General features: G+C 67.7%; 48 protein-coding genes and 1 riboswitch. Of the genes, 29 read left to right on the forward strand and 19 right to left on the reverse strand.

Translation table 11 applies throughout. The features are described 5' to 3' along the window. The first annotated feature begins 88 nt into the window (after positions 1-88). On the forward strand, positions 89-970 hold the full coding sequence (locus ACLQ2O_RS08780) for a LysR family transcriptional regulator (protein WP_425829117.1): 882 nt from the start codon (positions 89-91) through the stop codon (positions 968-970). Between the two features lie 10 nt (positions 971-980). Beyond that, a riboswitch (ZMP/ZTP riboswitch) is annotated at positions 981-1,059 on the forward strand. A 21-nt stretch (positions 1,060-1,080) separates the two neighbouring features. Further along, the gene (locus tag ACLQ2O_RS08785; protein ID WP_425829119.1) at positions 1,081-2,154 is read left to right on the forward strand and encodes a 5-aminoimidazole-4-carboxamide ribonucleotide transformylase; all 1,074 of its coding nucleotides are present in this window, start codon (positions 1,081-1,083) and stop codon (positions 2,152-2,154) included. Between the two features lie 27 nt (positions 2,155-2,181). On the opposite strand, the gene ACLQ2O_RS08790 is transcribed toward ACLQ2O_RS08785, so the two are convergent. Continuing rightward, positions 2,182-2,616, reverse strand: coding sequence for an HAD hydrolase-like protein (locus ACLQ2O_RS08790; protein ID WP_425829120.1), 435 nt, complete (start codon positions 2,614-2,616; stop codon positions 2,182-2,184). 203 nt (positions 2,617-2,819) lie between these two features. Next, complete coding sequence (locus tag ACLQ2O_RS08795) at positions 2,820-3,794, reverse strand: aldo/keto reductase (RefSeq protein WP_425829122.1); 975 nt, start codon at positions 3,792-3,794, stop codon at positions 2,820-2,822. A 647-nt stretch (positions 3,795-4,441) separates the two neighbouring features. Here ACLQ2O_RS08795 and ACLQ2O_RS08800 point away from each other — a divergent pair. The 4 genes from ACLQ2O_RS08800 (at position 4,442) to ACLQ2O_RS08815 (ending at position 8,489) form a co-directional block, all read left to right on the forward strand. Beyond that, positions 4,442-5,518 (forward strand): DUF262 domain-containing protein, encoded by a 1,077-nt coding sequence (locus ACLQ2O_RS08800; protein WP_425829124.1) that lies wholly within the window; start codon positions 4,442-4,444, stop codon positions 5,516-5,518. Then, entirely contained in the window at positions 5,518-6,465 is a 948-nt protein-coding gene (locus tag ACLQ2O_RS08805; RefSeq protein WP_425829126.1) for a hypothetical protein, read from the forward strand. Before ACLQ2O_RS08800 ends, ACLQ2O_RS08805 begins: the two co-directional genes overlap by 1 nt. 525 nt (positions 6,466-6,990) lie before the next feature. After that, positions 6,991-7,203 (forward strand): hypothetical protein, encoded by a 213-nt coding sequence (locus tag ACLQ2O_RS08810; protein WP_425829128.1) that lies wholly within the window; start codon positions 6,991-6,993, stop codon positions 7,201-7,203. 89 nt (positions 7,204-7,292) lie between these two features. After that, the gene (locus tag ACLQ2O_RS08815; protein WP_425829130.1) at positions 7,293-8,489 is read left to right on the forward strand and encodes a restriction endonuclease; all 1,197 of its coding nucleotides are present in this window, start codon (positions 7,293-7,295) and stop codon (positions 8,487-8,489) included. A 41-nt stretch (positions 8,490-8,530) separates the two neighbouring features. On the opposite strand, the gene ACLQ2O_RS08820 is transcribed toward ACLQ2O_RS08815, so the two are convergent. The 3 genes from ACLQ2O_RS08820 to ACLQ2O_RS08830 all read right to left on the reverse strand — a co-directional run bounded on the left by ACLQ2O_RS08820 (position 8,531) and on the right by ACLQ2O_RS08830 (position 10,777). Continuing rightward, a complete protein-coding gene (locus tag ACLQ2O_RS08820) occupies positions 8,531-9,151 on the reverse strand; it encodes a hypothetical protein (protein ID WP_425829132.1) in 621 nt (206 codons plus the stop codon). Continuing rightward, complete coding sequence (locus ACLQ2O_RS08825; protein ID WP_425829134.1) at positions 9,148-9,507, reverse strand: hypothetical protein; 360 nt, start codon at positions 9,505-9,507, stop codon at positions 9,148-9,150. The genes ACLQ2O_RS08820 and ACLQ2O_RS08825 overlap by 4 nt, the downstream gene beginning before the upstream one ends. Before the next feature lie 133 nt (positions 9,508-9,640). After that, positions 9,641-10,777 (reverse strand): epoxide hydrolase family protein, encoded by a 1,137-nt coding sequence (locus ACLQ2O_RS08830; protein WP_425829136.1) that lies wholly within the window; start codon positions 10,775-10,777, stop codon positions 9,641-9,643. 61 nt (positions 10,778-10,838) lie between these two features. Between ACLQ2O_RS08830 and ACLQ2O_RS08835 the strand changes: the two genes are divergently transcribed. Then, the gene (locus ACLQ2O_RS08835; RefSeq protein ID WP_425829138.1) at positions 10,839-11,807 is read left to right on the forward strand and encodes a helix-turn-helix transcriptional regulator; all 969 of its coding nucleotides are present in this window, start codon (positions 10,839-10,841) and stop codon (positions 11,805-11,807) included. On the opposite strand, the gene ACLQ2O_RS08840 is transcribed toward ACLQ2O_RS08835, so the two are convergent. Both ACLQ2O_RS08840 and ACLQ2O_RS08845 read right to left on the reverse strand, forming a co-directional pair. Then, positions 11,804-12,847 carry an alpha/beta hydrolase family protein gene (locus ACLQ2O_RS08840; RefSeq protein ID WP_425829140.1) on the reverse strand — a complete coding sequence of 348 codons (1,044 nt, stop codon included), beginning with the start codon at positions 12,845-12,847 and terminating at the stop codon, positions 11,804-11,806. The two genes, ACLQ2O_RS08835 and ACLQ2O_RS08840, sit on opposite strands and share 4 nt — an antisense overlap. Before the next feature lie 52 nt (positions 12,848-12,899). Next, the gene (locus ACLQ2O_RS08845) at positions 12,900-13,700 is read right to left on the reverse strand and encodes a hydroxypyruvate isomerase family protein (protein WP_425829142.1); all 801 of its coding nucleotides are present in this window, start codon (positions 13,698-13,700) and stop codon (positions 12,900-12,902) included. An 85-nt stretch (positions 13,701-13,785) separates the two neighbouring features. On the opposite strand from ACLQ2O_RS08845, the gene ACLQ2O_RS08850 reads away from it, so the two are divergent. The 8 genes from ACLQ2O_RS08850 to ACLQ2O_RS08885 all read left to right on the forward strand — a co-directional run bounded on the left by ACLQ2O_RS08850 (position 13,786) and on the right by ACLQ2O_RS08885 (position 23,488). Then, a complete protein-coding gene (locus ACLQ2O_RS08850; protein WP_425829144.1) occupies positions 13,786-15,891 on the forward strand; it encodes a family 10 glycosylhydrolase in 2,106 nt (701 codons plus the stop codon). Then, positions 15,891-16,733, forward strand: a complete 843-nt coding sequence (locus ACLQ2O_RS08855; protein ID WP_425829146.1) for a 2-hydroxy-3-oxopropionate reductase — start codon at positions 15,891-15,893, stop codon at positions 16,731-16,733. The genes ACLQ2O_RS08850 and ACLQ2O_RS08855 overlap by 1 nt, the downstream gene beginning before the upstream one ends. Continuing rightward, a complete protein-coding gene (locus ACLQ2O_RS08860; protein WP_425829148.1) occupies positions 16,730-18,652 on the forward strand; it encodes an alpha-amylase family protein in 1,923 nt (640 codons plus the stop codon). The genes ACLQ2O_RS08855 and ACLQ2O_RS08860 overlap by 4 nt, the downstream gene beginning before the upstream one ends. Positions 18,653-18,740: 88 nt before the next feature. Then, a complete protein-coding gene (locus tag ACLQ2O_RS08865) occupies positions 18,741-20,054 on the forward strand; it encodes an ABC transporter substrate-binding protein (protein WP_425829150.1) in 1,314 nt (437 codons plus the stop codon). Further along, positions 20,051-21,001: a carbohydrate ABC transporter permease gene (locus ACLQ2O_RS08870; RefSeq protein WP_425829152.1), complete on the forward strand. Its 951-nt coding sequence runs from the start codon at positions 20,051-20,053 to the stop codon at positions 20,999-21,001. Before ACLQ2O_RS08865 ends, ACLQ2O_RS08870 begins: the two co-directional genes overlap by 4 nt. After that, complete coding sequence (locus ACLQ2O_RS08875) at positions 21,001-21,864, forward strand: carbohydrate ABC transporter permease (RefSeq protein WP_425829154.1); 864 nt, start codon at positions 21,001-21,003, stop codon at positions 21,862-21,864. The genes ACLQ2O_RS08870 and ACLQ2O_RS08875 overlap by 1 nt, the downstream gene beginning before the upstream one ends. Then, positions 21,861-22,766 carry a D-2-hydroxyacid dehydrogenase gene (locus tag ACLQ2O_RS08880; RefSeq protein ID WP_425829156.1) on the forward strand — a complete coding sequence of 302 codons (906 nt, stop codon included), beginning with the start codon at positions 21,861-21,863 and terminating at the stop codon, positions 22,764-22,766. Before ACLQ2O_RS08875 ends, ACLQ2O_RS08880 begins: the two co-directional genes overlap by 4 nt. A 56-nt stretch (positions 22,767-22,822) precedes the next feature. Continuing rightward, positions 22,823-23,488 carry a GntR family transcriptional regulator gene (locus ACLQ2O_RS08885; protein ID WP_425829158.1) on the forward strand — a complete coding sequence of 222 codons (666 nt, stop codon included), beginning with the start codon at positions 22,823-22,825 and terminating at the stop codon, positions 23,486-23,488. Here ACLQ2O_RS08885 and ACLQ2O_RS08890 read toward each other — a convergent pair. From ACLQ2O_RS08890 to ACLQ2O_RS08910, 5 genes are all read right to left on the reverse strand, one after another. Then, entirely contained in the window at positions 23,466-24,161 is a 696-nt protein-coding gene (locus ACLQ2O_RS08890) for a class I SAM-dependent methyltransferase (RefSeq protein WP_425829160.1), read from the reverse strand. The two genes, ACLQ2O_RS08885 and ACLQ2O_RS08890, sit on opposite strands and share 23 nt — an antisense overlap. A 97-nt stretch (positions 24,162-24,258) precedes the next feature. After that, complete coding sequence (locus ACLQ2O_RS08895) at positions 24,259-24,720, reverse strand: hypothetical protein (RefSeq protein ID WP_425829162.1); 462 nt, start codon at positions 24,718-24,720, stop codon at positions 24,259-24,261. After that, on the reverse strand, positions 24,717-25,259 hold the full coding sequence (locus ACLQ2O_RS08900; protein WP_425829164.1) for a hypothetical protein: 543 nt from the start codon (positions 25,257-25,259) through the stop codon (positions 24,717-24,719). Before ACLQ2O_RS08900 ends, ACLQ2O_RS08895 begins: the two co-directional genes overlap by 4 nt. A gap of 188 nt (positions 25,260-25,447) precedes the next feature. Further along, the gene (locus ACLQ2O_RS08905) at positions 25,448-25,987 is read right to left on the reverse strand and encodes a dihydrofolate reductase family protein (RefSeq protein ID WP_425829166.1); all 540 of its coding nucleotides are present in this window, start codon (positions 25,985-25,987) and stop codon (positions 25,448-25,450) included. Between the two features lie 15 nt (positions 25,988-26,002). Next, positions 26,003-26,578 carry an NADPH-dependent FMN reductase gene (locus ACLQ2O_RS08910; protein WP_425829168.1) on the reverse strand — a complete coding sequence of 192 codons (576 nt, stop codon included), beginning with the start codon at positions 26,576-26,578 and terminating at the stop codon, positions 26,003-26,005. Between the two features lie 94 nt (positions 26,579-26,672). Here ACLQ2O_RS08910 and ACLQ2O_RS08915 point away from each other — a divergent pair, with 94 nt between their 5' ends. After that, on the forward strand, positions 26,673-29,705 hold the full coding sequence (locus tag ACLQ2O_RS08915) for an AfsR/SARP family transcriptional regulator (protein ID WP_425829170.1): 3,033 nt from the start codon (positions 26,673-26,675) through the stop codon (positions 29,703-29,705). Here ACLQ2O_RS08915 and ACLQ2O_RS08920 read toward each other — a convergent pair. Next, complete coding sequence (locus ACLQ2O_RS08920) at positions 29,702-30,133, reverse strand: MarR family winged helix-turn-helix transcriptional regulator (RefSeq protein WP_425829172.1); 432 nt, start codon at positions 30,131-30,133, stop codon at positions 29,702-29,704. The genes ACLQ2O_RS08915 and ACLQ2O_RS08920 overlap by 4 nt on opposite strands. Before the next feature lie 100 nt (positions 30,134-30,233). Here ACLQ2O_RS08920 and ACLQ2O_RS08925 point away from each other — a divergent pair, with 100 nt between their 5' ends. After that, the gene (locus tag ACLQ2O_RS08925; protein WP_425829174.1) at positions 30,234-31,853 is read left to right on the forward strand and encodes an LLM class flavin-dependent oxidoreductase; all 1,620 of its coding nucleotides are present in this window, start codon (positions 30,234-30,236) and stop codon (positions 31,851-31,853) included. A 42-nt stretch (positions 31,854-31,895) separates the two neighbouring features. Here the strand turns inward: ACLQ2O_RS08925 and ACLQ2O_RS08930 are convergent, their stop codons facing one another. Beyond that, on the reverse strand, positions 31,896-32,522 hold the full coding sequence (locus tag ACLQ2O_RS08930; RefSeq protein ID WP_425829176.1) for a DUF6308 family protein: 627 nt from the start codon (positions 32,520-32,522) through the stop codon (positions 31,896-31,898). A 225-nt stretch (positions 32,523-32,747) separates the two neighbouring features. Between ACLQ2O_RS08930 and ACLQ2O_RS08935 the strand changes: the two genes are divergently transcribed. After that, on the forward strand, positions 32,748-36,911 hold the full coding sequence (locus tag ACLQ2O_RS08935) for a DUF6531 domain-containing protein (RefSeq protein WP_425829178.1): 4,164 nt from the start codon (positions 32,748-32,750) through the stop codon (positions 36,909-36,911). After that, on the forward strand, positions 36,895-37,299 hold the full coding sequence (locus tag ACLQ2O_RS08940) for a hypothetical protein (protein ID WP_425829180.1): 405 nt from the start codon (positions 36,895-36,897) through the stop codon (positions 37,297-37,299). The genes ACLQ2O_RS08935 and ACLQ2O_RS08940 overlap by 17 nt, the downstream gene beginning before the upstream one ends. A 255-nt stretch (positions 37,300-37,554) precedes the next feature. Here ACLQ2O_RS08940 and ACLQ2O_RS08945 read toward each other — a convergent pair whose 3' ends face one another. The 5 genes from ACLQ2O_RS08945 to ACLQ2O_RS08965 form a co-directional block, all read right to left on the reverse strand. Continuing rightward, on the reverse strand, positions 37,555-39,006 hold the full coding sequence (locus ACLQ2O_RS08945) for a serine hydrolase domain-containing protein (RefSeq protein WP_425829182.1): 1,452 nt from the start codon (positions 39,004-39,006) through the stop codon (positions 37,555-37,557). Positions 39,007-39,078: 72 nt separating this feature from the next. Beyond that, positions 39,079-39,429 (reverse strand): VOC family protein, encoded by a 351-nt coding sequence (locus ACLQ2O_RS08950; protein ID WP_425829184.1) that lies wholly within the window; start codon positions 39,427-39,429, stop codon positions 39,079-39,081. A gap of 66 nt (positions 39,430-39,495) precedes the next feature. Then, entirely contained in the window at positions 39,496-40,119 is a 624-nt protein-coding gene (locus ACLQ2O_RS08955) for a LysE/ArgO family amino acid transporter (RefSeq protein WP_425829186.1), read from the reverse strand. Between the two features lie 97 nt (positions 40,120-40,216). Then, a complete protein-coding gene (locus ACLQ2O_RS08960) occupies positions 40,217-43,948 on the reverse strand; it encodes a UvrD-helicase domain-containing protein (protein WP_425829188.1) in 3,732 nt (1,243 codons plus the stop codon). Further along, entirely contained in the window at positions 43,941-47,036 is a 3,096-nt protein-coding gene (locus tag ACLQ2O_RS08965) for a PD-(D/E)XK nuclease family protein (RefSeq protein ID WP_425829190.1), read from the reverse strand. The genes ACLQ2O_RS08960 and ACLQ2O_RS08965 overlap by 8 nt, the downstream gene beginning before the upstream one ends. Before the next feature lie 220 nt (positions 47,037-47,256). Between ACLQ2O_RS08965 and ACLQ2O_RS08970 the strand changes: the two genes are divergently transcribed. The 10 genes from ACLQ2O_RS08970 (at position 47,257) to ACLQ2O_RS09015 (ending at position 56,600) form a co-directional block, all read left to right on the forward strand. Continuing rightward, entirely contained in the window at positions 47,257-48,846 is a 1,590-nt protein-coding gene (locus ACLQ2O_RS08970; RefSeq protein ID WP_425829192.1) for a hypothetical protein, read from the forward strand. Further along, positions 48,843-50,042 (forward strand): hypothetical protein, encoded by a 1,200-nt coding sequence (locus ACLQ2O_RS08975; RefSeq protein WP_425829194.1) that lies wholly within the window; start codon positions 48,843-48,845, stop codon positions 50,040-50,042. The genes ACLQ2O_RS08970 and ACLQ2O_RS08975 overlap by 4 nt, the downstream gene beginning before the upstream one ends. Positions 50,043-50,117: 75 nt before the next feature. Beyond that, positions 50,118-50,315 (forward strand): hypothetical protein, encoded by a 198-nt coding sequence (locus ACLQ2O_RS08980; protein WP_425829196.1) that lies wholly within the window; start codon positions 50,118-50,120, stop codon positions 50,313-50,315. A 7-nt stretch (positions 50,316-50,322) separates the two neighbouring features. Beyond that, positions 50,323-50,718, forward strand: coding sequence for a VOC family protein (locus ACLQ2O_RS08985; RefSeq protein WP_425829198.1), 396 nt, complete (start codon positions 50,323-50,325; stop codon positions 50,716-50,718). A gap of 124 nt (positions 50,719-50,842) precedes the next feature. Beyond that, positions 50,843-53,593, forward strand: coding sequence for an FtsK/SpoIIIE domain-containing protein (locus ACLQ2O_RS08990; protein ID WP_425829200.1), 2,751 nt, complete (start codon positions 50,843-50,845; stop codon positions 53,591-53,593). Beyond that, positions 53,590-54,267, forward strand: coding sequence for a hypothetical protein (locus tag ACLQ2O_RS08995; protein ID WP_425829202.1), 678 nt, complete (start codon positions 53,590-53,592; stop codon positions 54,265-54,267). Before ACLQ2O_RS08990 ends, ACLQ2O_RS08995 begins: the two co-directional genes overlap by 4 nt. A gap of 16 nt (positions 54,268-54,283) precedes the next feature. Beyond that, positions 54,284-54,544 (forward strand): hypothetical protein, encoded by a 261-nt coding sequence (locus ACLQ2O_RS09000; protein ID WP_012922179.1) that lies wholly within the window; start codon positions 54,284-54,286, stop codon positions 54,542-54,544. A gap of 10 nt (positions 54,545-54,554) precedes the next feature. Beyond that, positions 54,555-55,892 (forward strand): restriction endonuclease fold toxin-2 domain-containing protein, encoded by a 1,338-nt coding sequence (locus ACLQ2O_RS09005; protein WP_425829204.1) that lies wholly within the window; start codon positions 54,555-54,557, stop codon positions 55,890-55,892. After that, the gene (locus tag ACLQ2O_RS09010) at positions 55,889-56,272 is read left to right on the forward strand and encodes a hypothetical protein (protein ID WP_425829206.1); all 384 of its coding nucleotides are present in this window, start codon (positions 55,889-55,891) and stop codon (positions 56,270-56,272) included. The genes ACLQ2O_RS09005 and ACLQ2O_RS09010 overlap by 4 nt, the downstream gene beginning before the upstream one ends. 34 nt (positions 56,273-56,306) lie before the next feature. Continuing rightward, positions 56,307-56,600, forward strand: coding sequence for a hypothetical protein (locus ACLQ2O_RS09015; RefSeq protein WP_425829208.1), 294 nt, complete (start codon positions 56,307-56,309; stop codon positions 56,598-56,600). The last annotated feature ends 127 nt before the right edge of the window (positions 56,601-56,727 follow it).

Genomic DNA, 56,727 nt, shown 5'->3' on the forward strand with positions numbered 1-56,727 from the left:
CTGACCTACCTCGGCGGAGTACTCCTCGCCGCCATGATCACCCACCACCGCATCCACAATTAGCAGACACGCCCTAGACTTCTGAGTCATGGAGCTTCGCCACCTGGAACACTTCATCGCCGTCGCCGAGCAGAAGCACTTCACCCGCGCCGCCGAGGCGATGTCGATCTCCCAGTCGGGCCTGTCCGCGTCCATCCGCGCGCTCGAACGCGAGCTCCACGCGTCCCTGTTCGTCCGCAACACCCGCAGCGTCGAGCTCACCGAGGCCGGCCGCGCCCTCCTCTGCGAGGGCCGCCGCACCCTCGCCGCCGCCGAAGCCGCCCGCGACGCCGTCGCCGCCGTACAGGGGCTGGTCCGCGGTCACCTGACCGTCGGCCTCGAGCAGTGCCTCGGTGTGGTCGACGTACCGGCTCTCCTCGCGAAGTTCCGCTCCGCCTACCCCGGCGTTGAGATCGAGGTCCGCCAAGCCGGCTCCACCCCCATGCTCGACGAAGTCGCCTCCGGACGCCTCGACATCGCCTTCGTCGCCACCGCCGGTCACCCCGTAGACGGCCTCGACCTCCGCCCACTCTCCAGAGAGTCCATGGTCCTCGTCTGCGCCCCCGACCACCGCCTGGCCGGTGCCGCCGAGGTCGCCCTCCAGGACCTGGCCGGCGAGTCCTTCGTCGACTTCGACCGCACCTGGGGCGCGCGGGCGATCTCCGACCACGCTTTCGCCGCCGCCAACGTCGCCCACCCCGTCACCATCGAGGTCAACGACGTCCACACCCTCCTGGCCCTCGTCGCTCACGACCTCGGCGTGGCGCTCGTCCCCGAACGCATCGCCGCCAAACGAGGCGACCACAAAACCGTCCCCCTCGCCCCCGGCGCCGCCTCCGCCTGGCAGGTCTCGGTAGCAGTCCCCACCAGCCCCGCCGCCAGCCTCACCGCCGACGCTTTGATCGGCATGCTCCCGACGACCCGTACGTAGTCGCTAGGCTGTCGCCCATCGCGACTGGCGAAGGTGGATCACCACCGGGGAGCGAGTACTGGTAGGCGTCGTCCGCCTGGGCGCCTTCGGACAACCCTCCGGAGGCCCGCATGCAGTTGCGCTACGGCACCAACCCTCACCAGTCCGCCACCGTCGAACCCGTCCGGGCCGGCCGTACGCCGTACCGGCTGATCGCCGGCGAACCGTCGTACATCAACGTCCTCGACGCCCTCACCGCCTGGCAACTCGTCCGCGAGGCGAGCAAAACCTTCGACACCCCCGCGGCGACGTCGTTCAAACACGTCTCGCCGGCGGGCGCCGCTCTGGCGGCCCCCATCGACGCCGCGATGAGCGCGACGTACGGCCTCGACGCCGTCGTCGGTCCCGTGACCAGCGCGTACGTGCGCGCCCGCGACGCCGACCCGAAGTCCTCGTACGGCGACTTCATCGCCGTCTCCCACCCGGTCGACGCCGAACTCGCCGATTTCCTCCGACGCCTCCCCAGCGACGGCATCATCGCCCCCGGCTTCGACGAGGGCGTCGTCAGCACCCTCGCCGCGAAGAAGCGCGGAACGTTCCTCATCCTCGAGGCCGACCCGGCCTTCGAACCGCCCGCGGAGGAGGTCCGCGAGCTCTACGGCGTACGCCTCACCCAGCAGTACGACGCCCTGCCGCTGACCCGAGCCTGCCTCCCGGACCCACTCCCCGAAGCGGCCGCCACCGATCTCCTCCTGGGCCTGATCGTCCTCCGCTACACCCAGTCCAACTCCGTCGCCTATCTCCGCAACGGCATGACCATCGGCGTCGCCGCCGGCCAGCAGTCCCGCATCGACTGCACCCGCCTGGCCGGCCAGAAAGCCGACACCTGGTGGCTACGCCGCCACTCCGAGATCCTGGCCGGTTCGACACACCCCAAACTCTCGGACCGCATCACCCACCAGCTCAGCTCCCTGGAATCCCTCGACCCAGCCCAGAAACGCACCTGGCTGGCCGAACTCACCAACGTCGCCATGACTTCGGACGCCGCCATCCCCTTCCGCGACAACATCGACGAGGCCCACCACCACGGCGTCCGCTACATAGCCGACCCCGGCGGCTCCCTCCACACCCCCGAAATCACCGAAGCCTGCCAACAACACGGCATAACCCTCACCCACACAGGCATCCGCCTCTTCCGCCACTGACTCACTGGCAGACAGTCGACTCGAAGGTCACACCTGGCCGGCCAGCTTCTTGATCGCCCGTACGACGGCCGCGGTGTCGCGCAGGTCCTCGAAAACCGCATCTGCTCCCTCGGCCTGCAGGACGTCGAGCGAGTCGATGCCGGTGGCAACACCGATGACCTGTGCGCCGCCTCTTTTCGCCGCACGAACGTCCCGGGTCGTGTCTCCGATCAGGACCGTCGACTTCTCGTCGAAGGTGACCCCGTACTTCGCGTTCGCCCGACGCTGTGCGTGACCGACCAACTTGGGCCTGTCGACGTCGTCGGACCCGAATCCACCGATCCCGAAATCGATGAACTGGTCCAAACCCAGTGCTGCCAGCTTGGAACGGCCGTTCGGAGCGATGTTCCCGGTGAGCACCGACTGGTGGATCGAGTTGTCGGCAAGGATGACGCTCAGAGCTTCTCGAGTCGGTACGGCCATCGGTCTGGATCGAGGCCGCGGGCGCGCGCCCGGTCAGGTGCTCGAACGCGCGCGCGTAGATCTCCTTGCTGACACCGGCGTTCTCGATCAGCGTGTGATCGACGTCCCACAGCAGCAGAATCTGTCCGTTGCCCATGCGGGGAAGTATTCCAGCGAGCGTTCCGCCCACCCGGCGATGACTCGGGTGGGCGGAACAGGCACTCCTACCAGGCGTAGTCCTCCGGGGAGGTCTTGTAGCCCGGGAAGATCTCGTCGAGGCGGGCCAGCGCCTTCTCGTCCAGCTTCAGGTCGACCGCCCGTACGGCGGAATCGAGCTGTTCCATCGTGCGCGGGCCCACGATCGGGCCGGTAACAGCCTTCTGGTGCAGCAACCACGCGAGCGCCAGGTCGCCCGGCTGGGTGCCGAGCTCGTCGGCGAACGCCTCGTACGCCTCGATCTGCGGGCGCAGCTTCTCGACGGTCTCCTTCGCGCGGCCCTCGAGCCGGCGTACGCCCTCGTTCTCCTTGCGGATCACGCCGCCCAGCAGACCACCCTGCAGCGGCGACCACGGAATCACGCCGAGGCCGTAGTACTCGGCCGCCGGCAGCACCTCCCGCTCCACGTCCCGCACGATCAGGTTGTAGATCGACTGCTCACTCACGAGCCCGGTGAAGTTCCGCTTCTCGGCAGCCGCCTGGGCCTGCGCGATGTGCCAGCCGGCGAAGTTCGACGAGCCGGCGTACAGGATCTTGCCCTGCTGAATCGCGACCTCGATCGCCTGCCAGATCTCCTCCCACGGCGTGTCCCGATCCACGTGGTGGAACTGGTACAGGTCGATGTAGTCGGTCTGCAGCCGCTTCAGCGAAGCGTCCAGCGCGCGCCGGATGTTGAGCGCCGAGAGCTTGCCCTCGTTCGGCCAGCCCTCACCCATGTCCCCGTACACCTTGGTCGCCAGCACCGTCTTGTGCCGCTTCACCGGGTCCTTGGCGAACCACTCCCCAAGGATCTCCTCGGTCCGCCCCGGATAGATCGCCCGCCCGTACCCGTTCGCGGTGTCGAAGAAGTTGATCCCCTTCTCGTGCGCCGCATCCATGATCGCGTGGGAGTCCTCCACGCTCGTGTGAGGCCCGAAGTTCATCGTCCCCAACACGATCCGACTGACCTTCAGTCCCGTCCGCCCAAGCTGAGTAAAGTCCATGAGTCCCACCTTGCGCGCAGGACGCTCAGACTTCCAACAGAAGAATCCGCACAGTCCGATCACCTGAGCTTCTTAGTCCGCCACACACGTCCGACTCGGACTCGTGCCGGCTGGGACTCCCCCGGAAACATGGTCCAGCCAGTCCGCTAGTGGAGAGCTAGCTCGGGGCGCATGTAGCACATTGCGGAGTAGATCATGCGCCACGCGATTCGATTTGATCGGGGGGTCCGAGATCGACCTTCATCGGTGAACCGGCGGAGAAGTTCATCGAGTCCGTACTCGCATGTCTCATCTCGCCGAACGAGCCAAGCCGAATGAGTGCCGTGATGACACCACCGGTCTCTTGGCAGTTGCTGGCTGCGTTTGCCTCGCCCAGTTGACCAAATTTGAGACAGGCCGATCGACCGGTAATGGCCGAGTGTCCATCGAGCGGGCCAGTCCAAACGGTGTCACGTGGACCGCTCCCGCTTGCCGGCGGGAAGCATCGGATCTGGTCGGCACGCACCGGCAGGAGATGCGAGAACCCTGGCGATCAAACTGGGCGAGGAGTCGCCGATCACAAGAACTCTAGAACCTCTTTTCTCCAACAGGAAACCGATGTATCGTCTCCGCGTTACGCATGAACCACGGATCTGCGGGTTCGATCAGTGATTCTGCTCGACTATCACACTGGAAAGCTACCGAGCAAGGCGAGAGAATTGACTGAAACAAAAACACGACTCATACGCGGAACTGGCACGCAGACTGCCGGCTGGTTCCTCGATCTCCGGTCCGCGGGGCGCCTCGATCTGGATCCTCCATACCAGCGAAGGAGTGTATGGAACGTCGGCTTCCAGCAGTTCTTCATCGATTCTTTGATCCGAAACTACCCCGCACCTACTATTTTTTTGCAAGTCGACGTTTTCGTCGATGAGCCGACTATATACAGAGTAATTGATGGCAAGCAACGGTTAACATCGTTGATCGAGTTTCGTGATGATAAGTTCGCAACGCCTGACTCGCTTGAGGATATAGGCCTGGCGGGCCTGTATTATTCGGAACTGGCGCAAGAGATTAAGCTGCAATTACTTGAGTACATCTTTACTGTCGAACAGATCCGACAGGCCTCTCCTGGAGAACTCAATCAAGCTTTCGATCGACTGAATCGGAATGTGGCCCGACTGAACAAGCAAGAGCTGCGTCATGCTCGTTTCGAAGGTGCTTTCATTCGAAAAGTTGAGCAATTCGCGGAGCACCCGTTCTGGGTACAGATTGGTCTTGTGACCCCCGCGCGGATCCGTCGCATGCAGGATGTCGAGTACATCTCCGAACTTTATGTGATCTCCCTCGCCGGAATCCAAGAAGGCAAGGACTATCTCGAAGATATTTATGCAGAGCATGATCGGGAGATCACAGGTGAAAGCGAAGCTGATGCGAACTTCTTTGCGGTTCAGGACTTCTTAGCGAAGCTGGATGCCGTTTATCCGATAAAGACTACAAGGTTCTCGAATGTCGCTGACTTCTATTCATTATGGGCAGCCCTCAGCCAAATCATATCATCTGGGTCTGATTTCCCAGATGTTGGCGATGTCGCTGACAGGCTCGCGGAATTTTCTGATGAAATCGAAGCGCAGCGCAGCCGACGGTCAAACACATATCGTATCGCGGCCGTGCAAGGTTCAAACAAGAAGGCCAATCGAGAGTACCGGGCGAAGTGTCTGACTGAAATCCTGATGAGCAGTTGATGTCGGCAACAATCCCGTCGCTCTTCCGAGAAGCTTTCGATAGCCTCGCCTACGAACTGGATGTCGGCCGAAATTATCTCGAATCACGATTGCGCGCTGAGTTGGACGACCTGAGCCCAGTGACAATCAAAGCGCGAGTCAAGGAAGCGCGATCTGCTTACGCTAAGCTCCAAAGGGGCGAGCTCAGCAATCTGATGGATATGGATGACCTGATCGCAGCTCGTGCCGTGTTCCTGCACCCGACAGAGGTTCGCCAAGCAATATCGGCATGCGCGTCGATATTCCCTGTGCTTGAGGAAAAGAATCTCGATGTCGGTAAGCCGGACGATTTCAGGTACCAGCAACCGCATCTGATAGTCGCCTTCCCTACGGACTACACCGATAGACGAGAGTCACTGCAGGGCGTAAAAATAGAGATCCAGTTCACCACTTATATCCAGCACGCGCTCCAAGAGTCTACGCATGACGTCATCTACAAAGGCGAGCGTTTCTCCTGGAGGGAGCATCGGCTAGACGGCCGATTGCGCGGGCTGCTTGAGATTGTAGATGATGTTCTGGAGAATTTGCAGAACGTTGCAAATATTGATACTGATCCTGACTATCGAATCTTCGATGACCGTAATCGCATTATCGAGTCTGCGCGACGCCTGTGGGTAGCCGAGCAGATGCCCACAGATCTGCGACGATTCGCCATCACGGTGGAGGATCTCTTGAGACTCACGAAGCTCACGGTCATCGAATGGGAGGCGCTTGCTGATCGGTCGCGAGATATTATAGATGCCTATTCATTGACCACAATCGATAAAGTCATCGGTGTAATCGCCCGATATCACTCAGATGCTTTCGTCTCAGGTCTGAAAAAGAGAAAGATTGTCGTGAGCACGGAACTGGAAGAACTGGTTCCGGAGGCGAAACGAATTCCAAGGGACAATAGAGTCTTGTACTAGCTTCGAGAAGGTTCTTGCTGGCCTGGTCGTGGCAGGATTGGATTGAGTGATTCGTTTAGGAATATATCTGTACGCGCGGCACACGAGAGTGTCGAAGGTGGATTCGCATCCAAGGATAGTGAGCGGCCCTAGATCGCTGATGCTCGCGTTACCAATGATGACGCAAGATGGCCGGTTGTTCTAGCCGGCTGCGGCCGAGCCGGACTTGGAACTCGCTTCCGTCAGGCCCCCGGCACGGTGGATCGTGAGGAGCTAGCGGACGGTCTGTCTGATGTTGTTCGCCTTGCGGACGTGATCGAAGTCGACCGGGCGGCGGTCGCTTGGCGAAAGATGTGGCCTCACGACGTGGTCCGGGGAGCCGCAACTCGGTCCGAATGGGTAACTGGCGGACTTCAGCGTTAGGAAGATGCCGAAGAACGGTCCTCGACGTCATGTTTCTGACATGCGGTTTCCGACATCCGTTCGACCTCCACGGGGGTGGGCGCGGCTGCTGATACTGAAGGCGGCTGGGCTGGAGGAGGAGTCGTGACTAGTGTCGAGCAGAGACGGGTGCGGGTCTGGTTCGGTGACCACGTGATCGCCGACTACTGCGCCGAGGCCGCCCTGGCTGAGCGGTACGCGGAGGCGATGGAGCGACGGTTCGCCGGGTTGCAGGTCACCAACGAGGTTGTGTCGGGCGACGGCTCGACGGCGCGCCCCTTGCCCAACGAACGCCTCTGGGACATCGGGCCGCAGTAGCCCGTACGGCGGCCACCGGGATCCCGGGGCTGTGCGTCGGTTGCGCGTGGCCACGACAGCTGATCTCGATCCGCGGGTAGTCTGCGGTCGTGAGCGCCGGACCGATCTTTCCCTTCGCTGCGCTGCCGTCGGCTGACCTCATCGTCGATGCTGTCTATGCGGGCGGTACCGCCCGCACCGCCGGAGATGATGCGCTGGCGCGGCTGCTGCCGGTTGGCAATCAGGGCGGATTCAGGCCCAAGGGCTCTCCTCGCGAGGGCACAGTTCTGGTCGCTGCCCTGTACACCTCCGGGACCGAGGTCGACTGGCCCGACGTTCTCGATGCGCAGACGGGTGTCTTCACGTACTTCGGCGACAATCGGCAGCCAGGGCGGGAGCTGCACCAGACGCAGCGCGGAGGGAACCTGCTGCTGCGCGACGTGTTCGAGTGGAGCCACGGCACGGCCGCAGACCGTCGGCGCGTCCCACCTTTTCTGCTCTTCCACAAGGCCGTGCCCGGACGGAGCACTGCGTTCAACGGCTTGCTCGCCCCGGGCGCGGAAGCGCTGACCAGCGACGACGACCTGGTCGCGATCTGGCGCTCGACCGGCGGCCAGCGGTTTCAGAACTATCGGGCACGGTTCACCGTCCTCGACGTCGGTCACATCTCGAGGGCGTGGATCACTGACGTCCTGGCGGGCCATGCCTACGAGAGTGAGCACTGCCCAGCAGCGTGGAGAGCGTGGGTCGACGGTCGGGTCTACACGCCGTTGGAAGCTCCCGCGACGACGACTATGAGAAGCAAGGGTCAACAGCTCCCCGACGACGCAGCTGGGCAAGCGATGCTGGCCGAGATCCGCAACCGGTTCAAGGACCGTGAGCACGACTTCGAGCCGGTGGCGGTGGAGCTGTGGCGTCTGGTCGCACCTGCCACTGGGCGGTGCGACGTCACACGTCCGAGCCGCGACGGTGGGCGGGACGCGGTGGGAGAGTACGTGCTGGGACCGTCGTCCGACCCGATCACCCTCGACTTCGCCCTCGAAGCCAAGTGCTACAGCCCCACCACTCCGGTCGGGGTTCGGGATGTCGCCCGGCTGATCTCGCGCATTCGGCATCGTGAGTTCGGAGTGTTCGTGACTACTTCCTACATCGCTGCGCAGGCGTACTCCGAAGTACGTGGCGACGGCCACCCGATCGCGTTGATCTGCGGACAGGACATCGTCGACGCGTTGAAGGCGCACGGGTTCACCGACGCCTCGAGCGTTCGCGGGTGGCTCGATGCCAGGGATAACGGCCTTCGGTTGTAGGCCGGGGCCCTCTCGCTTGTCGGCCGGTCGGGTGGTGGCGGTCAGCGGGTTGGTGGATCGTTTGGGCGGTCGCGTTCAGGCGGTCGGCGTACAGAGCCTGGTGGTGCGGTGGGCGGAGCGGCTCCGGGAGGTCTGGCGGCGCCGCGTGGAGATGGGTTGCCTTCGATGCCTTTGAGCGCCTGGGTCAGATCCGCCGGGAGTGGCTGACGGATCGGGGCGATGGCCGATGATGCGCCGAGGTGGTTGAGAGTTTGGAGTCTGGCACCTGTTGTCCGCTGCAGGCGGCCGGCGGCGACATCGAAAGGCCTGTTGTGTCCACGGTGCTCGAAGCAGACGACTTCGCGGTACGGCGTGCCGCCGTCTTCCGCCTCGAACTCGCGGTAGATCAAGCGGTGGGAAGGTCCGAGAGTGTGGTTTCCGCGGGTCTCCGGAAGCACCGGCAACTTGATCTCCGCGCAGTCGCTGAGGTCGTGGGCCATGAAACCTAGGCGTTTGCCGTCGAAGTCCGCCTCTTCGCCATTGGCGATGGCACGAAGGCCGGCGCGGAGGGCGCGGTACTCGCGGTGGCGTAGACCGCCGGTTTGTTGAGTTGCGGCGGCTCGCTCCAGGCCGCGCAACTGCTGCAAGACCTCGGGGCTGACGAGGAGACGGTAGGGCGTCACTTCGGCTTGCGGAACTCGGAGTCGTCGAGGTCCTCGTCGAGGTCCCAGCCGAGTTCCGCCGCCACTTCTTCGATCGGAACCGAGGGGCCGCCTGGGTTCTTGAGGCGGTGGCGCGCTACGGAGTAGCTGGCATCGAAGCCCTCCTCGTCGGTGCTGGCCTCGACGAGCGCACGCCAGACCTCGAAGGGGATGACGACGCCCTCGGGCTGACCGGCGTCCCCGAAGATCAGAGGGTCGGTGGCGCCGGACCGGAACAGGCTGAGGAACTGCGCGAGGTTCTGTGATGCCGCGGGGGTGGACAGCACCCAGACCGAGTCTCCGCCGGGGAGCAGGTGCTGGGTCTCGTCGGAATCCATGACCGGTCCTTCCAGATTGTCGAGCGTCGGCATCAGGATAGGAGGGATCCGCGGCTCGCGAGGTGAGTTGTCCACAGGCCCGTACGACGACCGAAGGCCGGCCCGAGCGGGCCGGCCGGTCGGGGAGAAGGGATCAGCGGAGGTTGGAGAAGAACTTGCGGAGGTCGGCGACCACCTCGGTAGGCCGTTCGAGGGCGGCGAAGTGGCCGCCGTCGGGGTAGGTGGTCCAGTGGACGATGTTGGTGTTGTCGCGGTCGGCCAGGGGGCGGATGGTTTTGAAGTCGTCGGCGAAGACGGCGACGCCGGTGGGGGCGTGGTTGGGGGCGGGTTCGGTGCCGGCATTGGCTTCCTCGTAGTGGTAGCGGCCGGCGGCGGCCGAGGTGTTGGTGAACCAGTAGAGCGAGACCTCGGTGAGGATCTGGTCGCGGGAGACCAGGCTGGTGCCGTTGCCGAAGTTGTTGAAGAGTTCGTTCCAGGCGAGCTGGCCGACCGGGGAGTCGGAGATGCCGACGGCAACGGTTTGGGGGCGGGTGGAGTTGATCGCGTTGTAGCCGCCGACGGACTGGAACCACTGCAGGTGCTCGAGCGCCGCGTAGTCCTCGCCGGTGAACTTCTCGAACTCGGCCGGGTCGCCGCTGGGGAAGGAGAACAGCTGCAGGACGTGCAGGCCGAGGAAGCCGGGAGGGTTCAGCAGGCCGAGCTCGCGGGAGATCATCGCGCCGGCGTCGGAGCCGTGCGTGCCGTACGAGTCGTAGCCGAGCCGGCGCATCAGCTGGTCGAAGGTCTTGGCGACCCGGGCCATCGTCCAGCCGCGGTCGACCAGCGGGGTGCTGAAGCCGAAGCCGGGGATCGACGGTACGACGACCGAGAACGCGTCCGCCTCTGAGCCGCCGTACGCGACCGGGTCGGTGAGTGGGCCGATCATGTCGAGGAAGTCGACGAAGGAGCCCGGGTAGGTGTGGATGAGTAGCAGCGGCGTCGCGCCCTCGACGGCCGACGGGACGTGCAGGAAGTGGACCGTCTGGCCGTCGATCTCGGTCAGGTACTGCGGGAACTCGTTCATCCGGGCCTCCTGCGCCCGCCAGTCGAACCCGTTCTGCCAGTGGTCGACGGTCTCGCGCAGGTAGTGGTTCGGCGTACCGAGGTCCCAGCTGTCTCCCGGGGCCGGCTCGGGGAGCCGGGTGTTGGCGAGGCGGGCCTGCAGGTCGTCCAGGTCGGCTTGGGCGATCGTGACGGTGAAGGGCCGGATGCTGTTCTCGTTGGTGTTCATGGCTTTACCGTAGAAGCCATATAGGAACACTGGATTCCTATTTGTGCGATGATCTTGAACCATGCGTGAGACGTCGTCGAGGTTGCTGTCCTTGCTGTCGCTGCTGCAGACCCGTCCGGCCTGGACCGGGGCCGAGCTCGCGGCGCGGTTGGACGTCAGTACGAGGACGATCCGCAACGACGTCGACCGGCTGCGCGAGCTCGGGTACCCGATCGACGCGACCCGCGGGCCGGCCGGGCACTACCAGCTCGGGATCGGGGCCAAGATGCCGCCGCTGCTGCTGGACGACGAGGAAGCGGTCGCGGTCGCCGTCGGGCTGCGGACCGGTGCGGGCGTCAGCGGAATGGAGGAGAGCAGCGGGCGTGCGCTGGCCAAGCTCGAGCAGGTCCTGCCGCACCGGCTCCGGCGGCAGGTCAACGCGATCCACACGACGCTGACCAAAGGCCCGGACAACACCGGGTCGAACGTGCCGGATCCTGAGGTCGACCCGATCGTCGTGACCACGATCGCGGCCGCGATCCGCGACGAGCACTACCTGCGCTTCGAGTACGCCGTACCGGATGACGATCCCGGGTTCCCGATCCTGGTCGAGCCGTACCGGTTGATGAGCTGGCAGCGGTACTGGTACCTCGTCGCGCGCGACGAGAAAGGGGCCTGGCGCACCTATCGCGTCGACTGGATGACGTTGCGGATGGCAACCGGTCGCCGGTACCAGCCGCGGCCGATGCCGAACGACGACTACACGGACTTCGTCCTGCGGGACGTGGCGACGACCGGCTGGAAGGTGCACGCACGGATCACGGTCTTCGCCTCGGCCGACGAGGTCCTGGCGCGCATCCACGCGGCGGTCGGGATCGTGGAGCCGGTCGACGACCAGACCTGCGTCCTGGTGACCGGCGCGGAGTCGCTCGAGGTCGTTGCCGTGTACATCGGCATGCTCGGGATCGACTTCCACGTCACGGCCCCGGCGGCGCTGGTCGAGCACCTGCGCACCATCGGGCAGAGGTATCTGCAGGCAGTTCAGCCCTAAAGCCCGTGCTGCTTCAGGAACGCGACTGTGCGGCCCATGGACGTCGGCCAGGCGGGGCCGAAGGCGTGTTCTTCGCCGGGGTAGGTGTACATCGACGCCGTCGCGCCGGCTTTCTTCAGGGCGGCGAGGGTTTTGGTGGACCAGGCGATGGGGCAGGTCGAGTCGGCGGTGCCGTGGTGGATGAGGACCGGGTCGGTGACCTGGTCGAAGAAGTTGATGGCTGAGAGGTTGCGCCAGAACGTCGGGTTGGCGGCGGGGGAGCCGTGGGCTCGGGTGATGGCGGCGGCGGTGGCCGTGTTAGGGCGGGTCCAGCGGTTGAAGTTGTCGACGGCGTCGGGGCTGACGGGGGCGAAGACGACGCCGGCTTTGACCAGGCCGGGTTTGGTGGTCAGGACGTTGTAGGTGACGCCGCCGCCCATCGAGCGGCCGAGCATGCCGATGCGGGCGGGGTCGACGTACTGGGAGGTGCGCAGGGCGAGGACGGCGTTGATCGCGTCCTCGGTGTAGCCGATGCGGACGTTGACCTCGCTGGACGGGTCCTTCGACGACTGCGCGTGGTTGCGGTAGTCGGTGTGCAGTACGACGTACCCGCGGCGCGCGAGGTAGTCCTGCTCGCGCATCAGTCCGCGGCCGTTGGTGTAGATCGACAGGTCGATGTGCCCGTGGTTGAGCACGAGCGCGGGATGCGGCCCGGGTGTCGACGGGACGTTGAGGATGCCCGAGATCGTCAGCGTGCCGCTGGGGTAGGTGACGAAGTACCTCGTGTACGCCGCGTTGCGGGCCAGCACGCGGCCGATCCGCAGCGGCCCGCCGGTGAACTTCTTCGCCGCCAGGGCCTGCAGCGACACCGGGTCAGGGGCGGGAGCAGCGGGTGTCGACGGAGGAGCAGATGAAGGAGGGACGGATGACGGAGCAGGTGTGGAGGTGACCGCCGTACTGGGAGAGGACGCAGGGGGTGCCGCGTCGTCCGTGGTCGTGCAGGCGACAGCAGCCGTCATCCCGAGCGCGGCGAGCCCCGCCCACGTCATCCGCCGGTTCATCTGTCCAGTCTGCCGGGAGCGGCAGAAAGCGGAGCGAAAATCCGCACAACGATCAGAGCCAGGTCAGGCTGGAGGCCGTGTCGACGGTCGGCTTGTACTCGGCCGCGACGACGCCGTGGTAGCCGCTCAGCTTCAGCGCGTCCAGGACCGCGGCGAAGTCGATCGATCCCGAGCCCGGTTCGCCGCGGCCGGGGGAGTCGGCCAGCTGGACATGGGCGAGATCGGCGCCCACCGCCGACGCTGTGGAAACCAGGTCCACTCCGTTGCTGCCGAGGTGGAACGTGTCGAAGAGCAGCGACAGGTTCGGCACGTCCTTCAGCGGACCGTCCAGCAACCCCAGTACGTCGGTTGCCGTCAGCAACGGATAGCGCCCGTTCAAGCCTGAGGTCAGCGGCTCGATCAGCACCGTCCCGCCGAAGCCGGCGACCGCGGACGCGGCCGAGCGGATCGCCTCGACGGCGCAGGCCTGCTGCTCGGCGGGAGACCAGCGGTCGTCGAGCTGCCCGTACAGGAGGTTGAAGAGCCGGCAACCGGTCCGCTCGGCGATCTCCACCATCTGGGAGATGTTCGCCGCGAGCTCCTCCTGGCGGTCGGGGTGCGAGGCGATGCCGCGTTCGCCGCCGGGGATGTCGCCGCCGGAGAAGTTCAGCGCGCTCAGTGTGACGCCCGCTGACTTCAGCGCGGTCACCAGCAGGTCGATCTCGGCCGGTGACGCGGTCGGTTCGGGGAAGGGCCACCACGACTCGACCAGGTGGAATCCGCAGCGCGCGGAAGCGGCGAACCGGTCCAGGTAGGGCAGTTCGGTGAAGAGCATCGACACGTTGGCGCTGACCTCGAAGCCGCGGAAGTCCATGAGAAAAGGCTAGCACCAGCTCTTGCCACTCATGCAATCTTGTCTAACAATCTTCACCACAGCCAATCCCAGGAGGAGCCGCCGCATGCGCACCGATCCTGACCAAGCACCCCTGAGCGCCGACGTGACGCCCGAGCGGACTCCGGACTGGCCGGAGCGGGCCACCCGCTGGGCGCAGATCACGCTGGCCGAGGACGACCCGCTGCACTTCGACGCCGACTTCTGGCTCGGACTGATGCGCGACAGCCGGTCGAACGCGACGTGCATCAGCGCGGGCGGGTACGTCGCCTACTACCCGACGCAGCTCGAGTACCACTACCGCAGCCGGTTCCTCGGCGACACCGATCCGTTCGGCACGCTCGTCGACGGCGCGCGGGAGCTCGGGATGAGCGTGATGGCCCGGGTCGACCCGCACGCGATCCACGCCGACGCGGCCGCGGCGCACCCCGAGTGGCTGGCCCGCGACATCGACGGCAACGCGCTCGAGCACTGGGCGCACCCGAACATCTGGCTGACCTGCGCGTTCACCGGCTACCACCGCGAGTTCATCACGGAGGTGGCGCGCGAGATCGTCCGCGAGTACGACGTCGACGCGATCTTCGCGAACCGCTGGGAGGGCTACGGCGGCATCTCGTACAGCGACGACGCGCGCAGGTCGTTCCGCGACGAGACCGGGCTCGACCTGCCGGCCGGCGAGCACCAGGAGAACTGGCACGAGTACGTCGGTTGGCGCCGTCGGCAACTGAGTCGCCTGGTCTCGATCTGGGACGAGGCGGTCCGCGACCTGCGCCCGCACACGCGTTTCATCCCCAACCTCGGCGCGCTCGCCGCTCGCGACCTGGACCGCGCGCTGGTCGAGAAGCACTACCCGATCTTCTTCATCGACAAGCAGGGCCGCTCCGGCATCGAGGCGCCGTGGGCCGCCGGACGCAACGGCAAGCGCAACCGCGGCGTCTTCCCGGACCGCCCGGTCCGGCTGATCACGTCGGTCGGTCCCGAGCACCACCAGTACCGCTGGAAGGACTCGGTCGCGCCGGCCGAGGAGGTGAAGACCTGGATCGTCGACGGGTTCGCGCAGGGCGCGCTGCCGTGGTTCACCAAGTTCAACGCGAGCGTTCCGGACCACCGCTGGGTCCCGCCGATCGTCGACGCGTTCAATCTGCACGCCAAAGTCGAGCCGGTTCTCAAGGATCTCCGCATCACCGCGGAGGTCGCGCTGCTCGACCCGACGCGGGCCGGGCAGCTCCGGACGCCGGACGGCCTCGGCCACGAGGACGGCTTCTACCAGGCGCTCGTCGAGGCGCGCGTCCCGTTCGAGTTCATCTCCGACCAGGAGCTCACGCCCGCCAGGCTCGAGCCCTTCAAGGTGATCGTGCTCGCCAACGCCGAGCAGCTCGGCGACGACCAACTCGCGGCTCTGAAGGCGTACGTCGAGGCCGGCGGCTCGCTCGTCACGGCGTACCAAACCTCCCTGTACGACGAACGCGGCCGCGCCCGCGACGACTTCGGCCTCGCGGACGTGCTCGGCGTGCAGCTCAAGGAACCAGCCCGCCAGGTGAAGAACAACTACATCGCGCTCACCGGCGAGCACCGGCTCAACCAGGGCTACGAGGGAACGACCCGGATCATCGGCGGAACCCACATCCTGGGGGTCGAGGCAACCGGCGACGCCCAGGTCCCGTTCCGCTTCATCCCCGACTTCCCGGACCTGCCGATGGAGGAGGTCTACCCGCGCGAAGCTCCGGACCGTCCCGCGGTGATCTGCCGCGAGCACGCCGGCGGTGGGCGGACCGTGTACTTCCCGTTCAACCTCGGCGCGATCTTCTGGGAGGCGCTGCAGAGCGACCACGGCCAACTCGTTGCCAACGCGGTGTCGTGGGCCCTGGGCAAGCATCCCGAGGTCACCGTCGAGGGCGCCGGGCTGGTCGACCTCGCGGTCCACCGAGGGGCCCAAGAGGTGGCCGTTGCCCTGGTCAACCTCACGAACCCGATGGCGATGCGCGGCCCGATCCGGGAGACGTTGCCGTTGCCTCCGCAGACCGTGTCGGTCGCCGTACCGGGCGACAAGGTCAAGGCCCGCCTGCTGGTCGCCGAGGTCGACGTCGAGGCAATCGTCGAGAACGGCCGGGCGGTGGTGACGATCCCGACCGCGGGGCTGCTCGAGATCGTGCACCTGGACTGGAGGTCGTGATGCGGATCGGGTTCGTCGGCCTCGGGGTGATGGGTACGCCGATGGCAACCAACCTCATGGCCGAGGGCCACGACTTGTTCCTGTACCGCGGTCGTGAGGGGCTCGGCGGCACGCACTGCAGGTCGGCAGCGGAGGCGGCAGCGGAGGCCGAGGTGGTGATTCTGATGTTGCCGGACACCCCCGACGTCGAGAACGCGCTGTTCGGTGACCAAGGTGTTGCCGAGGGCATCAAACCGGGGACGTTGGTGATCGACATGAGCTCGATCTCGCCGACGGCGACCAAGACGTTCGCCCAGCGGATTCAGGACCAGGGCTGTGAGTACCTGGACGCGCCGGTCTCGGGCGGCGAGGTCGGCGCGCAGCAGGCGACGCTGACGATCATGGTCGGCGGCAAGCCCGACGTCTTCGCCCGAGCGAAGCCGCTGTTCGAGACGCTCGGCAAGAACATCACGCTGATCGGCGCCATCGGTGCAGGCCAGACCGCGAAGGTCGCCAACCAGATCGTCGTCGGGCTGACCATCGAGGCGGTCGCGGAGGCGCTGCTGTTCGCGGAGAAGGCCGGCGCCGATCCCGCAGTGGTGAGGCAGGCCTTGATGGGCGGGTTCGCGCAGTCGCGCGTCCTCGAGCTGCACGGCGAGCGCATGGTCAACAAGACGTTCGATCCCGGCTTCCGAATCCGTCTGCACCGCAAGGATCTCGCCCTGGCGATCCAAGCAGCGGCCGAGCTCGATCTCGCCCTGCCGAACACGGCCGCGACGCAACAGTTGATGAACGCCGCGATCGCGGACGGCGACGGGGACCTGGATCATTCCGCGCTCTACAAAACGCTGAGGCGATCATGAGCCGGCTGTGGTGGCACGACCCGTTCCGGATGTTCCAGACCAACCTGCGCGAGATCGACGCCGGCCTGGACGTCGACGAGGTGCTGAACTACCTGGTGGAGTTCGGCGCCGACACCTGGCTGCTGAGCGTCGGCGGGATCCTGTCGAACTACCCGACCGACCTCGACTTCCAGACCCGCAACCCGTATCTGACCCAGCGCCCCTCGGGTGATCTCGTCGGCGACGCGGTGAAGGCGGCCGGGCGGCGCGGGATCCGGGTGATGGGCCGGATGGACTTCTCCAAGATCGACCACCGCCGGGCCGAGCAGCACCCGGACTGGTGCTTCGTCGACGCGGCCGGCGATCCGCAGGTCTACAACGGACTGACCAGCGTCTGCCCGAGCGGCGACTACTACCAGGTGAAGCTGTTCGACGTACTCGACGAAGTGCTCGACCGCTGTCCCGTCGACGGCTTCTTCTGCAACTGGATGTCGTTCAACGAGGTCGACTACAGCCGGGCGTACCGCGGTGTCTGCCACTGCCTGTCCTGCATGAGCCGGTACGCCGAGTACGCGCCCGGCGAGAGCCTGCCCGAGGACAAGGAGTCGCCCGGGTACGAGACCTGGCAGCGGTTCGCCCGGGAGATCCTCGCGGACTTGACCGGCCGGATCCGCGATCACCTTGCGCGGCGCCGTCCCGAGGCGCCGCTGGTGCTGGGCGACCGTGCCGACATCGTCTTCCACGAGGCGAACAACGCCGTCGGCCGGCCGCTGTGGCACCACCGCACCAGCGAGGCGGTCAGCTCCGCGAAGACCTTCCGCCCGACGGTCCCGGTGCTGACCAACTCGGTCGGCTTCGTCGACATGCCGTACCGGATGGCCGGCGAGGAGCCGCACCACTTCGCGCAGTACCTGGTGCAGGCGATCGCGCGCGGCGCCAATCCCTCGACGTACATCATGGGCACGCCGAGGGAGAACCCGTACGAGTGCCTCGACATCGCAGGCGAGCTGACCCGGTTCCATCGCGATCACCACGACGTCTACCGCGAGCTCGTGCCCGCGGCCAGGACGCTGCTGGTCCGGCCCGACCAGTTCAAGTCGGGAGCGACCCGGGAGTTCCAGGGGCTCTACCTCGCGTTGCTGCAGCGGCACGTGCCGTTCGACGTACTGCCGGAGGAGCGGCTCGGCGACATCGAGCTGAGCCGGTACGACGTGGTGGTGCTGCCCGATCTCGGCCCGCTCAGTGATGCGTCGGCGCTCGACCGGTACTGCGCGACCGGCGGCGCGGTGGTTGCTACGGGCAACAGCGGGGTCGTTGCCGACGAGATCCAGCTGGAATGCCTACCGGCTCGAAGGCGCCTGGCCAGTCACGACACCGAGGAGGCTGTCCGGTCCCTGCACCTGCGGACCGAGTACGGCGTCGTACCGGTGGTCGGAGCCTTCGACCTGGTCGAGCCGTCGCCGCAGGCCGAGATCGGTCAGAGAGCGCTTTCGCGCGCGCCGTACGGGCCGCCGGAGAAGTGCTACGGGCATCTCGAGCTGGAGCACGCGGGACGCCTGCGGGCGTCGTACGGGGAAGGGCGGGCGGTGATGCTGCCGTGGACCGTCGGGCGGGCGTACCGCGAGGTCGGACTGAGCGCGTATCGCGAGCTGGTGGTCGACGAGGTGCTGTGGGCGGGCGGGCACCAGGTCGGGACCGGGCTGCCGGAGCAGGTCGAGATCGTCGTCGGACAGTCGGCCGCCGGGCGGGTGATCCACCTGCTGAACCGGTCGGGGGATGCGGACCAGCGGTTCGCCGAGCCGCTGCCGATCGGGCCGAGCTGGATCCAGGTGCCGGACGCCGAGGAGGCCCAGCTCCTGCGCGCCGGCGTACGGCTGCCCGTCGTCGACGGACGGGTCGAGCTCCCCGCGCTAGGGCTCTTCGACGTCCTTGTCTTTTGACAAATTGTCAAACAACTATGCATGACCTCTTGACCGTCATGTGTCGGAAACAAACAATGAAGCCACCCTGAGGAAACGGGAGACCGTGATGACCGGACTGGATCGGCGAGGGTTTCTGAAGCTCGCCCTGGGGACGACGGCAGCGAGCCTGTCCGTGGCGGCGGTGGCCGGCTGCGGAGGCAGTGGCGGGGGTGGCGAGAGCGGGGGCAAGACCACGCTGCGCTACGCCTGGTGGGGCAACAACATCCGCCAGCAGAACTACACCAAGGCGCTGCAGCAGTTCAGCTCCGCCAACAGCGACATCGGGATCGAGCCGGAGTTCGCCGAGTACAGCGCGTTCCAGGAGCGGATGACCACGCAGATCGCGGCCCGCGACGTGCCGGACATCTTCTGGATCGCCTCACCGCAGGTGATGACGTACGCCAAGAGCAAGCTGTACCGCAAGCTCGACGACGTCCCGACGCTGAACTGGGGCGACTACAGCAAGGAGGACCTGGAGTCCTTCAAGCTGGGCGGTGAGCTGAACACGATGCCGTTCGCGATCTTCGTGCCGGTGATCCGCTACAACGAGACCGTCGCCAAGGCCGACGGCGTCAAGCTGCCGGCGGACGGTGCGGGCTGGAACTGGACCGCGCTCTCCGAGCTGCTCATCACGTACAGCAAGAACAATCCGGGCAAGCGCAAAGGCACGCCGTACGCGCCGGACCACGACCTCACCTTCGAGGCCTGGCTGCGGCAGCGGGGCGAGCAGTTGTGGACCGAGGACGGCCAGGTCGGCTTCACCGCGGACGGTCTGGGCAGCTGGCTGGAGTGGTGGGAGAAGCTGCGCAAGGCTGGCGCCGCGCTCTCGCTCAGCGAGCAGGAGGGCATGGGGCCGGACTGGGCGCAGGTCGGCAAGTCGGTCCTGGTGAACTTCGGCAACTCCAACCACATCATCGACGACGCGAAGATGTTCCCGCAGGAGAAGTTCCGGCTGCGCACGATGCCGGTCGACGCCAGTGCCGTGGCCGGGCACAAGTACCTGTACTTCCCGCGGATGGCGATCTACCAGCGCATCGACGACGACAAGCTGGAAGCGGCCGGCAAGGTGATCGACTACAACGCCAACAACGCCGAGATGCTGAAGACGGTCCGGCTGACGATGGGCGCGCCGACCAACCCGAAGGTCGCCGAGCAGGCGGTCGCGTTCGCCAGCCCGGACGAGAAGGAGATGCTCGCGGTGGTCGCCACCGACCGGGCCGCGCAGCGCAAGCCGCGGTTCGAGGCGCCGCCCGGGTCGAGCACCTGGCGGACTACGATGGCCCGGATCTGCGAGGAGATCGCGCTCGGCAAGCGCAGCGTCTCCGACGGTTCGGCGAAGATGATCGAGGAGATCCAGGCCGGCATCAAGCGGGCCCAATGACGACGCTGACCGAGTCCGAGCCGGCGGTGGAGAAGCCGCCAGAGAGGCCGCCGAAGCGCCCGGCCTTCCACCTCAACCGCCAGGGCCGCGCCGCGCACGTCTTCCTGATCCCGTGGCAGCTCGGCTTCCTGCTGATCACCGCGATCCCGTTGTTCGCGTCGCTCTACCTGGCCTTCACCGACTACGACATCCTCAACCCGCCGGAGTGGTCCGGGCTGGAGAACTTCCGCCGGATGGTGCACGACGACCAGTTCTGGGCGTCGGTCAAGGTCACTCTCGTGTACGTCGTGGTGTCGGTCCCGCTGCAGCTCGGCTTCGCGTTGCTGCTGGCACTGATTCTCGATCGTGGTCTGAGCGGTCTGGCCTTCTACCGCAGCGCGTTCTACCTGCCGTCGTTGCTCGGGACCAGCGTGGCGATCGCGATCCTGTGGCGGGAGATCTTCGGTGACGCCGGCCTGATCAACAAGGGCCTCGCGGTGATCGGGATCGACGGCGAGAGCTGGCTGCAGAACCCGAGCACCGCGCTGGCCACGCTGATCATCCTGAACGTGTGGACGTTCGGGTCGCCGATGGTGATCTTCCTGGCCGGGCTGCGGCAGATCCCCGACGAGCTGTACGAGGCGGCGAAGGTGGACGGCGCGGGTGTGGTCCGCCAGTTCACCCACGTCACGATCCCGCTGCTGACGCCGATCATCTTCTTCAACCTGATCCTGCAGACGATCGGCGCGTTCCAGACCTTCACCCAGGCGCACATCATCAGCGGCGGCACCGGCGGCCCGGCGAACTCGACGCTGTTCTACACGTTGTACGTGTACCAGCAGGGATTCGTCGCCTTCGACATGGGCTACGCGTCGGCGCTGGCCTGGGTGCTGATGGCCGTGATCGGGCTGGTCACCGCGCTGCACTTCATCGCGTCCAAGTACTGGGTCTTCTACGGAGACAACTGATGACCGCCACTGTGACCCCGGCCCCGCTGCTGCGTCAGCGCCGGATCAAGTCCGCGCTCAAGCACACCGGTCTGTTGGTCTTCGTCGCCTTCATGGTCTACCCGCTGGTCTGGATGGTGGTCAGCGCGTTCAAGCCCGCCGACCAGATCCTGACCGACCCCGGGCTGATCCCGAAGGACCTCACCCTGGACAACTTCAAGGACGGCTGGCACGCGCTGAACCGGCCGTTCTCGGTGTTCTTCCTGAACTCGCTGCTGGTCACGCTCGGCTCGATCGTCGGCAACCTGTTCAGCTGCTCGCTGACGGCGTACGCGCTGGCCCGGCTGCGGTTCCGGATGCGCAAGGTGTACTTCGCGATCACGCTCGCCTCGGTGATGCTGCCGTTCCACGTGCTGGTGATCCCGCAGTACATCTTCTTCTCCCAGTTCGACCTGGTGAACACCTACTGGCCGCTGCTGATCCCGAAGTTCCTGGCCACCGACGCGTTCTTCGTGTTCCTGATGGTGCAGTTCATCCGGACCCTGCCGCGCGAGCTCGACCGGGCCGCCTGGATCGACGGCGCCGGCCCGTTCCTGACCTTCTGGTACGTCGTGCTGCCGCTGATGCGGCCGGCCCTGGTGACCACGACGATCTTCACCTTCATCTGGACCTGGAACGACTTCTTCGTCCCGCTGATCTACCTGACCCGGACGCAGGTGTTCACTGTTCCGGTGGCGCTGAACTCGATGGTCGACTCCGAGACGCAGAGCGGGGTGGGGATGCTGTTCGCGATGTCCCTGCTGTCGTTGCTGCCGATCCTGATCTTCTTCGCGTTCGCCCAGAAGTACCTGATCCGAGGCATCGCGACGACGGGACTCAAATGATCGTTGTAGTGGGCAAGCAATGCGACGACCTGGTGGAGGTTGCCGCAGGCACCGAAATCAGGTTCGTCGAGGAGTGGAGCGGCGTGCCGCTGGAGTCCGTGGAAGCGGTGATCGGGCGGATTCCACCCGACCTGTTGGCGAAGGCACCGAAGCTGCGCTGGGTGCACAGCCCGGCCGCGGGTGTCGACGCGGACCTGTCGCCGGAGATGCTCGCGTCGGACGTCGTACTGACCTCGTCGGTCGGCAACGGCGCGATCCCGCTGGCGGAACACTCGATGCTGCTCATGCTGATGCTCAACCGGGACGTGCCGCGCTGGATGAAGGCACAGGCCGAGCGTCGCTGGGAGCGCTTCACGCACGGGGAACTGGCCGGCCTGACGCTCGGGATCTACGGGCTCGGGCACTCGGGGCTGGATCTGGCGTTGAAGGCCAAGGCCTTTCACCTGCGCGTGATCGGCGTACGGCGACGGGCCGGCGAGCCTTCGCCGTACGTCGAGCAGGTGTCCTTCGAGCAACTGCTGGAGGAGTCGGACTTCATCGTCGTCACGGCACCTCGTACGGCGGACACGGCCGGGCGCTTCGGGGCCGCGGAGTTCGCGCGGATGAAGGCGTCGGCGTACTTCATCTGCATCTCGCGCGGTGGGATCGCGGACGACGACGCGCTGCTGGACGCGTTGCGTGGCGGGCAGATCGCGGGCGCTGGGCTGGACGCGCACGGGATCGAGCCGCTGCCGGCCGACAGCCCGTTCTGGGACCTGCCGAACGTGATCGTGACACCGCACAACGGCGCGACCAGTACGGGGACCGCTCGGCGTGGCGAGGAGATCGTGCGGGAGAACCTGCGACGCTTCCTGTCAGGGCAGGAACTGCTGAACGTGGTGGACAAAGCTGCGGGGTACTAGTCGGGGGTTGGATGGCCAGTACACTTGCCTGACCATTCGACCGGAAGGGGTGCCCGGTGGGTACCGAATCGAGTCTGGAGCTCGGGCCGTCCTCGCTGACCGAGGCGCTCTACGAGTCGGTGCGCAAGCGCATCGTGAACGGCGACATCCCGCAGGGGGAGAAGCTCACCGAGGTCCGCCTGGCCGGCGAGTACAACGTCGCCCGGCCGACCGCGAAGGCCGTGCTCGAACGGCTCACCGCGCTCGGGCTGCTCCGCCGTACGGCGCACAAGACCGCCGTCGTGCCGACGCTGGACGAGGACGAGATCCGCGACCTGTTCTTCAGCCGGGTGACGATCGAGAAGGCCGCGGTCTCCACGCTCGCCGCCGGCGGCGAGGTCCCGCCGGCCGCGGCGAAGGCCCAGGTCGCGATCGAGTACGCCGCCCGCGACAAGCTCTTCGAGAACCAGGTCGAGGCCGACATCGCTTTCCACAGCGCGCTGGTCGCCGGCGTCGGCAGCCGCCGGTTGTCGCGCATGCACGAGCTGATCATCGGCGAGGTGCACCTGACGATGGGCCAGTACCAGGCCCACCGCACCGCCAAGCCGTCGACCGTCGCCGCCGAGCACGCCGCGATCCTGCAGGCGATCGAGTCCGCCGACCCGACCGCCGCGGCCGAGCACATGGCCTACCACTTGGAGCAGGCCCAGGGCCGGCTGCTCAGCTCGCTGCAGAAGTCCTGACGTCCCAGACCATCGCGTGGGCGTTGCCGACGCGGACGAAGGTGGCGTGGGGGAAGACCTCGGCGTACCGCTGCTCGAACTGCTCGCGGCTCAGGTAGCGGTCGCTGACGCGGTGGTCGAGCCAGGGGCCGGTCGACAGCTGGAAAATCTCCCAGGCTTCGCGGGGGCCACGGCGTACGACGTTGCGCAGGAGCTTGCGCAGTTCGTTGGCGTACAGGCGCCAGCGGGGGTTGGCCGCGCGGGGTGAGACGGTGTCGACCAGGACCACGCGGCCGCCGGGTGCTGCCGCGGCCTTGATTCTGATCAAGGCCTTGAGCAGGTCGTCGACGTGGTGCAGGGTGGCGGCGCTGAGGACGAGGTCGTACTGGCCGTCGATGGTGTCGAGGTCGGTCTCCAGGTAGGAGATGTTGCCTCGGGCCCGTTTCCGGCGGGCGAGGCGGATCATCGCGCCGGACAGATCGACGGCGTCCACGTGCTCGAAGTGCTCGGCCAGTACGACGGCGTGCCGGCCGGCGCCGCAGCCGAGGTCGAGCGCGCCTGTACGGCGTACGGGAGGGTCGTCGGCCAGGACCGAGGGCAGCCAGACGCCGACCGGGTCGTCGGTCAGTTCCGCGAGTCGGTCGTAGCGCTCCGCCAGCCGGTTGAACGACTGGGCCTCTTCCCAGGTCAGCATCAGTCTCTTCCTCACAGAGATGAGATGCCGACCGCCCCGGAAACGTTGGCCGGCCCCGGGAGCGGATCGTGGACTCCGCTCCCGCGGCCGTTGCGGTCTAGAGCGCCAGCAGGCGCTGGAAGAACGCGCGGTACTTCTGCAGGGCGCCGCGCAGGTCTTCGGTCGACGGCTCGCCGTCGGACCACTGGCGCTCGAGCCCCTGGTGCTGCTCGTCGAAGGTCGCCGACAGGCGCTTGAGCAGATCGTCGACGAGCTTGTCCGCATCGCTCACGGCCTGGCGCGGATCGTCGACGAAGCCTTGCTGGATGACCTCCCAGCGGGACCGGAAATCGACCGCGGCGTCCTCGGCGACCAGCGGGCCGTCGGTCGAGACGGCGGGTTGCTCAGCGACCACCTCAGCCGGAGCGGCGTGCTCCTCGGCAACGGCCTCTGCGGGGGTCGCATCGTCTTCTGCTACAGGCTGTTCGGGGTCGACGACCGCTTGTTCGTCGGTCGGGCGGTCGGAGAAGTCGGCGTCGGTCAGGTTCGGAGTGCGTTCCTCCGGGCGGTGGTCGGTCATGCCTGCTCCTTGGAGTTGTCGTGGTCGGTCAGCAGGGCATCGACGAGCTGCCGGTACGCCGTGACCGCCTGGCGGAGTTCCTCGGTGTCGGCCTCGCCGCGATCGCGCGCGACCGCAACCTGGTGCGCTGCGCGGTAGTGCTCGGCGACCTCGGGGTGGTCGACCGAGATGTCGTTCACCCGTTGATCGAACTCGTCGACCGGGTAGCCGGCCTCGCGCAGCATCCGCAGGACCAGCCGGTCGGCGTCCTCGACGGCCTGTCCGGGCTCGTCGACGAACCCGGCCTGGACCTGGTTCCACTCCGCGCGGTAGCGCTCGGCGGTCGCACCGGTCAGCGGCGGGACGTCGAGCTTCGCGACACGCCGTTGCCGCTCCCGCAGGTCGCGCTCGGCCGCGCGCTTGTCACCGGACTCCTCGACGGCGTGGTCGTACTCGGGCCCGAACCTGTTCTGCAGCTGCCCGGACCGCTGACGCTGGTAGAAAAACAGCGCCGCACCGGCCAGTACGACGACCAGCACCACGATGACGATGATCTCCATCAAACCCTCCAGTCGGGACTTCACCACCGCGTCCCCGACCGGAAAAGCACGAGGACCGATGGTTCCGGACCGTGATCCCGGTCCGTCCAGATCCCCGTGCACCCTCCTCGGTACCCACCCTCCGGCAGGTGAAGCACGCGTCGGCCGGCCACCGAGGTCGGGTCGGTGACCGGCGGTGACGCGCGGTGTCAGGCCTTCGGTGCCAGCTTGTGCACGACGATGCCGGACTTGAAGGTGGTGGTGCCGAGCAGCTCGAGGTGCGTGGCGGCCAGTTCCTGGCCGTCGAACATCCGCTGTCCACCAGCGACGACCGGGCAGACCCAGAAGTGGTACTCGTCGACCAGCTTGTTCTCCAGCAGGGCTTGGGAGAACTCGCCGGTGCCGAACTTCAGCAGGTCGCCGCCGTCGGTCTCCTTCAGCGCCCGGACCGCCTCGACGACGTCGCCCTGGAGCAGTTCGGCGTTCCAGGTCGTCTCCTTCAGCGTCCGCGAGGCGACGTACTTGGGCATCGCGTTGAACTTGTCGGAGTACGGGTCGCCGCTGCGCTGCGACCAGGCTTCGGCGAAGCCCTCGTAGGTCTCGCGGCCGAGCAGCAGCGCCTCGGTGGTATCCATGAGCTTCATGCTGTACCCCATGTACTCGTCGTCCCAGTACGGCCCGCTCCAGTCCTGCGGGTCGGAGATGATGCCGTTCAGGGTGACGAAGGTGCTTTCGACGATCTTGCGCATGATGGGTGGTTCCTCTCAGGGTTGGTACGGCGTGTTGAGGCGGGCGGTGCGGAGTGCTTCGGCCCACCAGACGAGTTGGTCGAGCGTGGTCTTGACGGAGGCCTCGTAGCCGGAGCCCGAGCGGGGCCAGCTCCCGTCGGCGGCGAACTGCTCCCAGTAGCAGGGCAGGGCCACGGTGTTGCGGATGGCGACGGCGTGCAGCTCGGTGAAGACCTGCCGCAGCTGCGCGGCGGCGTACAGGCCACCGGTCTCCCGGCCGTAGCTGACGATGGCAACCGGCTTGGCGTGCCACTCCTCGTAATACCAGTCCAGTGCCGTCTTCAGCGGAGCGGGGAAGCCGCTGTTGTACTCCGGCGTCACCACGACGAACGCGTCGGCGGCAGCGAGCCGGGGAGCCAGTACGGCGACCTCTGCGGGCGTCGGCTCGTCGGTGTCGGTCAGTGTCGCCGGCAGGTCCGCGGCGGCCAGGTCGATCAGGTCGATGTCGAGCTCTGCACGCTTGGCTGCCTGCTGGGCGAACCAGCCGGCCACCGTGGGTCCGAAGCGCCCGCTCCGGGTACTGGCGACGATCACCGCGACGTTCAGCCTCATGTCCACCTCCGCTCTGTTGAGGAAGACTCTGCCGGAGGGGGTTTACGGTTTCTTTCCGGTCGGCGGCGGGCGGACCGAAATGTAAGGTGCGGCCATGCGATTCGGGGTGCTGGGGCCGGTAGCGGCCTGGACGGACAGTGGCGAACCGGTCACCGTGCCGGGCCTCAAGGTGCGGGCCCTGCTGGCCGACCTGCTGCTGCACGAAGGCCGGCCGGTGCCGGCGGACCGGCTGCTGGACGACCTGTGGGGCGACGACCTGCCCGGCAACCCCTCCGGCACGCTGTCCGCGAAGGTGTCCCAGCTGCGGCGAGCCTTCGAGGACGCTGAGCCCGGCTCCCGCGCACTGGTCGTGTCCGGACCGGCCGGTTACTCGCTGAAGGTCGACAGTGCGACGTACGACGCGCTGCAGTTCACGGCGTACCTGGAGCAGGGGCAGCTGGAGGAGGCGCTGGCCCTGTGGCGCGGTCCGGCGTACGCGGACTTCGCGGACGAGGCCTTCGTGTCGGCGACCGTGGCCCGGCTGAGTGAGCTGCGGCTGGGAGCGCAGGAGTCGCACTACACGGACGTGAGTGCGCTGACTGCACTGGTAGCTGAGCATCCGCTGCGGGAGCGCCTTCGGGCTGCGCACATCAAGGCCTTGTACCGCGCCGGTCGGCAGAGCGAGGCGCTGGACAGCTACGAGCAGCTGCGCGGGTTGCTGGCTGACGAGCTCGGGCTGGACCCGGGTCCTGAGCTGGTCGCGCTGCAACAGTCCGTGCTGACGCAGGAGCTTCCGGCCCGGCGGAACAACCTCCCGGCGCAGCTGACGGAGCTGATCGGCCGTGGGGTCGCTCTGGCCGAGATCGGTCGGCGGCTGACGGAGGACCGGCTGGTGACGCTCACTGGTCCCGGTGGCGTCGGCAAGACGCGCCTGGCGATCGCTGCGGCTGCTGAGGCAGCAGGGCGGTTCCGGGACGGCGTGACGCTGGTGGAGCTGGCCGGCATCGCGCCGGACGCGCTGGACGTCACCGGTTCGCTGACCGACGCGCTGCAGGTCGCGCTGGATCTGCGGGACGTGGGGGGCGAGGACGTTGTGGAGCACTTGGCCGACGTACTGGGGGAACGGCTGCTGGTGCTCGACAACTGCGAGCACGTGATCAGTGAGGCCGCTGCACTGACCGACCGGCTGCTGGCGTCTGCTCCGGGGCTGCGTGTGCTGGCGACCAGCCGGGAGCCGTTGGGGCTGACCGGTGAGGCGGTGTGGAACGTGCCGACGCTGGGAGTGCCGGCGCTGGGCTCTACTGTCGATGACCTGCAGGAGTCGACTGCTGTGCAGCTCTTCGTCACGCGGGCGGCTGCAGCGGACAGGGCGTTCGCGCTGTCCGACGAGAACGCGTCGGCCGTGGCGGTACTGTGCCGGCGGCTCGACGGGATCCCGCTGGCGCTGGAGCTGGCCGCGACGCGGGTCCGGGCTCTCGGCGTCGCCGGACTGGTTGCGCGGCTCGACGACCGGTTCCGGCTGCTGGCGACCGGGCATCGGGGTGCGGCGCCGCGCCAGCAGACGCTGATGGCGATGATCGACTGGTCCTGGGAGCTGCTGAGCCCTGACGAGCAGGCCGTCCTGCGACGCCTTGCCGTGCACGCTGACGGCTGGACGCCGGAGGCCGCGGAGGCGGTCTGTGGGGTCGACGTGCTCGACGTACTGGTTCGCCTGGTCGACCGGTCGCTCGTCGTACCGGTGGCTGGTGCTGACGGGATGCGCTACCGGTTGCTGGAGTCTGTGGCGGCGTACTGCGTGGACAAGCTGCACAAGGCCGGCGAGTACGAGGCAGTGCGGTCGCGGCATCGGCAGTACTACGTCGAGCTGGCTGCGCTGGCTTCCACTCACCTGTACGGCGCTGAGCAGGGGGTGTGGTTGCAGCGGCTGGACGACGAGTCCGGGAACCTGTGCAGCGCGCTGGACGGGGCTGTCGCGGCAGGGGACGACGGACTGGCTCAGCAGCTGGTGTCCTCGCTTGGCTGGTACTGGTTCCTGCGTGGGCGGTTTGCTGAGGCCCGGCGATCGCTTGAGGCGGTACCGGAGACGCCTGTGCTGGCGGCGTGGCTGGCGGGCTACATGTACCTGCACGGCGACAACGGCGCGACGGCTCTGCGGGACCGCTGCATGGCTGATGTCGGACCGAGGTCGGTGTTCTGGATGGCCTTGCACTGCAGCGATTCCGGCGACCTGTCGCAGGCTCTGGCGATGCTGGAGCAGTGTCTGGCGTCGTTCGAGCAGTCCGGTGACCGGTGGGGGATTGCTGCGGTCCTGGCGGCGCGGGCGAAGCATGCGCATGTCCGGGCTGACCTGGAGGCGCTGCGGAGCGACTCTGCCGAGAGCGCTCGGCTGTTCCGCGCGCTGGGCGATCGGTGGGGACAGCTGCAGGCGCTCGGCTGGCTGGGCTCGCACGCTGAGTTGGTCGGTGACTTCCGGGGCGCGGTGAAGCTGCACACCGAGGCACTCCGGATGGCGGAGGAGCTGGGGCTCTGGCCGGACGTCGCGGGGGAGTACGGCTGGCTCGGCTGGACCGCCGTACGGGAGGGCGACTACGCGCAGGCGGCGGCGTACGGGGAGCAGGCGTTCCAGCTGGCGCTGGAGCAGGGCAACCGGCCGATGGAGTCGCTCGGTGCGCTGGTGCTGGGCTTCGCGGCTCGGCGCAGTGGTGAGCTGGACGTCGCGGAGAAGCGGTTGCAGACGCTGCTCGACGAGGCGCGGCGTCAGGACGACTCGGTGCTGTACCTGTCGATGGTGCTGGACGAGCTGGGGTTCCTGCTGGAGCTGCAGGGTGAGCTGACGGCTGCGCGGGCCTTGCATGTGGAGGCCTATGAGCTGGGGGTCGAGCAGGAGTCGCGGCGGTCGATGGCCTGGTCGCTGGAGGGGATTGCGGGGACGCTGGCTTTGAGCGCACCTGCTGTCGCTGTGCGGATGCTGGGGGCGGCTGTGGTGGTGCGTGAGACGGAGGGGTTGCCGACGACGGCGGCAGAGGAGGCTGACGTTCTGCGGATCGGTGGCGCTGCTCGTGCGGCGCTGGGGGATGGGTACGACGTGGAGTACGCGGCTGGGCGGTTGCTGACCTTGGAGGACGCCTACGCGCTGGTCCCCGTCTAGTCGGCGAACACCGCGGGGACGTCGGCGACGATCCGTCTGAGCGTGCCGGTGAACTGGTCGCGCTCCTTGGCGGGCAGCTCGGTCAGCAACTGCTCCAGCTTCTTGGTCAGCTCATGGTGGAAGCGGTGCAGGGCGTCGAGACCTGCCGCGGTCAGGGCGACCTTGACCGCCCGCCGGTCCTGCGCGTCCGGCTGCCGTACGACGAGGCCGCGGTGCTCGGCGCGGTCGACCAGCCCGGTCAGGCTGGAGCGCTCGACGCCGAGCGTGGCGGACAGCTCGGCCATGCCGGTCGGGCGGTTGCCGAGCGAGCAGAGCATCTGGGCCTGGGCGGTGGTGAGGTCGCAGCCGCGGCCGACTTCGGCGTACAGGGTGTGCACGAGGTGGGTGAGGCGGACCAGGCTGCTCGCGGTGCTGAGCGTCTCATCCATCCTGGGCTCCCTGGCTTGTGAATGTTCGTGGCACGAAGTAATTTGTTCGTCAGGTCAATAGTACGTGTCACGAACTACTGCGGCAACGAAGGTGTGAACGATGGACTACGGGCACGAGCTGGTCTTCGGAACGTTCCTCACGCCGGCGATCGATCAGGTCGACCGCGTGATCGCGCTGGCCCAGCTGACCGAGCAGGTCGGACTGGATCTGGTCACGCTGCAGGACCACCCGTACCAGCCCCGGCTGGCCGACGCGTGGACCCTGCTGAGCGTGATCGCCGCGCAGACGCGGACGGTGAAGGTCGCGACCAACGTCGCCAACCTGCCGCTGCGGCATCCCGTCGTACTGGCGCGCAGTGTCGCCTCGCTCGACCTGATCACCGGCGGACGCGTCGAGCTCGGCCTCGGCGCCGGCGGTTTCCGCGAGGCCGTCGCCGCGAACGGCGGGCCCGAGCTGACCGCCGGCCAGAGCATCACGGCGCTGGAGGAGGCACTCGCGATCATCCGCGAGGTGTGGAAGCCCGAGGGCGGCGGCATCCGCCTCCCCGGCAAGCACTACACCCTCAACGGCGCCAAGCGCGGCCCGGCGCCCGCGCACCCCGTGGAGATCTGGCTCGGCGCGTACAAGCCCCGCATGCTCGCCCTGACCGGCCGCCTCGCCGACGGCTGGGTCCCGTCGAGCGGTTACAGCGGTCCGGACGCGCTGGGTGAGATGAACAAGATCATCGACGAGTCCGCTGTCGAGGCCGGCCGAGACCCTTCTGCTGTCCGTCGCCTCTACAACCTCTCCGGCACCTTCACCGGCCAGGGCGGCTTCCTCCAGGGACCGGAGCCGGTCTGGATCGAGCAACTCACCGAGCTGACGCTGACGGAGGGCATGAGCACGTACATCCTGGGCTCCGACAACCCCGACGACATCCGCCGCTTCGCCGACGTCGCCGAGGGCGTGAAGGAGTCGGTCGAAGCAGCGCGGGCCTCCGCACGTGCTGGCAGTGCGGCCGCGGCCCCCGCCGCTGGCTCTAGCGCCACCTCCGCCGCGGCGAACGCCGCCGGCCCCGGCGACAACTCCTCTGTAAACCGCACCGCCGGCTCCGCCGTGTCGGTCTCTTCGCCGGGCTCGGCCAACTTCACCGTCGTACCGACGCCTCCGCCGACCGAGCGGCGCAGTGCCGTACAGGTCTGGGACGAGTCCGACCGCCCCACCGGTCCGGCCCTCGACCCGGAGCGCACCTACACGCCGTACCAGCTGTCCTCCGGCGAACACCTGATCCAGGTTCACGACCACCTCCGCGCCGAGCTCGAACAGATCCACGACCTGGTCGAGCAGGTAGCCGCGGGCTCGATGGGCGTTGGCGCGGCCCGCTCCCACATCAACACCATGACCATGCGCCAGAACAACTGGACCCTCGGCACCTACTGCGAGTCCTACTGCCGCCTCGTCACCACGCACCACTCCATCGAGGACGCCTCACTCTTCCCACGGCTGCGCCGAGCCGACGACCGCCTCAAGCCCGTCGTCGACCGCCTCCAGGAGGAGCACCTGGTCATCCACGACGTCCTCGAGAACGTCGACAAGGCCCTCGTCACCCTCGTCTCCGGCGAAGGCACCCTCGACGACCTGCGCGCCGCCGTCGAGCTGCTCGACGACACGCTCCTGTCCCACCTGTCCTACGAAGAACGCGAACTGGTCGAGCCCTTGGCCCGCCTCGGCGTCATGTAAGCCACCAGTACGCCGTACGGGCCCGCGCGTACGCCGTACCGCCTACTTCGCCTCGCCCAGCAGCGACGCGAGGATGTCCAGCAGCCGCAGCGTCGGCGCCTCGGCGAGCACCTTCGCCGCCGAGGTCGCCGGCTCGGCGATCAACCGCACCTGCAGCGCCTTGAAGTCGCGCACGTTCGCCGGGTTGACCAGGTCGCGGTGCACGGCCGCCAGGAACTCGGCCCCCGCCGAAGCCTGGCTGTAGGTCATCCGGATGAAGCTGTCGTTGACCGGGAAGAGATAGGGCCGCTTGAGGTGCAGCAGCTTCGCCTTCTTCGCCGTCCCGAACCCACGGTGCCCGGAGAACTTCTCGTCCAGCGCGATCGCTGCCTCGAACAACTCCGACCCCGGCGCGGCGTTCTCCAGCTTCGCGTCCACCGGGATCGCCGCGAACTCCTTGTCCGCGTCCACCTCCAGCAACCACGGAATGTCCAGCGCGCGCAGGTCCGATCCGATCACCATCGTCCGCGCGAGATCCTCGAGCGTCACCTTGTCCGGCTCCGACCCGCCGACCGTGGTCAGCCCCGGAAGTCCGTCGTAGTACCGCAGCACGGCGCTGTTGGACTCGCAGTAGATGCGCAACTGCGCGATCGCCTCGTCCACGACGATCTTCCGACTACCGATGTTCATGAGCCACACCCTCACACTCTTGGTGGCGAACCCGCCAGCCGGATTGGGCGATCCGACCGGGAATCCGATCAAATCCGGATGCGGTGCATCGTAGGGGAAAGCCACCCCGCCCCGCCCACAGGGTGACGTCCCCACTTGTCCACAGCCCGTAATCACCACCCCCGTAACCACCAGCCACCGCCGTAAACTCTCCGTGACATCCCTTCCAGCGGACGGAGACACCAGATGCGGGCAGCCCGACGTGCACTGTGCACCCTGCTCGCCCTCCTCCTGCTCGGCCCGTGGACCGCCCGGACCGCAAGCGCCGAAGACGGCACCTGCATCCACGTCGACGTCAGCATCACTGCCGGCGGCGAGCTGCTGACCAAGGGTCCCCAGATCGCCAACGACGGCGGCTTCGGTCACGCGGGCACCGGCCAGACGTTCACCTTCAAGGCCCGGACCTTTGCCCCGTCGATGAACATCTGCGCCATGCAACTGACCGACCTCCGTACCTGGCAGGTCAGCGGCTGGCCGTGCACCAACCACCCCAAACCGAAGCCGGCCCGGACGCAGTCGCTGACCTGGACCGTCACCGTCCCTCTCGACTGCGCGGTGCCGTCCTCACCCGGCCTGCTCGCCGCCTCGTTGACCAACGGCAAGGGCGCGGCGACCGGGAACGTCAACATCTACGCGGGCGCGCCGGGATTCGTGCTCCCGGACAAACAGGCGCGCGGTCTGTTCGGCCCCTTCGCGATGCAGTCGGACCCGGTCAACTCGCTGACCGGAGCTCTGACAGCGGTCGAGACCGACGCGACGGTGGCCGGACTCGGCGTCCCACTCAGCGTCGACCGGACCTACAACTCGAACGATCCATCCACGGGCTCGCTCGGCCCCGGCTGGCGTACGTCGTACTCCGACAAGCTGGTCGTCACCGGCCGTTCGGCGACGTACCTGGCCTCCGACGGCCGAGAGATCGCCTTCACCCAGCGTGGCACCGGCTTCGTCGTCGAGCCGGGCGCGGCCCGGTTCACTCTCGGTCGCTCGGGCACGGACTACGTCCTGACCGACATCGACCAGCAGCGCATGCGCTTCTCCTCATCGGGCGAGCTGCTGTCGATCCTCGACCGCAACGGCCAGGGCCTGACGATCACCCGCGATTCCGGCCGCATCGGCTCCGTCACCAACGGCCGCAGGTCGCTCGACTACTCCTACGACGATGCCGGTCTCTTGACCACGGTCGGGTTGGTTGCTCCAGGGGCCGAGGATCGCAGAGTCCAGTACGGGTACACCGACGGCAAGCTCGTCGCCGTGACGTCGCCCGGCGGTGTGAGGACGGAGTACGGGTACGACGCCGCCGGCCGGCTGAGCACCGAGAAGCGCGGCGACGCCGTCCGTTCGACCCTGGTCACCGAGTACGACGAGGACGGCCGCGTCGTCAGCCAGACCGACGGCAAGGGCGCCAAGAGCACGTGGACGTGGGAAGCCGCCGGGATCCGCGGCAAGTCCACGATGACCGACCCAACCGGCGGCCGATGGATCAACGAGTACGAGCGCAACTGGCTCGTGCGGCAGGTCGACCCGACCGGTGTCACGGTCACCTTCCACTACGACTCCGCGGGCAACCTGATCCGCGTCTTCGATCCGCTGGGACACGGCGCTCGCCACACCTACGACTCTCTCGGCCGCGTCACCAGCTCCACCGATGCCGCCGGCTTCACCACCCGACGGTCCTACAACGCCTCGAACGATCCTGTCTCGGCAACAGATCCGCTCGGCCGTCGCTCGACCTTCAGCTACGACAGCCGCGGCAATCTCACCGCGACGTCGTACGGCGGGAAGACCTCGTCGGTGACCTACGACCAGCGTGGCCTGCCCACGTCGACGCGAGACGTGCTCGGCCGGACGACCCGATTCGGCTACTCACCCGACGGTGACCTGACGAGCACCACCGATCCAGCGGGGAACGTCACGAAGGTCGAGGTGGACGGGTGGGGCCGTCCTTCCAAGATCACCGGTCCGCGCGGTCAGACGACGACGGTCACCTACTCGGCCGACGACCAGCCTCTCGAACAGCACGGACCGCTGGACCAGAACACCCGCCTGGACTACGACGACCGCGGTCGGCTCTCGACCTCGACCGACGCGCGCAGCGGAACCGCCCGCTACCGCTACGACGACGCCGGCCAACTGGTCGGCGTCACCGCGCCGTCCTTGCCAGAGGCAACGGCGGAGTTCGACGCCTCCGGCAGACTGATCAAGCAGACCGATGCGAGCGGGCGGGCCCAGACCTCCGAGTACGACGCAGCCGGCCGCTTGACCGCGACGACGTACGGTGGCCGCACCTGGCGCTTCACCCACGACAAGGCCGGCCGCCTCGTCCGCACCACGCTGCCGTCCGGCAAGTCCGCGTCCTTCACCCTCGATGCCCGCGGCGCGATGACCCGCGTCGACTACTCCGACAAGACCCCGTCGAACTCCTTCACCTGGGACGCCGCCGGCCGCCGTACGACGATGACGGACGTCGGCGGGCTCACCCGCTTCGGTTACGACGCCTTCGACCAGCTGACCTCCGTCAGCCGACCCGGCTCGACCGTCGCCTACCAGTGGGACCCAGCCGGCAACCTGCAGTCCCGCAGCGCCGCCGGCCACACCGAGACCTACACCTGGGACGCCGTCAACCGCCTCACCACGGCAAAGGTCGACGGCAAACCAGCGGCCACCTACGCGTACGACGTCGCCCGAGGCGCGATCACCGCGCGGCGTCCGTCCGGCCACACTGAAACCCGGCTGTACGACGTCCGCGGCCGCGAGACCGAGCTACGCCTGACCCAGCCCGGGAAGCCTCTCCGGACCGTGGCATCCTCCTACGACGCAGGCGACAACCTGACCCTGACGAACGACTCGGTCACCGGCAAGGCCGCCTACACCTACGACGCCCTCGATCAGCTGACCGCCGTCTGCTATGCGGTCGACCAGTGCACCAACGAGGCCAAGGACTACATCCGCTACGCCTACGACGGCGCCGGCAACCGCACCTGGGAAGAACGCCCCGGTGGCACCAAGTGGTCCCTGTTCGGCCCCGGCAGCGAGCTCCAGGGCTCCATCACCGCACCCAACGGTTACCCCAAGGTCCCACCCGTCGGCCACTTCAACACCTACGACGCCGACGGCAACCTCACCTCCGACGGCACCACCACCTACACCTGGACCGCCGCCGGCAAACCCGCGTCGTCTACTACCGCCACCGCGAAGACCACCTACACCCACACAGCCGACGGCCGCCGCCTCACCGAATCCACCGCAGGCAAAACCACCCGCTACCTCTGGGACCCCCTGTGGCCCCAGATCCTCAGCACCACCAACGGCAAAACCACCAATCGCCACACCTACGGCCGAGGCCTTCTCTCCACCACCACCCTCAGCACTTCCACCGCCCACACCACAACCCCAACAGGCACCGTCCTCCCCACCGGCGACCAGCCCCATGCGTACGAGCCCTTCGGCACACAACGCCCCGCCGCTCCCACCACACCACCGGCAGCCCCCACGGTCCCATCTCCAGGCTTCGCCGGCGGCCTCCAACTCCCCAACGGCAACTACCTCCTGGGCCAACGCGAGTACAACCCCGCCGCCGGCACCTTCCTCTCCCCAGACCAAGGCGCTTCCTCCCACCCATACGGCTACGCCGGCAACAACCCCCTCACCAACACAGACCTCACCGGCCTCAACGACATCAACGGCACCCTCACCGACGTCTCCCACATCTCCGGCTGGATCTCCATCGGCACCATCGCCGCCGCCGTAGGCTGCACCATCTACCGCCCGTGTGCCCCGGCGATCCCGATCCTCATGCAGGTGTCGTCGGTCACCGGGATGGCGTCCGCTGGCTCAGCTGGGGTTCTCTCGGCAGAGGCCTGCGTGGTCAAAGGGAATTGCTCGGACCTGGCTGCGAGCATTGCCGTCATCGGTGTCGCCAGCCGATTCCCCGGGCTGGGAGTCGCCGCGCGTGACGCGCGGGTCGCGTCGTCGACGAGCGGCACCGGTACTGAGCTGGTCCTGGTCGGGAACTTCGCCAACGAGCGCTTGGCCTTCGCGCACTACGCCAAGCATGTCAAGGGGATCAACACGGCGATGGGGAAGAACACACTGAGAAGCAAGAGCCCCGACCTGGCCGGCCTGGGAACTTATTCGGCTTATGTCGACGCAGCTCGCGCCTTCATGGGTTCCGGTGCACGGCCCGGAACAATCGAAGGCTTGCGGCTACGCGACGGAGCACTCATCCGCCTTGATCCGGTGACGGGAGAGTTCGGAGTCCGCAGATCAGACGGGATCATCGCGAGCTACTTCGTTCCAGACGATCCGCTGGCGTACTTCTGGAAGGATATGTCTCGTGAACGACACCGCTGAGTTCCTCGCCTCCTTCGGTAGAGCTATGGAGGCTGCGGGAGGGAGGCCAAGGAGTAGTCCGGCGGCTCTGGTCGACGAATGGCTGGAGTTCGTGCAGGCCTGTGAGCAGGGCTATTCCGAAGACATCGACGAGTTCCACAATGATCGGTCGGTGCGTGGGCTGCTCGAGCGATTGTTGAACGACCCCGGCCTCGGGCGTTTCCCGCAGTTGTCGTGGGTACGTACGGCGGTCGCCGCCGCGGACGAGCGCTACAGGGCTCTGCTGATACCTGTGGATATGTGGCCACATCAAACCTGGTGGGAGCGGAGTCTGCCGAGGTTGGCTGGTGAAGAGCTCGCTGCTGAGTTTCTCGAGCAGTACGGCGTAGCGGTTGAGATCGTCGAGTAGGTTGCCTGATCCCGCGTCCGGCTGTCAGCTGATGTCAGGTCAGCCGCTCCTCATCCGCCCTCCTGACGAGGACAGCCTGCGGAGCTGAGGAGAGGCCGCGGAGGTCGGCAGGCCGGCTGCTATCCCTTCGGTTCTCACCGATTTGTCGGCCCGGGCTGGGAATCCGAGGAACGACGCTGGTGAGGTCGAGTGGCGGTGGTCCCAACGCGGCGATGGCGCTGCCGAGGGTCCGATCCTGAGCCGGGCCGCTCCGGCCTACGCGACGTCTGGGCGGGTCATCAGGGGCGCCTTGAGGTGCAAGGTCAGGTGGGAGGTGGTGAGGGGGACGACATTCCATCGTGCGGTTGCTGTGCCTGTGGTGGCGTCGATGACTACGCGGACTCGGTGGGGGGTGGTGATGACGTAGAGGTCGGCGGTGAAGGTGTTGGCTTGCCACGCGCCGGTTGCTACGACGGGGCGGCCTAGGGGTGCGGATTCTTGCCAGTCGCCGTGGCCGACCTCAAGGGTTAGGGAGGGGCCTAGGTGTAGGTGCCATCCGTCGTCGGTCGGGGTGAGCTGAACTGGGGTTTCGTGGGGGAGGGCTGAGTCCTCGGGGGAGGCGTCGACGGTTGCTTTGGTGCTGGCTTCGGGCTGATGCGCTGGGGTGGCTGTGCCTGGTATCGGCTTGAGGGACAGCTGGTGTAGCTGGTTGGTGAGGGCGTGTTGGTGGGCTGCGGTTGAGGAGTCGGCCTGCGCGTCCAGGTCTGGGAGGAGGTGATCCCAGAAGAGTCCGGGGAGGACGTCTGTGGGGTCCACAGCGCCGGTGAAGGCGATGACCAGGTCGTGGGACGGGACGACAACGCAGTACTGGCCGAAGGCGCCTTGGCCGTGGTAGCCGTGGCGGTTGATCCAGAACTGGTAGCCGTAGCCGCTGAGGAAGTCGGGGTTCGGCGTCCAGTCGGGGAGGGCGAGGGTCTCGATGTGGCGGGTGGTTGCGAGCTCGACCCATTCGCTCGGGACTAGTTGCCGGTCGCCCCATTTGCCGCCGCGTCGCAGCAGCTCACCGAAGGCGGCGACGGACTCGGTGGTGAGATGCAGGCCGTGGAAGCCGAAGGCGGCGCTGCTTGCTACGCGGTCCCATTCGGCGTGGTCGATGCCCATCGGGTTGAAGAGGCGCTCGTCGAGGAGTTCGGGGAGGGCCTGGCCGGTGACGCGTTCGACCATCCTGGCCAGGATGTACGTGGTCGCGTTGTCGTAGGTGTGCTGGGTTCCCTCGGGGGTGGAGAACGGTACGCGGAGGAAGCCCCTCAGCAGGTCGTCCGGTTCCAGCAGCCAGGCTTCGGTGAGGCTGTCCGTGGCGTGGCCGGCGGTCATGGTCAGCAGGTGGTGAACGGTCAGGCGGCGGGCCTGGTCCGGGATGTCGGCCGGGACGTGGTCGGGCAGTACGTCGACGACTCGGTCGTCCAGCGACAGCAGGCCATCGGCGATCGCGAGGCCGACGGCGATCGAGGTGAACGACTTGGTCAGCGAGTACAGGAGATGCGGGCGTTCGGCCGAGTACGGCGCCCACCAGCCTTCGGCGACGACGTGCCCGCGGCGTACGACCATGAGCGAGTGGCACTCGACGGAGTGCGCTTCGAGCTGGTCCAGCAGCGCGGTGATCGCGCGGGGCGAGAGGCCTGCGGCGGCTGGTGTCGACCGTGGAAGCAGGGCGCGCTGAGGGGACATTCCTGCACGCTAGCAAGGCCGTGCAATTGAATTTCGAGTTCGTGGTGTGAGGTGCTCGAGGGCGGGCGTCGCCTAGGCCTGGACGAAACCGAGTTCGTTTCCGTCGGGGTCGCGGATGGCGAACTTGCGGCTGCCGTACGGCGTGGTGGTGAGTGGCTCGACCACATCGGCCGTCGGGCTGAGGCGTGACCACCACTCGTCCACGTTGTCGACCTCCAGGTTGAAGCGGGCGCCGGTCGCAGGTGTGGGGTCGTACCGGCCGAGGGCGAACTGCGTGGGGCCGAGGGTGAAGTGTGCGTACGTCGGGGCGTCGGGCGGCCAGTGGCCTTCGGCTGGTACGGCGAGGAGGTCTTCGTACCAGGTGATCGCGGCGGCTAGATCTCGGACGTTCACTCGGACGTGAGTCAGGCGGGGGATGTCCATGGCGGTCAGGTGCCCCTCCTGGACACGCGCATGTCCGCGTCCGGGAGGGGTAGTCGCCGGGTCTGGTTAGGTGATGAGGATTCGTAGGGCTAGGGCGGTGATGACCGCGCTGGAGGTCAGGGCTGTTAGGAGGCGTGCTTTGGGGGTGGTGAGGAGGCGGCCTAGCAAGGCGCCGCTGGTGGAGAGGAGGAGTTGCCAGGAGGTGGAGGCGATGAAGGCGGCTGCGATGAAGATGGATTGTTCTGTGGGGGTTGGGGTTGTGGTGTTTTGGGCGCCTAGGACCAGAGCGGTGAAGTAGAGGATGGTGGTGGGGTTGAGCAGCGTCATGCCGAGGAGGGTGAAGTAGGCGCTGGTGGGGGTTGGCGGGGGTGGGGTGGATTTGCTCGCGTGGATCCGGCGGTGGTGGGTGATGGCGGTGATCGCGCCTCGGGCGGCCAAGGCCAGGAGGACTGCTACCGAGATCCACTTCAGGGGTGTGGTGATGGGAGCCAGGGCGGGGGCTATGGCTGAGCCGCCGAGGGTGGCGATGAGGGCGTAGAGGCCGTCGGCGGTGGCTACGCCGAGGGCGGCTGCGGCGCCGACCTTGAGGGTCGTGCGGGCGGTGAGGGCTACGAGGTAGGTGCCGATGGCGCCTACGGGGATGGCGATGCCGTAGCCGGCGATCAGGCCCGCGACGAGCGCGGTGATCACGTGCGAGAGGTGATCGATCCCAACGGTCGGCCGGTCTGCTGCTGGGCCGCCACCGAACGAACGGTGAAGGTCAGTAGCAGGTGGGCTTTGGTCGTGGTCATGTACTGATCGTCGGGGCGGTGGGGGATGTCGGCAAGTGAATTTGCTGTTGGTCGGTGGGCCGGGGCGAAGAAGGCGACGCTTCCTGCGAGCAGTGGTTGCTTAGGGCAAGGGACTGCAGCTGGTGAGCGTGGGCTTTGGTGGGGGAGAGGAAGAGGAGGGTTGCCTTCGCCTCGGTGGGGAGCATGGTGGTGTAGGCGTGGAGTTGGGGCGTGTAGTGGGCGATGCGGGAGTCGAGGGCCGCGGCGGGGATGGCATCGGTCTTGTAGTCGACGATCATCAGGGTGCCGTCGTCTTCCCGGTAGAGGAGGTCGATGAAGCCCTCCAGGACTGTGCCGTCCGGTTGGGGGATGCCTACGAAGGATTCGCGCCAGTGGTCGCGGGTGGCGGCTCGTTGGACGATCTCGGAATCGAGTGCTGAACGGACGAGGGCTTTGACCACGTCGGCGTACTCGACTACTCCTTCGGCCAGGCATTGGGACTGGACCGCTGCGTCCAGGCCGGCGGCTGTGGTGAGGTCGATGACCTGCAGGACGCCGTGGACGGCTCGGCCGATCGCTGTGCCGTAGCGGCCTTTGGACCACGGTGGGAGGTCGATGTCGCGGGCTGCTTTCGCCGTACCGGGGTCGGCTTCGTGGAGGGCCACGTCGGGTCCGGTGCCTTCCAGGCCGGAAGGGCTTTGGCTGGAACGGCGGCGGCTGGCGGCGCGGGATTCGGTGATGCGGGATACCCACTCGGCTCGGTTGAGGGGTGGGGAGATTTTCGGGGTGGAGGAGGGAGTGGCGGCTGGGGAAGGTCGGCCGCCTGGGGCGGAGGTTGCTGGAGAGGCTTCGTCCGTTGGGATGGAGGTTGCTGGGGTGAGGTGGTGGAGGTCGGGGACGTCCAGTGCGTTGGCGGAGGTGAGGAGCTCGGCGTTGCTGGAGTGGCGGCGGGTGTTGGAGCGGTGGAGGGAGACGACGAGGTGGTCGCGGGCCCGGGTGGCGGCGACGTACAGGAGACGGCGGCGTTCGTAGTCGTCCATCTGCTCGTCGACGGGCTGGACCAGGTCGAAGTCTTCGGTCTGGACTGAGGCCTTGAGCTTGACCGCGTAGCCGCCGGTTTGGGGCCAGAGGACCTGGACGCCGCGTTGACGGTTGGGTGACGCGGTCATGCCGCTGAGGATGACGATGGGGAACTCGAGGCCCTTGGCGGCATGGATCGTCATCACGCGGACGGCGTCGGCGTCGGTCTCGGGGAGGACCGCTTCGGCGACGCGGGAGGTTTCCTCGCCTTGGTGTGCGGCCCAGGCGAGGTAGGAGCGGAGGCCGCCGTGTTCGACCTCGGACCAGGCTCTTGCTTGGTCTACGACGAAACGGATGCGGCGCCAGGCGTCGCGGGCTCTGGGGCCGGTGGCGGCGACTTCGAGGATGCGGCGGTCGGCGACGATCTTGGCGAGGACCTCGCTGGGGGTGAGCCAGCGGGAGGCGTAATAGGTCTTGCGGAGCCACTCCATGGCTTCGCCGACAGGGTGGGTGAGGAGGTTGTCGGCGATGGGGGCGGTGAGGGTGAAGGAGCCGCCGGCTCGTTTCCAGGTGAAGAGGTCGTCGTCGCCGCAGCCGAAGAGTGGTGAGCGGAGGGCGGTCACCAGGGCCAGTTGGTCGCTGGGGTCGCCTAGGGCTCGTGCGCAGGCCAGGAGGTCGCGGACCTCGGCGGTTTGGTAGACGAGGGAGCTGGCCTCGGCGCGGTACGGGATGTCGGCGCGGTCGAGGGCGTCTTCGAGGAAGGGGAGAGAGGTGCGGGCGGGGACGAGGACGGCGATGTCGCCGGCGCCTGCTGGGCGCCAGGTCGATGTTTTCTCGTCGTAGACGAGCCATTGGTCTTGCAGGGCTTGGGTGATGGCGGTGGCTACGTCGGCGGCTTCGCGTTCGCGGAGGACGGAGGCTTGGGCGCGGGGGAGGTCGTCGTGCGGGGTGGCGCCGAGGATGGTGACGGCGGGGCCGGCGGGCCATTGGTTGTTGTCGTGGGCGTGGGGTGGGGTTGCGTTCGGGGTGTCGTTGGGGGACCAGCCGGGGATTGCTGTGGCGGCGGCGAAGGGTGTTTGCGTGTCGTCGTCCGCGGTGGGTGGGACGACGGTGAGGTGGCGGCGGATGGAGGTGACGGTGGCGAGCGGTTGGTCGTCGCTTTCCTCTGTTGACGGGGTCGGCTCGTTGGGGTCGCCGAAGAGGGAGAGTTGGTCGCCGGTGGTTGGGGTGGTGGTGATGCGGCCGGCTGGGTTGGTGGGGGTTGAGGCCGCTTCGGCCAGTGAAGGAGAAGTAAGAGGGGTTTGGGTGGGGTGGGGTGTGCCGGAGGCTGGTGGGGAAAGGCGGTGGGGGGTTAGGGGGTGGTAGGTGGGTTGGGCGTCTGGGGCGGGGGCTATGAGGGTGGTGAAGACGGTGTTGATCCAGGTGAGGACGGGGGTGAGGGTGCGGAAGTTGGTGGTGAGGGTGACGGTTTCGCCCAGGAGGGACTGGGCGGTGAGGTAGGTGGCGATGTTGGCTCGGCGGAAGCGGTAGATGGATTGCTTGGGGTCGCCTACTACGAACAGGGAGCCGCCGGGGATCTCGATGTCTTGCCAGTCTTCGGCGTCGGCGGAGGCGCCGGCGGCGATGCGGACGGCCAGTTCTATCTGGATGGGGTCGGTGTCTTGGAACTCGTCGAGGAGCAGGCGGTGGTAGCGCTCTTGCAGGGCTGAGCGGACCAGGGGCTCTCGGCGGAGGAGGTTACGGGCCAGGACCAGGAGGTCGTGGAACTCCAGGCGGCCTTCGGCTCGGCGGTGTTCGGCGGACTCGAGGACGCGTTCGGCGATCCAGCGGGAAAGGTGCCTTAGGCAAGAGTCCAGGAGGAGCTCGACCAGGGAGCCGGCGACCTCGACGACCTCGGTGCAGTCGGCGCGGTTGCGGGTGATGTCCGGCCAGTTCTCCTTGCGGCCGGTCTTGCCGATCTTCAGCGTGCGGAGGTTCTGCAGGATCGCCAGCTGGGTCTCGGCGTCCGTGGCGGCGGCGAGCATCAGGCCCAGGTCGCGGATGCGCCGGATCTTGGGGAGCAGGCGGTCGTCGTCGGCTCGGCAATCGATGGTGGCAGCGCCGATCTGGGCCGCGGCGGCGATCAGGCCGGTGAGGTCGGGCATGGCGACCAGCTCGGGCGGGTCGACGAGGACGCGTTCGCCGATCAGGTCCCAGTCGTTGCCGAAGAGCCGGGCCAGGGACCGGAGATGCTTCAGCTCGACGCCGACAGCCATGGCCAGCAGGAGGGGCTCGGCGATCGAGTCATCGTCCAGGAGTTGCTGCTGCAGCTCGGACCAGCGCTCTTCGAAGGCGACGGAGGAGCCGACTTCGTCGAGGACGTCGATCAGCGGTGGCAGGCCGGCCTCGATCGGGTGCGCGAGCAGGATCTGCTGGGCGAAGGAGTGCAGCGTGCCGATCGACGCGGAGTCGAGGTCGTCTAGGGCTTCGTCGGCCCGGACGCGATCGGGGCCTTTGCGGGCCTTTTCGAACTCGACGCGGAGGCGGTCGCGGAGCTCGGCGCCGGCCTTCTCGGTGAAGGTGACGGCAGCGATCGTGCGCAGAGGGACGCCGTCGCGCAGGACCAGGGTGGTGACTCGGTCGACCAGCGCGTGGGTTTTGCCGGAACCGGCGCCGGCTTCGACGAACAGCGTCGTCTCGGTGTCGTTGCGGATCTGTTCGCGGGCCTCCGCGTCGAGCAGCTCAGTCATTCAGGCTCACCTCGACGAAGGCGGGCAGCGCGCCCGGATCGATCAAGCGCACCAGGCGTTCCAGCGTCGGGTCGAAGCGTTTGCGGTCGTAGCGGGCCCGGACCTCGCTGTGGCCGATGCCGTCGGGGTTGCAGTACGGGCACTGCACCCAGAGGAAGTCCGGCACCTCGGGAGCCTTGGCCGGGAACTGCCCGGCGGCGATGGACGAGACGATCACGTCGAGTGCGTGCACGTAGCGGTCGGCGACCTCGGGCGTCAGCGGCACAGGGATCCGTCGGCCACCCTTGCGGACGAACCAGTACGACGCCTCGACCGGCGTCGTCTCCTCGCCGAGCCGAGCGCGGGCGGCGTACGCGTAGACCGGGAGCTGCAGCTTCGTGCCGGCGGCGACCGGGTCGGACTCGATCGCCTCGTACCGGGAGAAGCCGCCGGTCTTCACGTCGGTGACGTAGATCGTGCCGTCCTTGCCGAGGTCGACCTTGTCGGCGGAACCGCGCAGCAGCACGCGACCGGACGGCACCGGGATCTCCACCGGTGGCTCGCCGTCGAGAGCGAAGCGCAGTTCGCTGGCGACGACCGAGGCGTCGTGCGCGGCTCGCCACCGATCGTCGTCGTCGAGCAGGACGAGCAGGTCGCCGAGGATGCGCAGTCGCTCGCGTTGCCACAAGCGCGGATGGCCGGTCAGTCCTTCGGCCTCGAAGCGGTCGGCCAGGTCGGCCCCGATCGCCAGCAGCAGCGACCGCTGCTCGGCGGTCCACGGCTCGCCGTAGCCCGGGAGAGAGCCCGCGAGCCGGCTGACGAACGCGTCCAGGCTGTTGTGGATCAGGTTGCCGATCTGGACCGGCGAGATCACCAGCAGGTCTTCCGGAGCCTCCAGCGGTTCGACCTGGAGGAGGCGTTCGACGAAGTACGCGTGCGGGCAGGACGCGTACGACTCCAGCGACGTCGGTGAAGCGATCCGCTCCTCGAGGGCGTAGTCCGGCAGGCCGTCGACCCCGGCCAGGTTGCCGTCGAAGCGGGTGAACTCGTCGCTGGAACGGGCCCGGAGCAACAATCGCGCGCGGTCAACCACGCCGTCCGACAGGGGCAGCCCGGCCGTCGCGGCGCGGACCTGCCAGTCCTGCTCGGTGGCCGGCATCCTTGCCGTGGTCAACGATCCCGCGTACGACGCGGAGGTGAGCAGGCGATCGCCGTACGACGTCTGGTCCCACAGCGTCGCCGCGAGTGTGTGGTCGCCGCTCAGGTCTCGGAGCGTGCCGAGCAGCCAGCGGGTCGGCAGTCGGCGGCTCGATCGGCGCAGGTCGCCGCGGGGGAACGAGGCCACGACCCGCGCCGTACCGGCTGAGAACGCGGCGAGAAGATGCCGCTGCTTCTCGTCGAGCCGGTCCCGCGCCGACGCCAGCTCGGGCGCCGCCGCCTCACGGACTCGGTGCGGGAGCAGGGCGTCCTCGTGCACGCGGCCTGGATAGAGGTCCTCGGCGAGGCCCACCACGTAGACGACGTCGACCGACAGCCCGACGGCCGCTGACAGCGGAGCCACCAGCACGCCGGTGCCGAACGTGCCGATGCGGGGCAAGGACTGCTGCAGCTCCAGATCGAGAACGTCCCGCAGGACGCTCAGGCTCGCCGGTGTGCCCAGCTCGTCCAGCGTCGACAGTCCGCGCAGCGATCCCTCGACCGCGACCGCCGCGTACTGCTCCTCGACGGGCAGGCTCGCGTAGTCGCCGAGCAGGTCGTGGAACAGCCGGAGCACCACCTCGGACAGCTGCGCCCAGCTCTCCATCACCGCGGCCGCGCCCAGCCTGCGGCGCAGCTCGACGGCGAAGGTGTGCATGCGGTGCGCGTTGGACGCGTTGTACTGCGCGCGGCGGATCACCGCGGGGCGCGGGTCGTCTGCGAGCTGCTCCTGCTCAGCGGTGCGGCGCTCGGCCTCGGCGTACCGGCCGAGGCGGACCTCCCAGTCGTCGCCGCGGACGACGCCGGCCACCCGCGACAGCCGCTCCCACTGCGGCACCGGGATCCGCTCGCCGGTGAAGTCGCGGGTCGGAGCGTTGGCCAGTGCGCGGAAGAGGTCGGCGCGGGGGAGGTCTCGGTCGATCAGCGCGAGGACCTCCAGCAGCGTCCGCGCCAGGGCCCGCTCGTGCACCGGGCGGGTGCCTGGACCGTTCGCGGTGATCTTCGCGGCGGCGAGGTGCTCGTGCAGGAGACGCGCGTACGGCGAGGCGGCGGAGTACAGAACGGCGACCCGGTGGGCCGGTGTCTTCTCCAGCACCGTGACCAGATCCCTGACGACGCAGCGGATCTCGTCGTCGGCGTCCGAGGCGTTCAGCACCTCGGTGGCGACCGGGTAGTTCTTCGAGATCGACGGCGGCAGGTCGATCCCGATGCGTTCGAGTGACCGCCGGACGCCGCGGTCGGCGCGGCGTACGTCGGTCAGCCCGACGATGACGGTCAGGTCGGCGGCAGCGATCCCGAGGGAGGCGACGAACGATGCCTCGGCCTGGCTCAGCTCCTGCGGCAGGTACAGCACCAGGGAGCCGAGCTCGGCGACCACGGCCGGCTCGGCCTCGGCGCGGGAGGCGGCGGCGCGGAGCAGGTCGGTCTCGTCGTACCAGTCGCTGCTCAGCTCGTCGCGGACCGTGCGGTGCAGACGGATCAACGACGGACCGAGCCCGGAGGCGGCCGACACCTTCTCGAGCGCGGGATCGCTGAGGTCGCGCAGCTCCCGGTGCGCTGCAGCAAGCGCTTGGATGGTGGACCGGTGGTCGGCGACCTCCTCGAACACCTCGGGCGCCTTGGACAGCGCGGTCCGCCAGGTGGCCGCGACGATCGGCCGGGTGGCCGGCCTTCGGGGCGCGAGCAGGCCGGCGGCCAACTGCTCGGCGAGGCGGGGCAGTGTCGCCAGGTACAACGCCGCGATGCCTGTGGAGGCAAGGAATCGGCGGGCCACGACCCCGGTCAGGTTGTCCGGCAGCAGCAGCGTGACGGGCTTCATCGGGTCGTCGGCCTTCAGCCACGCGACGACCTCGCCCAGCCGCTCCAGCGCGGCCGCGCCGTACGCCGTGGTCTCGATCCGGGTCCCGCTCACTGTGCCCCCGATCCTGGTGCTTGTCGTGGACGACGCTAAACCCTGCCACGGACAGGAACTGGCGGGCGCGGTCCGTGAACGTCGCAGAAAGGTAACGGATCACTCAGCGTTACGCCGGCGTGGTAACGCCGCGTTGCGATCGAACGATCAACACATGTCGGCCGGACCGATGACAGTCGCGATTGCCGCGGTTGACGGCCGGTCCGGGGGGAGACGTGTGGTGATCAGACCGGAGGACTTCACCGAAGGGTCTGTCAATGTGCAGGAGTGGAAGCTGGTCGAATACCTCAGTCGTTTGACCGCGAGGTTTCCCGTCGCGCTGTCGCATCGAGCCGCACTGCGCAAGTTGGGGAGTGACTTCGTCTACGCGGCGCCGAGTCCCATTCCGGGCGATGGAGATTCATGGATCGCGCTGATCCGATTCGGTGCCGTGATCGAGCGTCGCTTCGGGATCACCCGTGAGGTTCTGGCGTACTACACGCCGTACCGGGATCTCCAGCTGCGTACGTATCTGCGGCTGGGGCAGTTGGTCGATCTCGCGCCGCGTCCGGCCACGCCCGACATCTTCCTGCTCTGGGCCCCTGATCCGATGATGCGGACCAGGCTCGACGACTGGTCCAGCCGCGCAGAACACGTCGCCGTCGCACTACCCAAACCCAACAGCTCGGATCCGGCGGAGGAGATCTGGGACAACCTGGTCAAGAGGTTGGTGGCTACCAATCTGTACGACCAGACGCTTCCGGTCACAGGCGGGGACTTCTTCGGGCGGCAGACGACGCTGAAGAAGTTGAGCGACCACTTGACGGAAGGACGCGTGTCCGGTGTGTTCGGCCTGCGGAAGACCGGCAAGACGTCCCTGGTCAAGGAGTTGGGACGGCGGGCCGTGGCGAGCAGGAGCGCACGCCAGATCTTCGTCCTGCGCGATCTGGAGACGCTTCCGAGCTCCCGCCTCGCGCAAGTGCCGAATCTGCTGGAGGACCTGCGGGTCAACCTGCTGACCGAGCTCCGCTCGCACGGCCTCCGCACCCACGAACTGGTCGATCTGCCACGGATGCCGACGATCGCCGACTTCCGCCGTTCCCTTCATACGTTGCTCGGGCACGTGGCCAAGCAGGAAGTCAACGTTGTTCTCGCACTGGACGAGATCGAAAGTCTCGTGGGCCCGGCGGCGGAGTGGGACGACGATCGACCAGAGGTCGTCGAGTTGCTCGGTGCGCTGCGTGCGCTGGTCCAGGAGAACTCGAACTTCAACGTGGTGGTCAGTGGCCTGACCAGCAGCATTCTCGAGAAGGGCGAGCTGTTCTCGCGGGAGAATCCGTTCTTTGCCTGGGCCAGCACCACCTTTCTGCCACCGCTCAGCCCCTCGGAGAGCGCGGAGATACTCATTCGGCTCGGCGAACGGATGGCGGTGCGATGGACCGACGAGGCGACCGCACGGGCTGCTGAGATCTCGGACGGGCACGTCTTCCTGTTGCGTACTCTGGCGACCCGAGTCGTCGACGGGCTGTCCACGGACTTGTCGAACCGGACGGTGGATCTCGACGTTCTTCAGCGTTCGAGGCGCCAGTGGCGGCGCTCGGTGGCGGGCCAGGTCCGGGAGATGCTGGAGAGCGTCATCCGGTACTACCCGGACGAGCACAGCCTTCTGGAGATTCTTCAAGAAGGTATGGCCGAGTCGCTTGACGTGGAGCGGACCTATCCCACCCTGGTGGATCATCTTCTGCAACTCGGGTTGATCGCTGAAGACGGCGATGGGCTGAGGATGACCGCACTGGCCGAGTTCGGCGCCGTACCGGCAAGGCCGCAATGAGCGACCACCTGTGGTACCCGGAGCTCATCAAGTCCATCGAGACGAGTTCGCACCTGTTCCTTCACTACAGCGCCTTCCACCGGGTGGACGAGAACGGCGAGACGATCGCCGGCGAGCTCCGGGAGAGCGGGCACAGCCCCGCGGTCGTGGCGGTTCGGCAGGGCGCCCGGTTCGAGGTGGATTCGCAGGTCGACGTCGTGATCCTCCTCGGCATGGAGAAATTGCACTCCGCCCATCGGTCCCTGGAACGACTGCGGGTCGATGTCAACGACTGGATCTCGGCGACCGCCGGCCGCGTACTGGTCGTTTCGCGATCACCACGGTCGGTCTTCCCGGTTGGCGACGGGAGCTCGCTGGTCCTGGACAGCCGGGATGTGCATCTCAAGGAGAGTCGGCTCGCCGACTGGGTGCTGGCGGAGTATCAGGCCACGCACGGCACCATCCCGGCCGAGGCGTCGATCTGCAGGGGGCTTGCGGCGAGGCTCGGAGGAAGCACGTCGATGGAGGCGTCCACGGACGACTTCGAGGCTGTCGCCACCGCGGTCGCCGCCGACACCATTCTCGAGCTCGGCGCGAGCTACGTGGCATGGCTCGATCACTGGGTCATCGACGAGCGCACCACCGAGGTCCCGCTCGTCGACGTTCCGGAGTGGATGCAGGCCGAGCTGATCAACGCCGGTGTGGCCTCGATCGATCTCGATCAGGAGAACCTTATGGTGTTCCGGAAGGCGCTGGGGTCGTCCTGGCTGCGGGGCCTCAAGATCGCGAGCCGTCGCTGCGTCTCGCCGCCGCGGGACTGGGCCGAGATCTCGGCCGGCCTCTTCGAGATCGAACGGTTGCTTCGGCAGGCGATGGCGCGGGCCCTCGAGCAGAGCCTTGGCCGGAAGTGGGCAGTCCAGGCGCTGGCCGACGACCAGTTGAACTACGTCCGAACCGCGGCGGGGCTGGAGTCCAGCCGGTCTCTCACCGAGCTGGCGAACCCGTTGGACTTCCTCACGCTGGGACAACTGATCGACCTGATCGACGGGCGGAGAACCAGCGCGCCGATCGGACTCTCCCCCGAGACGGTCAGCGACCTGCGTCGGCTGCTGCCGATCCGCAACCGGGTCGGGCACATGCGGCTGCCGAAAGCCGCCGACCTTCCGGTCTGTCGCGCGATGCTCCGGATCGTGCGGACGAAGCTCGAGGTGCGATGACCGGGCTCGGGCTTCGCCCGGGGCGAAGGCGCGCCGTGTCGCTGCGAGGGCGGCGATCGGCTCCGACAATGAAGTATGACCAAGGAGACCACCGTGGCGCGGGCGTTGCTGGTGCTGGTCTTCGCGCCTGCCGGTGGGCTGTTCGGCAAGGCCGTCGCGATGGCCGCGGCCGGGCAGGAGTGGTGGCCGTGGCTGGTCGCCGCGCTGGTCTGGCTGGTCGTGTCGGGGCTGGTTTCGATGGCGGTGTCGAACCGTCTCGACGAGCACAGATAATGCTCCGATGGCCGCCGCGTTGCACCACGTCGAGATCTGGGTCCCGGACCTTTCCCGTGCCGTCGAGAGCTGGGGCTGGATCCTCGGCCGGCTGGGCTGGAAGGACGGCGACAGCTGGCCCGGCGGGCAGATCTGGACCGCCGCCGACGGCAGCTACCTGGTGGTCGAGCAGAGCCCCGCGCTGAGCGCCACCGAGCACGACCGGCTGCGGCCCGGGATGAACCATCTCGCGCTGAACGCGGGAAGCCGCGCCGAGGTCGACGCGATCGTTGCCGAGGCCTCCGACCAGGGGTGGACACTGATGTTCGCCGACCGTCACCCGTACGCCGGTGGGCCGCGGCATTACGCCGCGTTCCTGCACAACGGCGACGGCTACGAGCTCGAAATCGTCGCGCCGCTCTGAGGCGGCGGACGGAGAGGTCGGCTGGTGAGACTCGTGATGCCTGGAGTGACACCGGGGACTGTTGGTGTGACATGGTTGACCGCGGCAGTGAAGGTCGCGGGGCAAAGGTGGAAGGACGGTGCTCGTGACGGAGGCGCCTGACGGGGGAACGACGCCCGGACCGGTTTCTCCGGAGGTGCTGGAAGCCCGGATCCGTGGTCTGCAGCACGCACTGGCGCAACTGCTCGACAACGCCCACCAGCTGACCCGTGGCGAGCATCAGCGCGCCGTACAGCTGCACCGTCAGCTTCAGGAGCAGACCGCGATCGCGCGGCGTGAGTCCAGCGGACTGGTCGAGGCCGCGACCGCCGAGGCGTTGTCCACGGCTGAGCCCGCCGCACGGCTGCTGGCCGACCGACTCGCTCCCGGACTCGCCTCCATCCCGCCGAACGACGCACGCTGGCGCTCCCGCCAGCTCGTCGGCGCCGGCATCCCGTCGTACGTGCGTGTGGGCGAGCTCGACGCCGGTACGCCGGTGGTCGCGCCCCTGCTGCAGACGAACGGCTGGCGGGTCACCGCGGACCGGCCGGAGGCGGCCCGGCAGCTGCTGCAGAGCACGGCCTTGCGGCTGATCGCCGCGGCGGAGCCGTTCCGGCTACGGATCGATTCGTTCGACCCACGGCTGACCGGGATGATGGGCCTGCTCGGTCACCTGACCACGAAGTACCCGCAATTGGTGCCCAGGGCAACACACACCGCCGAGCAGCTGCACTCGGTGCTGTCCAGCCTGGTCGACGTGTCGTCGCTGCGGGCGAGCCGGCAGGCGCAGCTGGGGCACAAGCGGTTCGAGGAGCTCATTCGGGAGACCGGGCGGGTCACCGATCCATACCGGCTGATCGTGCTGTTCGACTACCCGGCCGGCATCGACACTCTCGCCCAGCGGGACCTGCTGCGGCTCGCTGCGACGGGTGGCGAGCGCGGCATCTGCTTCCTCGTCCACCACGACCCGGCGATGGCGGCGGAGTCCGACGTGGACGCGCGGCAGCTGCTCGACCTGCTCGCGCCGGTCTCGGTGACGAACGGCAAGGTGGAGGTGTCCCAGCTGGCCAACGTACCGGCCGAGCTGGACCCGCCGTTCGAGGCGAACGTTGCCACCGGCATCTGTGACGTGGTGGCCGAGCTGGCGGAGATCGCCGTGCTCCCCACGATCGACTTCGAGCGGACGCTGCCGGACCGCTCCACCTGGTGGCAGCCGGTCAAGGACGAGCTGAGCACGGTCATCGGGTACGACGACCGCACGCCGGCTCTGATCCGGCTGCGCAGCGGCAACCCGGCCCTGCCGCACGTGCTCGTCGGTGGTGCGGTCGGCCAGGGCAAGTCGAACCTGCTGCTGGTGATGATCCACGGCCTGGCTGCCCGGTACGCGCCGGACGACCTGGAGATGTACCTGCTCGACTTCAAGCACGGTGTGGAGTTCTCGGCGCTCGGACCGGCCGCTGAGCGCGAGCACTGGCTGCCGCACGTCCGGGTGCTCGGCATCCACAGCGACCGGGCGTTCGGGCTCGCCGTACTGCGGCACCTGTCCGACGAGCTGGCCCGGCGCAGCGAGATCTTCAAGGGGCACGGGAACGTCGCGGACATCGCCGAGCTGGCTCCCGGGCCGGAGCGGCCGCCGCGGATCCTGGCGGTACTGGACGAGTTCCAGGTGCTGCTGGAGGACGACGACGAGCTGGCCGACGAGGCGGCGCGGCTGCTGGAGCGCCTGGTCCGGCTCGGTCGTGCGTACGGCGTTCACGTCGTACTGGCGACGCAGACGATCGAAGGGGTCAAGCGGCTGTCGACGCGGCGGGACTCGATCTTCGGCCAGGTGCCGTACCGGATCGCGCTGAAGACGACACCGGCCGACTCCCAGGCGATCCTGCGGACCGCGAACACGGCGGCCGCGGAGCTGCAGTTCCGTGGTGAGGCGGTGCTCAACGCCAACTTCGGCTCGCCGGACGACAACCAGCACGTGCTGGTCAGCTTCGCCGACAAGCCGGTGCTCGACGACCTGCGGCACGAGCTGTGGCAACGATCCGGTACGACGAGAGCGCCGCGGGTCTTCCACCTGGCCGAGCCGGCCCGCCTGACCGACACTGCGACTGCTGTGAAGGCTGAGCTGGGCCGTCCCTGGATGGGGCTGCCCATTGCGGTGACTGAGGAGCCGGTGGCCATCGAGGTGCAGCCGGAGCCGGGCGCCGGCGTACTGGTGCTGGGTGACGGGCCTGCTGATGCACTGGGTGTCCTGACCGCGCTGGCGGTGTCTGCTGCGGCTGCGGCCGCCGTACCGCCGCGGTTTGTGTTCCTGGACGGCACGGCCTCGGCTCCTGCCGTTGCTGAGGGCAAGGGCGCGCTGATCCAGGTGCTGCGGTCGCTCGGCTGCGAGGTGGAGACGGTCGACAAGCACGGGGACGTCGCGCCGAGGCTGTTCGCGCTGCGGGACATGGTGAAGGACGGACGGGTCGGCGGTACGACGTACCTGCTGGGCTTCGGGCTGCACGCCGTACCGAAGATGCAAGTGCACGCCGAGGGGTTCTTCGAGAGCCCGGCGAACGCCCTGCAGGAGATCGTGCGCGACGGGCCGACCCAGGGGCTGGTCACCTTCGGCTGGTGGAACCGGCTGCACGTCTGCACCGAGCAGCTGGGGTACGGGCGGGCCAACGTGGCTACCCACCTGTTCCTGCGGCACCCACAAGAGGGGGTGCGGGCAGTGGCCGGTCCGCTGGTGCGCTGGGCGTCGGAGCCGCACCGCGGACTGCTGTGGGACGGGCTGCACCCGGAGGCGCAGGTTGTCGTACCGTACGCGCCGCTGCGCGTCGACGAGGTCGACCGGTACCTGGAGCTGGTGCGGCGATGAAGACGGTGGAGCAGGAGTGGGCCGAGTACGCCCGGGAGCTGCGGCGGGTCGCTGGAGCACGTGCGGACGCGCAGCAGGAGCAGGACCGGCGTACGGCTGCCAAGACCCAGGCCGAGGCGACGGCGATGGCTGAGGCCAACGCGATGGCCGAGCGGGGGCACAAGCTGGAGGTGCGGCTCAACGGACTGGCCGAGAAGGCCGCCGTGAGCCTGCAGCGGGCCGGACTCCCCCCGGACGGCAAGCGGACGACTGTGCCGCTGCCGGAGATCAGGGCGATCGCGGACATCGAGGTGGTCGCCGCCCGGATCACCAAGCAGCTGGCAGAGACCGTCGACCAGCTGGAGGCGGTCCGGGCAGAGGCCCTGGCTGAGCAGGAGCGGCGGAAGCGCCGTACGATCAGCGCCGCCCTGACAGTGGCCGCCCTGCTCATCGTCTGGGTGGCCCAGTCGTTCCTGGCCGGTGTCGAAGCCGCCGCGATCGCGGCGGTGACGATGCTGGCGGCGTCCCGGGTGCTGGGCCTGCCCCGGCTGCCCGGAGCGCGCTGGTGGGGCTGGAGCGGGGCCGGGCTGGTCGTCGTACTGATGGCGGCCGGGCTGCCCTGGTGGCTGGCGATCGGCGTACCGGTAGTGGTGTCGGGGACGGCGATCGTGCTGCCGAAGAAGCGCAACTCCTAGGGAAGAGGCAGTCGACGTGTCGGACGTACAGCGGCTCAAGGAACAGCTGCACCAGGTCTCCGCGGAGGCCAAGCAGGCAGCGGGTGGGCTGGCCGGGTTCAAGCTGCGGTTCACGCAGCACAGTGCGCAGGTGGAGAGCCTGATCGCCGGTACGGCGACCGGGGTGGACCGGGACATCTCCGAGATCCTCGACGCGGCCGGCAAGGCGGTCGAGCAGGCCGCTGAGGCGCTGGAGATCGCGTCGGCCGGCTGCAAGAGCTACGCGGACCAGATCTAGGTCGCTGCTCGTGCCGTCTGATCTGCAGCGGGTGGCCCGGGGATTGGTCGAGTGCCTGGACGAGGTGCCGCAGGTGGTGCAGCACCTGCAGCGGACGGCCGACCGGTGCCGGGAGAACGCGGCGCTGGCGATCGTGGCGTCGCAGGGGCGGGCGACGGTCGCCGCGCAGCAGTTGGATGCGGCTGCTCGGGCTTGTGAGGCTGCTGCGCACTACCTGTCGATGGCGCCGCCCAAGGCGAAGGCGTGGGCCGAGCGGTTGGTGGGGGAGGGGCGGTCGACGAACCGGCCGGACTCGGGGTCGGCGGATCGGAACAAGGCGACCGGGGGCGGTGGCGGGGAGATCACCGAGCGGGACTCTCGGGGGCGGACCAAACGGTTGGTTGCGCGGTTCGCGGCTGAGGAGGATCCGGAGGCTGTTGAGGCGCCGTTGATCCAGGTGGCGCGGAAGGCGTTCGAGCAGCTGCGGAAGAAGCAGGACAAGGACGCCGAGGAGCGGGAGAAGGAGCAGCCGGAGGAGGCGCTCGAGGTCGAGTTGGTGGTCGACCCGAAGGGGGAGCTTCGGGCTGCTGGGAAGGCTGCTTCGGCTTCCGACGATGAGGATGAGGAGCGGGAGGAGCCGGCGTACGAGATCGCGGTTGATCTGGGGGATGCGGCGCGAGAGCTTCTCGAGGCGATGTCCGCGGCGGGGGAGCAGAGGTGGGAGCGGGCTGAGCTGGTGATCGCGGTGGACCGGGTGACGGCGAGTTTCGAGTACGGCGAGGAGCCGGTGGTTGAGGTCGTCGTACCGGTGGTTGATGTGGAGCTACCTGAGTTCGAGGCTGTTGAGGAAGCAAGGCCGGGGGCCGGTGACGGCAATGGCGTCGCAGATGACGAGATCGGCCGACCGGCCGACGCTGAGACCGATTTTCGTGAGTACCGGCAGCGATTGACCGAGGGTGGCCGCATCAGGCCGATCGTGGGCTCGGGACCGGAGATGGAGTTTCAGCGCCGCCACTGCGGTCCGATCGAGTTTCGCCTGACCACCGATGACCGGTTGCCCCGCGCGGTGTGGGCCGACGGGCTGAACGCCTTGCTGCGACGTGCCCAGGACGCCAAGTACGTTGCGCCGGAGTCGGCGAAGTCCTTCTACCGGCCGGACAGCCTGCCGCCCTTCTTGCGCAAGATCGCCGAGGAGAAGAACGATCACATGCTGATGAAGTACCGGGAGGTCATCGAATCCGACGGCAACCCGGTGGAAGGCTTGGAGATCATCACCAACGACCTGACCGCGGCCGCGTACTTCCGGGACCGGATGGCGGAGCTGGACATTCCCGGAGAGGTCACTGTCGATCAAGAGGACGGCGAATGAGTGAGTTTGTGGTGGCACCCCTGGAGGAGCCGACGTGGAGTGTTTCGGCTGAGGAGTTCGCAGCGGCGTTGCGGGCGCGGTGGCCTGGGGTTCGGGTGGAGGTTGGGGCGGTTGAGGGGTCGTCGATGGCTTTGGAGGCCCTGATTCCGGAGGGGGAGGGCGGGTGGGAGCTGGGCATCGCACTGAGTGGGACTGGGCAGGCCGTCACTCTGGAGCCGGCGGACTTGGAGGGAGCTGCCGAGTTCGCGGTCTGGTTCGTGGAGACGGTCGTGCCGGGGCAGGTGGGGCTGCATCTGATGGAGCCGGGGTCGATGCGGAGTGTGGAGCTGGTGGCGGGGATGACGCCGGCCGACGTGTGTGAGCGCCTTGGCCAACAGTGACGAGGTGTTCTTGGCTACTGACGAGCCGGTCGGGGTGAACGACTTCTACCCAGAGCCGGGCGAGGTTCAGGCGATGGATCTGTATCCGGTATGCGTGGATATCCAGAGCCGACGGCGGGACGGGCGGCAGGCCGAGGAAGCTCGGTTGGCGTTCGAGGTGTTGGTGCGGGAGCTGCCTGAGGTGCCGGCGTTGCTGGCGCACAACATGGAGGTTCTGGTGGCGGCCAGTCGGCCGGGGGTGGGGACGCACTACTTCGGTGAGAACGTGTGGCTCGATCCGCCTGAGGTGGAGCCGTGGGGGCCTTGGGTGGTGTTGGCGGGGGAGTAGGGCGCTGGAAAAGTTTTGGGAAGTCGCGTCATGAAGCTCTGTGGGGGCCGTCACTATCTGTGAACCCATCCCCACAGGGAAGTGGAAGTGATGACGTGATGTGCGAGTTGTCGATGTCGCTGGTGGG

The sequence above is a fragment of the Kribbella sp. DT2 genome, assembly GCF_049844575.1.
In the GTDB taxonomy this organism is placed as follows: domain Bacteria; phylum Actinomycetota; class Actinomycetes; order Propionibacteriales; family Kribbellaceae; genus Kribbella.

Bases quoted from the DNA above. Each gene is read 5' to 3' on its own strand.
- ACLQ2O_RS08780 (WP_425829117.1), top strand. From the start codon at position 89: ATGGAGCTTCGCCACCTGGAACACTTCATCGCCGTCGCCGAGCAGAAG.
- ACLQ2O_RS08785 (WP_425829119.1), top strand. From the start codon at position 1,081: ATGCAGTTGCGCTACGGCACCAACCCTCACCAGTCCGCCACCGTCGAA.
- ACLQ2O_RS08790 (WP_425829120.1), bottom strand. From the start codon at position 2,616: ATGGCCGTACCGACTCGAGAAGCTCTGAGCGTCATCCTTGCCGACAAC.
- ACLQ2O_RS08795 (WP_425829122.1), bottom strand. From the start codon at position 3,794: ATGGACTTTACTCAGCTTGGGCGGACGGGACTGAAGGTCAGTCGGATC.
- ACLQ2O_RS08805 (WP_425829126.1), top strand. From the start codon at position 5,518: ATGTCGGCAACAATCCCGTCGCTCTTCCGAGAAGCTTTCGATAGCCTC.
- ACLQ2O_RS08825 (WP_425829134.1), bottom strand. From the start codon at position 9,507: ATGGATTCCGACGAGACCCAGCACCTGCTCCCCGGCGGAGACTCGGTC.
- ACLQ2O_RS08830 (WP_425829136.1), bottom strand. From the start codon at position 10,777: ATGAACACCAACGAGAACAGCATCCGGCCCTTCACCGTCACGATCGCC.
- ACLQ2O_RS08835 (WP_425829138.1), top strand. From the start codon at position 10,839: ATGCGTGAGACGTCGTCGAGGTTGCTGTCCTTGCTGTCGCTGCTGCAG.
- ACLQ2O_RS08840 (WP_425829140.1), bottom strand. From the start codon at position 12,847: ATGAACCGGCGGATGACGTGGGCGGGGCTCGCCGCGCTCGGGATGACG.
- ACLQ2O_RS08845 (WP_425829142.1), bottom strand. From the start codon at position 13,700: ATGGACTTCCGCGGCTTCGAGGTCAGCGCCAACGTGTCGATGCTCTTC.
- ACLQ2O_RS08850 (WP_425829144.1), top strand. From the start codon at position 13,786: ATGCGCACCGATCCTGACCAAGCACCCCTGAGCGCCGACGTGACGCCC.
- ACLQ2O_RS08855 (WP_425829146.1), top strand. From the start codon at position 15,891: ATGCGGATCGGGTTCGTCGGCCTCGGGGTGATGGGTACGCCGATGGCA.
- ACLQ2O_RS08860 (WP_425829148.1), top strand. From the start codon at position 16,730: ATGAGCCGGCTGTGGTGGCACGACCCGTTCCGGATGTTCCAGACCAAC.
- ACLQ2O_RS08865 (WP_425829150.1), top strand. From the start codon at position 18,741: ATGACCGGACTGGATCGGCGAGGGTTTCTGAAGCTCGCCCTGGGGACG.
- ACLQ2O_RS08870 (WP_425829152.1), top strand. From the start codon at position 20,051: ATGACGACGCTGACCGAGTCCGAGCCGGCGGTGGAGAAGCCGCCAGAG.
- ACLQ2O_RS08875 (WP_425829154.1), top strand. From the start codon at position 21,001: ATGACCGCCACTGTGACCCCGGCCCCGCTGCTGCGTCAGCGCCGGATC.
- ACLQ2O_RS08880 (WP_425829156.1), top strand. From the start codon at position 21,861: ATGATCGTTGTAGTGGGCAAGCAATGCGACGACCTGGTGGAGGTTGCC.
- ACLQ2O_RS08890 (WP_425829160.1), bottom strand. From the start codon at position 24,161: ATGCTGACCTGGGAAGAGGCCCAGTCGTTCAACCGGCTGGCGGAGCGC.
- ACLQ2O_RS08895 (WP_425829162.1), bottom strand. From the start codon at position 24,720: ATGACCGACCACCGCCCGGAGGAACGCACTCCGAACCTGACCGACGCC.
- ACLQ2O_RS08900 (WP_425829164.1), bottom strand. From the start codon at position 25,259: ATGGAGATCATCGTCATCGTGGTGCTGGTCGTCGTACTGGCCGGTGCG.
- ACLQ2O_RS08905 (WP_425829166.1), bottom strand. From the start codon at position 25,987: ATGCGCAAGATCGTCGAAAGCACCTTCGTCACCCTGAACGGCATCATC.
- ACLQ2O_RS08910 (WP_425829168.1), bottom strand. From the start codon at position 26,578: ATGAGGCTGAACGTCGCGGTGATCGTCGCCAGTACCCGGAGCGGGCGC.
- ACLQ2O_RS08915 (WP_425829170.1), top strand. From the start codon at position 26,673: ATGCGATTCGGGGTGCTGGGGCCGGTAGCGGCCTGGACGGACAGTGGC.
- ACLQ2O_RS08920 (WP_425829172.1), bottom strand. From the start codon at position 30,133: ATGGATGAGACGCTCAGCACCGCGAGCAGCCTGGTCCGCCTCACCCAC.
- ACLQ2O_RS08925 (WP_425829174.1), top strand. From the start codon at position 30,234: ATGGACTACGGGCACGAGCTGGTCTTCGGAACGTTCCTCACGCCGGCG.
- ACLQ2O_RS08930 (WP_425829176.1), bottom strand. From the start codon at position 32,522: ATGAACATCGGTAGTCGGAAGATCGTCGTGGACGAGGCGATCGCGCAG.
- ACLQ2O_RS08935 (WP_425829178.1), top strand. From the start codon at position 32,748: ATGCGGGCAGCCCGACGTGCACTGTGCACCCTGCTCGCCCTCCTCCTG.
- ACLQ2O_RS08945 (WP_425829182.1), bottom strand. From the start codon at position 39,006: ATGTCCCCTCAGCGCGCCCTGCTTCCACGGTCGACACCAGCCGCCGCA.
- ACLQ2O_RS08950 (WP_425829184.1), bottom strand. From the start codon at position 39,429: ATGGACATCCCCCGCCTGACTCACGTCCGAGTGAACGTCCGAGATCTA.
- ACLQ2O_RS08960 (WP_425829188.1), bottom strand. From the start codon at position 43,948: ATGACTGAGCTGCTCGACGCGGAGGCCCGCGAACAGATCCGCAACGAC.
- ACLQ2O_RS08975 (WP_425829194.1), top strand. From the start codon at position 48,843: ATGAGCGACCACCTGTGGTACCCGGAGCTCATCAAGTCCATCGAGACG.
- ACLQ2O_RS08980 (WP_425829196.1), top strand. From the start codon at position 50,118: ATGACCAAGGAGACCACCGTGGCGCGGGCGTTGCTGGTGCTGGTCTTC.
- ACLQ2O_RS08985 (WP_425829198.1), top strand. From the start codon at position 50,323: ATGGCCGCCGCGTTGCACCACGTCGAGATCTGGGTCCCGGACCTTTCC.
- ACLQ2O_RS08995 (WP_425829202.1), top strand. From the start codon at position 53,590: ATGAAGACGGTGGAGCAGGAGTGGGCCGAGTACGCCCGGGAGCTGCGG.
- ACLQ2O_RS09010 (WP_425829206.1), top strand. From the start codon at position 55,889: ATGAGTGAGTTTGTGGTGGCACCCCTGGAGGAGCCGACGTGGAGTGTT.